The organism is Nonomuraea sp. NPDC052116 (genome assembly GCF_040680035.1).
Taxonomy (GTDB): domain Bacteria; phylum Actinomycetota; class Actinomycetes; order Streptosporangiales; family Streptosporangiaceae; genus Nonomuraea; species Nonomuraea angiospora_A.
Genome location: NZ_JBFAWA010000002.1, coordinates 95836 through 152196, shown reverse-complemented (window position 1 = coordinate 152196; position 56361 = coordinate 95836). Strand labels below are relative to the sequence as shown.

The window sequence follows — 56361 nt, the reverse complement described above, 5'->3', positions numbered from 1 at the left end:
CGCCGCCAGCCTGACTATCCGCTGGCGGCACTGCGGGAGGTGTGCATGAACGCAGTGATGCATCGCAACTACGAGACATCCAACGCCCCCATCCGCATCCTGTGGTTTTCCGGCCGACCATGCGACTCGATCGTCCCGTCAAGGCCTATCACCGATGGCTGGAGCGTATACCCAAGGTCTTCGCCGAGGCGGTGCTCGCTCATTCCTCAGCTTCAGCGGGCCGGTCTTATGAGATCGCGACCATGCGTAATTACCAGAGTCTCATGCCGCTCGCACACGACGCGCGAAAGCCGATGTTCGATTTGCGGGCAGCCGATGGCGCTCTTGGCAGCACACAAACCTATGTACATAAATGCCGCACCGAATTTCAGCAGCTCGCTGAGAGCGTCCTCGATCGGCTCGACGAAGTGCGAGCTGCCCAGCATAGCGGTTGAGTTCCGTGACGGAGCCGCGGTGCGTCCTGGCCGGGGCAACTATTTCCTGTCGGGAAAGGGCCGCTGAGCCGGAACGCGCCCGGGCGAATGCGTCCGACGACGCCGACCAGGCCATCGCTTCCCTCCAAGCAGACACGGTGGCACCGCTCGGCCGGCGGATCGCCCCGCTTGAACAGCCGCGACAAGAACGCCATCCGCGTCTCCAGGCTCCGGCCGGATCCGTGTCCTGCCCCCAGACTGAACGGCCACTTTCCGGAATGGTGTCCTGTAGTGCGCGACGGCATCACCGCACGCTGCCGGTGGCGAGCTTTTACCCCCGCCCCCGGCCTCGCCTATTTCGCGACGCTCAACCGCAACTGGCCGTCGCTTGCGGTCCGAACTGTTGCCTTTCCCCGGGCGGGGTCGCCTTCAGCTTGGCGGCGAGCGCGTCCGCGTTGTTGCCCACCATTTCCTCCTCCAGTCCGATGTTCGGATCGGCCTCGGCCGCGGCCGTGCGTGCCTCGGCGACGCTCTGCGTACGGCCCTCCATCTCGCCCTGGCCGATGACGTCGCCGTCGAAGGGCAGCTCCGAGCCTTCGCCGAGTCCCATCCACCGCCCCGGCTCCGGAGCGTCGCCCTCGGCACAGCGCGGGCCTTCCCAGGCGATGGCGAGAATGTATTGGTGGCCAGGCTCGATACGCGGCCGCCCCTCCCCGGCCAGCACGGTCGGATTGTTCACGTCACGGTTGGTGAAGGTCCACCCGGTCGCGTAGTACTCCCACTCCTTCGGAGCAGGCTGGGCCGCGCCTTCCCGCGACCACAACACGTTCTTGACCTCCAGGCTCACCTTCCGTCCTATCAACCCTTCCCCTCGCTCGACATCGGTCTGGTTCGGCGGGATCGTCTGTTCAGAGGCGGCGTTGACGACGACCACGTGGTCGGCGTACGTCACCCAGTCCGTGGCCGTGGTGCTGGGCAGGCGGTCATCCGCCTCGGTCAACTCCACCGGCCGCCGCTGCGCGGACGCGCGGTCAGTGAAATCAGCGACGGTGAACCCGGCGACCGCGAGGGCCGCGGCGATCCCGATTCCTGCGGCGATATGCGTACGACGCCTCACAACGGCCCTCCTAATAATTGTCATTGATGTTCTCCCGGTTATTGCTGCCAAGGTCGGGATGGCCGTAGGAAGGGGTCCTCATGCAGCCGAGCCGGGAATCCAGATTGTCGAGCGTGGGGTAGGAATTGTCGCCGTGCTGCAGGCCGACGGCGTGCCCGGTCTCATGGCACACTCTCTCGTAGATGTACGCTCCGGCGCCCCGGATGCGGATGTACTGCTGGTCGCACTCGGAGGGGCCGCTGCCGAGCGCGTTGCACCACGTCATGCCGGCCGCGCTGTCCGGCAGGCCGGTCGAGCCCTCCTGATAGATGATGTCGGTCTCGGCGCTTCCCTCGAACACCGGCGACGAGTCGTAGTGGAAGGCGAGATCCGTGGGACGGAGTTCCCCGTCGATGGCGGCGTTGACCGTCGCCCGGTCTTCCGATTCCAGTTCGTATTCGCCGTTGCTGTCCATGTAGAAGTAGACCTCGCGGTTGTCGGTCAGACATGGAGGGCCGCCGCCGAGCTGGCAGAAAGCGCCGGTCCATCGGGTCGGGAAAATGTTGTCGGTGGCGGCGGCCCAGGCCACGCCGACCGCGATCATCAATGGCACGAGAGCCATCGCGATCACGCCGGTAATCCGCCGTCGAACGTGCCTGCGACTGAATAACAACATTCTTCTCCTCTGCCTTCGTGCGGGCGCAGGTGTGTACCATGTGGTACATGTACCGCATGGTACGCGTGCGACGCAGTCAAGGCCAGAGTCAAGAAGCGGCGGTATCAGGAGCAGCCGGAACGGCGCCCGGCCCTGGGGGAGTCACGCCTCCGGTCGGATGTCCCGCATGACGAGGTCGAGGAAGTGCTCCACGGCGGCTTCCACCGCTCGCCTGTCACCGGTGTGCAGCAGATCGAGCACCAGCCCCCGGGCCACCGCCAGGCCGAGCCGGGCGTTCGCCTGCGCTTTCTCCGGAGGCAGTCCGGCGCGCCGGCTCCACTCCGCCAACGGCTCCAGCCAGGCCTCGATGGCTCCGTCCAGCAGATGCGTGGTGCCGGGCCGCCCCTGCAGCGCCTGCCCGTACATTTCGAAGTACAGCCGCTTCTGCGGCAACCGCGCGGGGTCGGTCAGTTGCCGCCAGAAAAGGCGGATCGCCTCCTCTGGCGCCTTGTCGTCGAGTTCGCGCACCAGATCGGCGAGGGCCCTCCGCTCCCGGGCTTCGACAGTCTGGATCACTTCGGTCAACAGGCCTTCGCGCGAACCGAAGTGGTAGATCAGCATGCGGTGGCTCGTGCCGATCGCGGACGCCAGGCCGCGCAGCGTGAGATCCGAGGTCCCGTGGCGCGCGACGTAATCGATCACAGTGTCGAGCAGCCTGCGCTTCGGATCCTTCTCCACCGTGCCCTCCATGTGTACCGGATAGTACAGGAGGGAAAAGGAAAAGCCCCGAGCGTGAAGCGCCCGGGGCGTGGGGCCGGCAGGTCGGCCCGCCTGCGGCTCAGCCCTTGTCGGCCTCGCCGGTGGCCTGTTCGAGCTGATCCTCGGGGGAGGCCTCGAGGTCCTGCTCGGCGTCGGCGCCCGCCTGGGCGGAGGCCTTGTCGAGGCGGACCCAGCTCGTCACGCTCTCCACCGCGAACAGCACGAAGAGGTACGCCGTCAGCACCGCCAGCACCGGCGTCAGGATGCCGAGCGCGGCGCCCAGGCCGATGACCAGCAGGCGCAGCTCCCAGCCCAGCCCAGCGTGGAACACCCAGGCGGGCGGCCAGATGCTCTGCCGGGTCCGGTAGACGGTGTCGTACGTGTGGTAACCCACGACGTAGACGAGCACGAACAGCAGCCACTTGGGCGCTTCGGCGGCCAGGCCGATCGAGATCACGGCGAGGAACTCGGCGCCGCGCAGCAGCGGCGGGGTGAGCCAGTCGAAGCGGCCCAGGTGGTCGCGCGGCGTGGTCGGCAGCACGAGCAGCAGCGTCGTCGCGACGGGCAGCAGCAGGATCGGGCCGCCCTGGTCGAGCAGGCCGGTGACCAGGAAGGCCAGCACGGCCAGGAGGGCCACGAGCGTGGCGGGCACGGGCGGCAGGCCCTTGCCGAGCTTGCCGGCGAGGGCGTTGGCGAGCGGGCCGTCGTCACGGTAGGCGAGCAGGCGGGCGGTCTGGATGCGACGGCGTTCCTCGTCGGGGTCCGGCGTGGGGGTGGCCATGGCCTGCGGTTGGGTGATCATACGAGCGACCTCATGAGGCGTCCGGTGAGCGTGTAGGCGGCGGCGACGGAGCCCCAGATCACCAGGGTGATGAAAGTGATCCGGGCGTCGAAGAGGGCGGCGGTGATCGCGATGGCCGCGAACCGCTCGCCGATGGGGAAGACGATCATCTTGCGGGCCCAGTGGACGGCGCGGAACTTGCCGGCCTTGGTCCACATCTTGAGCACGCCTCGCAGACCCTGGCTGCGCTCGACCTTGCGGCGCGTGAGGGCCTGACGCAGGTCGCGGTCGTCGGGCGCGTCCAGTGCCAGCGTGGGCAGCGGGGACGGGGCTTTGCGGCGGTTGGAGACGCCGAAGGAGAAGTCGAGCAGGTGGCGTACGGACTGCAGGCCGATCGCGGCCAGCGCCAGGATCCAGATGTCGTCACTGTTGCCCGAGACGACCCAGCCGACGGCGAGCCCGGCGAAGACCACGTACTCCTTGAACCGGTCGAACGTGGCGTCCAGCCAGGCCCCCAGCACGCCGAACTTACGCGCGTAGCGGGCGACCTGCCCGTCCACGCAGTCGAACACGAACGCGAAGTAGATCAGCACACCGCCCAGCACCATCCACGGCCGGTCGCCGGTGGCGAAGCAGGCTGCGGCGGCCACGCCGAGCGTGATCGAGATCAGCGTCACCTGGTTGGGCGTCAGCCCGCGCCGGGCCGCCCAGCGGGCGATGAAGCGGGAGTAGGTGGAGACGAAGTACGTGGTGAAGAAGCCGTCGGCGCCCTTGACCGCGTTGTTGAGCCTGGCCCGGTCCTCGTTCATGCCGGCCATCTCGGTGCCGGCCTCGTTGACCTCTTCCTGGGTCGTGACCCGGCGGTAGAACAGGTCGCGCCGGCCCCTGATGCCGACCGACACGCCGTTGCGCACCAGGCCGAACACGATCAGCTGCAGCAGGTCGTCGTCCTCGCCGAACGTGTCGGCCATCTCGGCCAGCTCGCGGCAGGTCTGCGCCAGCATCGGCGCGTTGCGCGCGCTCAGGTGCAGCGGGCCGAGCAGGATGGCGTTGGGCCTGGTCACGGCGTGGCGCGCGGTGCCCACCGAGACCACGCGCGACTTGCCGACGCGCGAGCGGATGGGCAGCCCTTCGAGGCGGCCGAGGCCGATCTCGGGCTCTGCCTCGTCGATCGGGACGATGTCCTCCTGCGGCTCCTCCTCAGTCACCTCCGGCCGGGGCTCTTTGGCGACGAGCGCCAGCGCGCCGCGCTTGGCCTTGGTGATCTGGTAGATCAGCTCGTCGTGGATGACAGAGTTTTCCGGGATGATGAAGAGGTTCTCCGTCGCGGTCTCCGCGACGTCGGCCAGCGCGCGCAGGGCGGCGGCCACGTCGCCTGACTCGATCGTGGCGAGCCGCGGATCCAGGGAAGTGAGCTGGCTGCGCAGGCGCTCGGCCACGGTGGGCGTGCCGGGCAGCGCGGCCAGCCTCAGGCCGGTCGGAGAGGTGTCGGGGCCGGGCGAGGCGCCCAGCAGGACCACGCGGGTCATGACTCCCTTTCGAGGCGGTAGCGGGGGGTTGAACAACGGGTAATCCGGGGACAGACGTCAAAGTCTAGTGAGGGTGACGTAAAGTCGCGTCACCAGAGCATGCCCGTAACGTCGCTTCGGTGCGGCCGTAAGATGTCCGAGTGAGTCTCTACCGTGACGAAGGCGTAGTTCTACGCACACAGAAGCTCGGTGAGGCCGACCGCATCGTCACCATCCTGGCGAAGCGCACCGGCAAGATCAGGGCCGTGGCGAGGGGCGTGCGCCGCACGAAGTCCCGCTTCGGCGCCAGGCTGGAGCCGTTCACGCATGTCGACCTGCAGCTCCACGTCGGCCGTACGCTCGACGTCGTCACGCAGGCGGAGACGATCAGACCCTACGGCGAGGCGCTGGCGGCCGACTACCCCCGCTACACCGCGGGCAGCGCGATGCTGGAGACCGCCGACCGGCTGACGCACGGGGAGAAGGAGCCGGCGCTGCGGCAGTTCCTGCTGCTGGTGGGCGGGCTGCGCACGCTGGCCGAACGCGCCCACGAGGCCCGGCTGGTCCTGGACGCGTACTTCCTGCGCTCGCTGGCGGTGGCCGGCTACGCTCCCGCGCTCGACGCGTGCGCCAAGTGCCAGGCACCGGCGATCAGGGCGTTCGCCATCGTCGCAGGGGGTGTGGTGTGCGGGGCGTGCCGGCCGGCCGGCTCGGCCGTGCCCGCCGGGGAGACGATCGGGCTCATGACGGCGCTGCTGCGTGGCGACTGGGCCACCGCCGACGCCTCGGAGTCGCGCCACCGGAGTGAGTGCAGCGGGCTCGTTGCCGCATATCTGCAATGGCACCTCGAACACGGAATACGCTCTCTCCGACACGTCGAAAGGGAGCCTGTGTGAACGTACGACCTCCGACCCCGCATCCGTCGGGCGCGACGCCCCCGCCGATCCCGCGCGACCTGGTGCCCAAGCACGTCGCGATCATCATGGACGGCAACGGCCGCTGGGCCAAGTCCCGTGGCCTGCCCCGCATCGAGGGGCACAAAGCGGGGGAGTCCTCGCTGTTCGACGTCATCGAGGGGGCGCTCGAGCTGGGCATCCCCTATCTGAGCGCGTTCGCGTTCTCCACGGAGAACTGGCGGCGCTCGCCCGACGAGGTCCGCTTCCTCATGGGGTTCAACCGCGACGTGATCCGGCGGCGGCGCGACGAGCTCAACGCCATGGGCGTGCGCGTCCGGTGGGCGGGCAAGCCGGGGCGGCTGTGGAAGAGCGTCATCTCGGAGCTGCAGGCGGCCGAGGAGATGACGGTCGGCAACAGCAAGCTGACGTTGCAGTTCTGCGTCAACTACGGCGGGCAGGCCGAGATCGTCGAGGCGGCGGTCAGGCTGGCCGAGGACATCGCGGCCGGGCGGGTCAAGCCGTCCAAGGTCAACGAGAAGGTGTTCGCGCGTTACCTGGACGAGCCGGAGATCCCCGCGGTGGATCTGTTCGTGCGGTCGTCGGGGGAGCAGCGCTTCTCGAACTTCCTGCTGTGGCAGTCGGCCTACGCCGAGATGGTCTTCCTCGACCGGCTGTGGCCCGACTTCGACCGCAGGGATCTGTGGGAGGCCTGCGAGGTCTTCGCCAAGCGCGACAGGCGCTACGGCGGGGCGCTCCCCAACCCGGTCTGACCGGCCCCAACCTCTGGATCGGGGCCCAGGGCTGGCTGTCGCCTATACGCGGGTATAGCCTGCTGTTCATCGGAACAGTTGGCTGTACTCGTGAGTAGGAGCTGATGCCGAATGGCTGACGCACGACAAGGCCGGGCCGGCGCCCTGGCAGGCACCGGCCACCTCGTCCGCCTGGCGCTGCGCCGCGAGCGGGGCATCGCGCCCTGGTGGATCCTCCTGATCGTGGCCCTGGCCCTGGCGCTGGTGTCCTACGTCAACCGGGCCATGGGCACGTACGAGCTGAAGCTCACCTACGTCGAACTCGCTGCCAGGAACGTCTTCCTGCGGGCACTCGGCGGCGGCCTCATCGAGCCGCGGCTGGAGGTGATCGCGACGTGGCGCAGCGGCGGGTTCCTCTACGTGGCGAGCGCGCTCGCGGCCCTCATGTCGGTCGTCCGCCACACGCGCAGGGAGGAGGACGAGGGGAGGGCCGAGCTGGTCCGCTCCGGCATGGTGAGCCGCCACGCGCCGCTGACCGCCGCCCTGCTGGTCGCCGGCGGGATCAGCCTGGCCGGCGGGGTGCTGACCGGGGCCGTGCTCGTCGGGCTCGGGTTCGAGCCCGTCGGGACCGTCGCCTACGGGGCCGCGATCACGGTCGCGGGCTGGGTGTTCGGCGCCGTCGCGGCGGTGGCCGCGCAGCTCGCGCGCAGCGCCCGCACGGCCACCGCGATCAGCCTGGCCGCACTCGGCGCCGCCTACGTGATGCGTTACGCCGGTGACGCGACCGGACAGTACTGGCTGAAGGCGCTGTCGCCGATCGGCTGGAGCCATCTGGTGCGGGCGTACCAGGACGAGCGGTGGTGGCTGCTCGGCGTGTCGGTGCTGGTCAGCGCGGTCCTGTACGCGGTCGCGTACCGGCTGATCGGCCGCCGCGACCTCGGCGAGGGCCTGCTGCCCGAGCGCCTGGGCCGGGAGTCGGCGCCGGAGCTGCGCGGCCCGATCAGCCTGGCCTGGCGGCTGCACCGCGCGCTGCTGGCCAAGTGGGCGGCCGGGGTCGCGTGCTTCGCCATGGCCGGAGCCGGGCTCAGCCCGCTCGCCCAGGACCTGCTCTCGCGGCCGAGCCTCGTGGTGCGGAGCATCACGAGCCTCCTCGGCGTGTCCGACACGGGCACCGCGCTGGGCGCGTACTCGTGGTACCTGATCCTCATCATCGCGTACGCCGTCGCGCTCTACCCGGTGCTCATGACGTTGCGGCTGCGTTCGGAGGAGACCTCGGGCCGCGCGGAGACCGTACAGTCCACCCCGATGACCCGCCTGCGCTGGGCGGCCGGCCACCTGGTCGTGACCGGGCTCGGCACGGCGGCGCTGATGGCCGTCGCCGGGCTCGTGTTCGGCACGCTGTACTCGCTGCTCGTCGGCGATCTCGCCCGCGACCTGCCCCGCTTCCTGGCGGGGGCGCTGAGCGCCGTGCCGGCGGCCTGGTGCGTGGGGGCGGTCTGCGTGCTCGCGTACGGGCTGGTGCCGAGGGCGAGCGTGGCGATCTCCTGGATCGTCTGGCTCCTGACCGCCGGGCTCGGCAAGATCATCAGCCCCCTGTACGGGTTGTGGCAGGGGACGCCGCTGGAGCCGTTCCACTACATCCCCAACCCGATGGTCGGAACTTCCCTCGACGTCCGCCCCGCCCTCGCGCTGACGGCCCTCACGGCGATGCTCGTCGGCGGCGCCCTCGTGGCTCTGCGCCGCCGCGACTTCGGGTGACTGGTCTAGCATGTCGTCCCATTCGACAAGATCGGAGGGCGGATGGGCGGCCATTCCATCGAGGTGCGGTCCGACGTGGTGATCAAGCGATACCGGTCGTCGGACTACAGTGAGCCCGAACGCGAATGGCGTGCCCTGGAGCTGCTGGGCGAACACGATCCCGGCCTGGCCCCGGCGCCGGTGACCGCCGAGCTGGAGGCCGACCCGCCGACCGTGGTGATGTCCCGCCTGGACGGCACGACGGTGAGCGGGGAGATCGCGGGGAAACTCGTCGATGCCCTGGCCGAGGCCATCACCGGCGTCCAGCGCTCGATCCCGTCCCGGGTGCTCGACCGGGTGCCGGCGCGCGCCGGGCACCCGGTCTACCTCCTGCGGAAGGTACGCGACTGGGCGGCGGCGGCCACGCCCGAACCCGCGACCGCCGAAGCCCTCCGCGCGGCCACGGACTGGGTGTCCGGGCCGGGCCTGGAGGCGATGTTCGCGCAGCCGGGCACCCCGGTGTTCGGCACCGGCGACGGGAACCTGGCCAACTACCTGTGGGACGGCACCAGGGTCCGGGTCATCGACTTCGAGTACTCCGGGCTCAGCGACCGCGCGTTCGAGCTGGCCGAGGTCACCGAGCACATCTCGGTCTGGGAGAACGATCCGGCCGGGTTGACCGCCGTGCTCGACCGGTTCGAGCTGACCGCCGAGGAGGCGGCCAGGCTCACGGAGTGCCGGCGGCTGCTCGCGCTGTTCTGGCTGCTGCGCTGCCGCCGGGAGATCCGGCCCGCGCAGGCGGACCGGATGCTGGCCCTGCTGTAGGACCTCTCTTGGTCAAAGGGTGCTGACCGCGTCCGCCAGCCGGTCCACCTGGCCCGGATCGTCGCCGTAGCAGTAGAGCATGACCTCCTCCACACCGAGGTCCGCATACTGCGCGACGCATTCGCGGATCTGCCCGGGCGTGGTGAGCATCCCGGCGACCATCCGGTCCGCCATGCCGGTGAACTCGTAGTAGGCGCCCATCGCCGTACGGGCCTCGGTGACGACGTCCTCGGAGCCGAGCGCCACGTTCACCTGGGCGACGATGCGGGGCTCGCCGGACCGCCCGGCTTCCCGCCAGAACCGCCGGACCGTGTCGATGAGCCCGCCGGCCCACGACGGCGCGGCGGCGGCGAGGAACCCGTCGCCCCAGCGCGCGACCCGCGCCAGCGCGGCCGGCTGGAAGCCGCCGAACAGCACCTCGGGCCCGCCCGGCCGGGCGGGGAGCGGCCCGATCATGCCGGCGCCGTCACTGTACGGCTCGCCGGACCACAGCCGCCGCATGACGGCCATCTGCTCGTCGAGCCGCCGTCCCCGGGTACGGAGGTCGGTGCCCGCGACCAGGTGATCGTCCTCGCGACCGCCCACGCCGAGCCCCAGCACCAGCCGCCCGCCGGACATCCGATCCAGGGTCGCGGCCTGCTTGGCCAGCAGGGCGGGCTCGCGCAGGGGCGCGAGCAGCACTTCGGTCTGCACGCGTACGCGGGTGGTGGCCCCGGCGAGGAGGGCGAGGGCGATCAGCGGTTCGGGGTTGTCGTAGACGAGCCGGTCGAGGAGACCGAGGGTGGTGAAGGGGCCGGCATCAGCGCGCCGGGCCCAGTCGAGCAGGGCCGCGGGGTCGCTGATGGGCAGGCCAAGACCGACGTTCATGAGGTACCTCCGTGAAGGGGCATGCGGAATCGATGCCGCCCCTCCAGGACCTCCACGACGGGGGAGGCAGGGCTCCCGTTCTGCGGCGCGCTTCTGGGGAGCTCCTGATCAGAGTGATCCTCACTGTAGAGCAACCCCGCCGCCCGAACAAAGCCGCACCCACCCGCCCTCACCCGCGCTCATCCACCCGCGCTGACCCGCGCCCGTCCGCGCTCACCCGCCCTCACCCCCGCCTATCCGCGCTCACCCGTGGTCGCTCTCGGCCGTGGCGGCCAGACCCGACTGGACCCCCTGCCCATGGCGGCCTTCAACCTGGACACCCCAGTCCCAGAGCGCCTGGAGAACGGGCCCGAGGCGGCGCCCGTGCGGGGTGAGCCGATAGTGCGTACGGGGCGGCCAGCCGGACCTCCGGCGACGTTCGAGCACGTCGGCCTTGGCGAGCTGCGCCAGCCGATCGGACAGCACCTTGTCCGACAACTCGGGCAGCACCTGCCGGAGCTCCGTGAACCCGCGCTCACCCCGCAGCAACTCGCGGATCACGAGGGTCGTCCACCGCCCACGCAGCGCCGCGAGCGCGATCTCCACCGGACACGACGGATCCGGCTCGGTGACCTCGGCCCGAGGATCATCGGGCAGACCGGGGTGGCCAACCGTTTGGTGAGTCACGAGGGCGCCTCCTAGCGTTTCCGCATCCACCCGATTTCTACCTGCCGGAAGGACGTGCAACTGCGATGCGCCAACTCGCCGAACGCCCCGAGGACGTGCCTGCCGTGTTCGCCTACCGCTTCAACACCGGCGACCCGGCGGCCGTGGCCGAGGTCTACGAGAGCGGAGCGGTCTTCGTACCCGAGCCCGGCTCCCCGCTGACCGGCCCGCAGGCCCAAGCCGCCAACGCCCGCTTCCTGGCCCTGGGGCTGCCGATCACGGTCCGGCCGCGGCACGTCTACGCCGCCGGCGACATGGCCCTGCTGATCGTGGACTGGGCCATCGACGGTGTGGACCGGGACGGGCAGCAGGTCCACGTCGAGGGCACCGCCACCGACGTCGCCCACCGCGGAAGGGACGGCCGCTGGCGATACGTCATCGACAACCCATTCGGCGTGCGCATGAGCACTACAAATGAGCAGGCCGTGTAGCCAGGCGCAGATCAGTCACATCGGCGATGGCAGCTTTGCGGCGGATTCACTTCATGGCGGCTTCGGGGGCGACCGATCCATGAACTCTCCGGAGGTACTCCACGGCGTGCTCCGTGGCCGGGTCATGGTTCAGCCGGTCCCGGTAGAAGTGCAGACGGTCCTCGCAGTCATCGATGACCTCGCTCCAGGTGCGCGCCCAGATCCGAACTCCGTCCTTCCACTCCGCGATGCATCCCGGGGGCCGGTTGGGCGCGCTCGCGTCCTCTCTGACGACGTCGTCCATCTCGGTGGAGATGACCCAGAAATCCCAGGACACCCGTGCGTCGCGGAACTGTGGATCACCGACGACGGCTTTGGCGTAACTCTTGATCTGCGCGACCTCGACCTGGCCGATCTTTACCTTGGGTGCTTTGAGCTCCACCACGAGATGCTCTCTCCCCGAACTGCCTCGGTGTGCCCGCCCAAGCATGAGGTCGACTATGCCTTTCCGGCCATCTTCGCGTCGTACCGGGTTGAGCTGACCATCCTTTGGCGCACGGCCCAGTTCCAGAAGGTGACGCTTGAGCACCGCGTCCAGGCTCTGGTCACTGACCATCAACGCATAGGTGTCTCCGAAGATCCACGTTTCTCGTTCGAGGATCTTGTGGAGTTCGCTCCGTTCTTTTACCGTCTGGCTGATCTCCGGTTCGAAGACGAGCCTTTTCAGCGCCGCGAGGAAATCGAGGCGGTCGCTGACCTGGCCGGTCGCCTTGATCACCTCAGAGAGGCTGGTTCGCTGCAGGATGCGCTTGAGCTCCTCCTGCTCCGACTGAGCCAGCCGGAACAACTCGTCCAAGACTGGATAAAGCCCGCTCGGATCATGGGAGATGATTTCTCTGAGCAGGCGCAAAGTGGTCTTCTTGCTTTGCGGTGCGCCAGGTAGCCGACGTGCGATGGTTGTGGCTACCTCGTCGAACATCTGGCGTTCGACCGCGTGTGCGGGCAGGACGGGCTCGCCGCTGTAGGGATAGACCCCATCGCTTTTCCACTCTTGGAGCAGCCTGGCCCGGCGCTCCTGATCACGCCTCTTGAAGTGCCTGCGTAGTGCTTCCCGCGCCGACTCCAGAAGACCGGCGGTCTCGTCCATTTCGACCAGCGGCAGATTGCCGCGCTGCTCGACGAATCCGTCCCATAGCAGGTAAGCGGTGAAGTGATGGCCAGGCGCCTGTATGCCGGGAGAGGCGTCGTCCAGGACCACGCCGTTCGCATCGCAGAGGGCCAGCACCCGGCCGACGTTCTTGGGCCATTCGATGATCCGCAGCAGGGGCTCGGCGAGCTCCGGCGCGGCCGGCCAATGAACGGTGTATTCGGCCATGTCGGTCCACACGGTGGCCGGGTCGAGATCTGTCCCCTGAAAGGTGATCCGCACATCTGAGTTCGCGGCGAGGAACGGTGCGAATATCGAGGCGAGTTGCTGGGCGGTGTCGTCGTGAACGAGTCGGCTGACGAAATCCGCCGGCACCGATGCCTCGACCCGGGTGCCGACCGGCTCCGTTACGTACTCAGGATCGGAGATGTCGAAATCGGCAGGGCGATCGACCGCTCCACTGATGACCGTACGCTCGGACCGCCCGTCGAGCGCCTCCGCCACCGTGATCCAGCGAACCTGCTCGCCGAGCGCGAATGCGCGGAGCCTGCCTTGCCCGCTGCGACCGTGCAGCCCGCGCTTCAGATGGGGTGAGAACTTGGCGGTGGTTTTCCACGAGCCTCCCAAGCCTCCGAAGAAGCCCACGCACGAAGCATTTGGCATGCCGTGACCATCGTCGGTAATGCTGACCGCCTCGACACCGTTCAACTCGTTGAATTCGAGATCGATGCTGACATGACTCGCCTCGGCATCCAAAGCATTCCAGATCATCTCTGCGACGGCGCCCACGGGGTCTTTTTGCCGGGCAAGGCGCAGGAGATGGTCCGGTTTCGCTCCGATGTGAACGGTGCGCACGCGGCCAACTATCCCAGATGATGTGCGAGGTCGTGCGTAAGATCGCTGGACGGGGCGTTTCGTCTTCGCGTGATCGTTTTCACGTATCGATACTGGGTCCACTTGTCATGGATGCGGTAATCGGGGTCGCGTCCGAGGGATGCGGGGACCGGCAGGTCCCCGCCTGGGGTGTGGGGGCTTGCCCCACGGGGCACTGCCCGAGTGCTCCATCGCGCGTAGCGCGTCTCAGTGCGAGGACCGAGCTGTTCCCCCTGAGCGTCCCGGCTTCCCCGGGCGTCCTGGCTCTCCCCGGGGTTGCCGAGTTCCCCCCTGGAGGGCTGTCCTGGGGTTAGGCGCGGCGGCGGGCGCGGTAGGCGGCTACGTGCATGCGGTTGCCGCACGTGCGGCTGTCGCAGTACACGCGGGACCGGTTGCGGGACTCGTCGACGAAGACGCGGTCGCAGTCCGGGGCCGAGCAGGTGCGCAGGCGTTCGACCTCGCCCTCCACCAGCAGGTGGGCCAGGGCGACGCCGCAGTCGGCCGCCACGTGCTCCGCCAGGGTGGAGTCCGCGGCGAAATAGTGCATGTGCAGCGGGTGGCCGTCGTGCTCGGTCAGCCGGGGCGTGATGCGCGTCTCGGCGAGCAGGACGTTCAGGGTGCGGACCGCCGTGGGCTGGTCCGGGGAGATGAAGACGCGGTAGAACACCTCTCGTACCATCCGCACCTGGCCCAGGTCGCGGGGCGTCAGCTTGGTGACGCCGCTGATCTGGCGGGACTCCACGAACGCCTGCAATTCGGCCAGGCCCGCCAGGCCCTCGTCGCCCCCGGTGGAGGGCGAGGTGTTGACCAGCTCGACAACGGTGGCCAAAGAATGCACCATGTCATGGCCAAACGGCATGTTGACTCCTGTCCGCGCCGGGTTCTAGCGTGGTCGCACTGTATCTCCTGCATGGCCGTACGGGGGTTTCTATGAGTGCACATCGCCGTATCGTGCTGATCGCGATCGTCGGTGCACTGATCATCTCCACCTCCGCCCCCTTGGTTCGGCTCTCAGGTGTATCGCCTGCCACGTCCGCGTTGTTCCGTTGCGCGTACGCCGTGCCGCCCATGATCGTGCTGGCCTGGCTGGAGCGGCGCAGGCTGGGGCCGCTGCCGTGGAAAGGGGTGGTGCTGGCCTGGCTGGCGGGCGTGGTGTTCGCGCTCGACCTGCTGTTCTGGCATCACGCGATCGACTACGTGGGCGCGGGGCTGGCCACGGTGCTGGGGAATCTGCAGGTGTTCCTGGTGGCGTTCGCGGCCTGGGCGCTGTTCGGGGAGCGGCCGTCCTCCCGGTTGATGGTCGCGACGCCGATCGTGTTCGCGGGGGTGGTGCTCATCTCCGGGGTGTTCGACAGCGCCGCCTACGGGCGCGACCCGATCATGGGGGTGCTGGCCGGGGTCGCCACGTCCATCTCGTACGCGGCGTTCCTGCTGCTCATGAAGGCCGGACCGGCGCGGGCCGTGGGGCCGCTGGCGCACGCCACGGTGGTCGCCACCGTGGCCATCGCCCTGCTGAGCCCGCTCTTCGGGGGCGCCGACCTCATGCCGAGCTGGCCGGCGCACGGGTGGCTGCTGCTGCTCGCGCTGGGGCCGCAGGTGCTGGGGTGGTCGCTGATCACGTTCTCGCTGCCGCGCCAGCCGGCCGCGCTCACCGCGTTGCTGCTGCTCGTCCAGCCCATGACGACCGTCGCGCTGTCCTCGGTGGTGCTGGGCGAGCGGCCGTCGGCGCTGCAGCTCGCCGGGTGCGCGGTGATCGTCCTCGGAGTCCTGTACGGCTCCCGCACCCGCTCGCCGCAGCCCGGCGAGACACGCCGGAAAGAGCCGCGCGAGCAGCAGGTGCCGAAGGCCGGCTGACGCCGGTCAGCCCTTGGAGCAGGCGGCGCAGGTGCCGAAGACCTCGACCGTGTGGGTGATCTCGGTGAAGCCGTGCTCGCCGCCCACCGCCTCGGCCCACCGCTCGACCGCGGGACCGGCCACCTCCACCGTGTGGCCGCAGCGGCGGCAGACCAGGTGGTGGTGATGGACGTCGCTGGCGCACGCGCGGTAGACGGACTCGCCCTCGTCCGTACGCAGCACGTCGACCTGCCCGCCGTCGGCCAGCGCCTGCAGGGCGCGGTAGACGGTGGTCAGGCCGATCTTCGCCCCGTGCAGGCGCATCTCGGCATAGACGTCCTGCGCGCTGCGGAACCCCTCGCTCCTGCGGAGGGTGTCGTGCACGGCGTCGCGTCTCGTCGTCATGCGACCTCCTCCACGCGCATCTTCGGTCGCTCGCTCACTGTCGACTCCTGGGTACGGCCTCGGCGTACGAATTTACCGACACCGAGGGCCAGGACGAAGCCGGCGAGAGCAAGAAGCACGATCGCCGCGCCGGGAGGCACCTTGGCCGAGTAGGTGGAGGCGAGCAGGCCGCCGACCGAGGCCAGCACCCCGAACAGCATGGCCAGCCCCATCGTCGTGCGGAAACCCCGGGTGAGCTGCTGGCTGGTGGCCACCGGGATCACCATCAGCGCGCTGACCAGCAGCAGGCCCACCACGCGCATCGCGATCACGACGGTGAGCGCGGCGGTGACCGCGATGAGCAGGCTGAGGAAGCGGACCGGCAGGCCGCTCGCCCTGGCCATCTCCTCGTCCTGGCAGAGCACGAACAGCTCCCTGCCGAAGACCACGACCACGCCGATCACCGCCACGGCCAGCGCGGCGATGACCCAGATGTCCTGGACCGTGACGCTGGCGATGGCGCCGAACAGGTAGGAGTTCAGCTTGGCGTTGCTGCCGCCCGGCGCGATGCCCATGAGCATGACGCCGCCCGCGATCCCGCCGTAGAACAGCAGTGCCAGTGCCACGTCGCCGCTGGTCCGCCCGCGCGCCCTGACCAGCTCGATGGCCACCGCCCCGACGACGGAGACGATCACGGCGGTGAGCACGGGCGTGGTGCCGGTCAGGAAGCCGAGGGCGACGCCGGTCAGCGCCACGTGGCCGATGCCGTCACCCAGCAGCGCCAGCCTGCGCTGCACGATGAACGTCCCCACGGCGGGCGCGCACAGGCCCACCAGCAGCGCGGCCACCAGGGCGAGCTGGAAGAGCTGCTCCTGGAGCAGGTCCATGATCATCGTGGTTCCCTCCGTCGGCGGCCGTTCACGGCGCCTCCCCCTGCCAGCCGGTCAACGGCCCCGCGGCCGGTGTGGCCGCGTGCGGATGCTGGTGTTCGTGGCCCGGCCGGGCGCAGTCGCCCTCCGGGCGCGGCGGCCTGCCGTCGTGCGCGACGCGGCCCTCGCGGATCACCACGCCGCGCGTGATGATCGGCTCCAGCGGCCCCAGCTCGTGCGCGACCAGCACCACCGTCTTGCCGTCGCGCACCAGCCCGGCCAGCGTGTCGGCCAGCAACTGCTGCGTGTCGGCGTCCACGCCCGCCGTCGGCTCGTCCATCACGTACGTGTCCGGCTCCCCGGCCAGCGCCCGGGCGATGAGCACCCGCTGCTGCTGGCCGCCGGACAGCGACTGGACGGGGTCGTTCGCGCGGTCGGCCAGCCGGACGGCCTCCAGCGCGCCGGCCACGGCGGCCTTGTCGGCCGGGCTGGTCCTGCGCAGCCGGCTCTGCCTGGCGATCCGGCCCGAGGCCACGACCTCGCGTACGGTGGCGGGCACGCCACCCCCGACCTGGAGCCGCTGCGGCACGTAGCCGATGCGCCACCACTCGCGGAACCTGCCCGGCGGGGACCCGTACATCAGCGTTGAGCCGCCGGTGAGCGGCGTGAGGCCGAGCAGTGCGCGGACCAGCGTCGACTTGCCCGAGCCGTTGGCCCCCAGGAGGGCGACGACCTCCCCCGGGCAGACGGTCAGGTCGATCCCCCGGAGGACGGGCTTGCCGTCGAAGGAGACCCGGCCGTCGGTCATCGCGAAGGCCGTTTCGCTCATGCCGTACACCCCAGTGCTGTTTGTAGGGTTTTGAGGTTATCGCGCATGGCCGACAGGTAATCGCCGGAGGGCTGGCTCTCCAGCGGGTCGAGCACGGCGGTCTTCGCGCCCACCTCGTTCGCGAGCACCTCGGCCACCTTGGGGCTGACCAGGGACTCGGTGAAGATCGTGGTCACGCCCTCGGCCTTGGCCAGCTTGGCCACCTCGGAGATGCGCGCGGGCGACGGCTCGGTCTCGGGGTCGAGCGTGATGCCGACCTGCTTGAGTTTGTAACGGTCCGCCAGGTAGCCGAACGCCTCGTGCGCGGTGACCAGCGACTTGGTCCTGCACGTGCTCAGGCCCTTGGCGAACTCCTGGTCGAGCGTTCCAAGCGCGCCCGCCGTCTTGGCGGCGCGGTCCTTGTACGCCTGCGCGTGCGCCGGGTCGGCGGCGGCCAGGCGCTCGCCGAGCTTGGTGGCGATGGTGGCCAGGCGGGTGGGGTCCAGCCAGAGGTGCGGGTCGTACGAGACCTCGTGGCCGTGCTCCTCCTCGCCCTCCTCGTGCCCGCTCGCGGGCAGGGTCGTGACGGCCGTGGCGGCGTCGAAGCTCTTGTCGGCGTCGACCGCGTCGTCCACGGCGGGCTGCACGCCCTTGATGTAGACCGTGAGCGCCGCCTTCCGGATCTCGGTCACCTGCTGGATGCTCAGCTCGAGGTCGTGCGGCTCGACGCCGGGGGCGGTCAGGACGGTCACGTGCGCGTCGGACCCTCCCACCTGCTCGGTCAGCCATTGGAGCGGATAGAACGCGGCGACCACCTCCGGCCTGCCCCCTGCGGCGGTCTCGGCGGAGCCGGATCCGCAGGCGGCGGTGGTGAGGAGGGTGGCCCCGGCCAGCAATCCGACGGCGTACGACCGGGAAAATCCTGACATCATGTGAGTCAGTATGCGCCAAAATGAAAATGGTTGTCAAAATCCTCTGGCGAGGGAGCGCCGTTGCCTGGACTGAGGAGCGCAGGGAGCGTAGCGACCGGAGTGACGAGGGAAGGCGACGGCTCGCAGCGACCGAGCCCGCCTCCGCGAAGCGGAGGCCATAAGCGCGTGAGGGAGCGCCGTTGCCTGGACTGAGGAGCGCAGGGAGCGTAGCGACCGGAGTGACGAGGGAAGGCGACGGCTCGGAGCGACCGAGCCCGCCTCCGCGAAGCGGAGGCCATAAGCAGGGAGGGGATGCCGGACGGCGGCTGGGGGCCAGGGCGCCGTGCGGCATCCCGCCATCACCCCGGTGTGTGTGCGCCGGCCGAGCCATAGCCGGCGCTCGGGGTGATGCTCAGGCGGCGCTCGCCCGTATAGACGTTCATCGAGTCCCCGCGCAGGAACCCGATGAGCGTCAGCCCCTCCTCAGCGGCCAGTTCGACCGCGAGCGACGACGGCGCCGAGACAGCGGCGAGCACCGGGATGCCCCCCATGACCGCTTTCTGCACCAGCTCGAACGAGGCCCGGCCCGACACCATCAGGACGGTCCCGCGCAAAGGGAGCCGGTCGTTGCGCAGGGCCCAGCCGAGCAGCTTGTCCACCGCGTTGTGCCGGCCCACGTCCTCGCGCACGCACAGCGGCTCGCCGTCGGACGTGAACAGGCCGGCCGCGTGCAGGCCCCCGGTCCGGTCGAACACCCGCTGGGCCGCGCGCAGCCGGTCCGGCAGGGCGGCGACGGTCGGCTGCGCCAGCTCGACCGGGTCGTCTCCGGCGCTCCAGCGAGCCACCGTGCGTACCGCCTCCAGCGACGCCTTGCCGCAGACGCCGCAGGAGGAGGTGGTGTAGAAGTTGCGCGGCGCAGGTGCCGCCACGCCGGGCGCCAGCCGCACGTCGAGCACGTTGTACGTGTTCCCGCCGTCCACCGTCGCGCCCGCGCAGTAGCGGATCGTGGCGATGTCGTCCGCCGCGCCCACGGCCCCCTCGCTGACCAGGAACCCGGCGGCCAGGTCGAAGTCGTCGCCGGGCGTGCGCATGGTGACCGTCAGCGGCGTCCCGTCGAGGCGGATCTCCAGCGGCTCCTCGGCGGCCAGCGAGTCGATCTTGGGGATGCGGGCGGTGTCCTTGACCCGCAGGATCCGCCGTTTCACCGCGACCCTAGACACGAGCGTTCCCCTCAGTCCGGATGAGCGCCCTAGGCACGAGCGCTCCCCTCGGCCCGGATGAGCGCCCTAGACATAGCCGTACCCGAAGCGGCCCTTGACGCAGAGGTTGCCCTTGGTCACCGGGTTGTCGTGCGGCGAGCTCACCTTGACGATCTTGTTGTCCTGCACGTGCAGGGTCAGGTTGCAGCCGACCCCGCAGTAGCTGCAGACCGTCGTGGTCTCGCTCTGCCGCGACTCGTCCCAGGTGCCCTCGGCCCGCATGTCGAACTCGGTCTTGAACGACAGCGCGCCCGTCGGGCACACCTCCACGCAGTTGCCGCAGTAGACGCAGGCCGAGTCGGTGAGCGGCGCCTCGAACTCCGTGGAGATCGTCGCGTCGAACCCCCGGCCCGCGACGGCGATGGCGAAGGTGTTCTGCCACTGGTCGCCGCAGGCGTCCACGCACTTGTAGCACAGGATGCACTTGCTGTAGTCGCGCACGTAGAGGTCGTTGTCCACCTTGGCGGGCTGCTCGACCGTGGCCGCGTCGTCGCCGAACCGCGTGGGGTCGGCGCCGTACTCCTCGGCCCACTCGGCGGCGCGAGGGGTGGTCGACAGGTCCACGGAGGAGCCGAGCAGCTCCAGCACCACCTTGCGGCTCTGCCGGGCCCGTTCGGTGTCGGTGCCGACCTTCATGCCGGCCTCGGCCTTGCGGGAGCAGGCGGGCGCCAGCGTCCTGGCGCCCTCCACCTCGACGACGCAGACGCGGCAGGCGTTCTTCGGGGTCAGCGTGTCGCCGTAACAGAGGGTGGGGATGTCCTTGCCCGCCGCGTGGCAGGCGTCGAGGATCGTCGAGCCCTCCGGCACCCGTACGTCCTCGCCGTCGATCTGGACGTCGATGAGCCGCCGGGGCGGCTGGAGCGGGATCATTTGAACACTCCCAGACGGTCGATGGCCGATTCGACGGCGTTCCAGGCGGTCTGTCCGAGGCCGCAGATCGAGGCGTCCCGCATGGTCTGGCCGACCTCGCGCAGCAGCACGAGATCGGGGTCGTCGTCCCGGCGCGGGAGGCTCGGGGAGACCCGGCGTGACAGCCGGTGCAGGGCCTCCTCCTGCCGTACGGTGCCGACCCGGCAGGGCACGCACTGGCCGCAGGACTCGTCGCGGAAGAACTCCGCGATGCGCAGCAGCAGCCGTTTCATGTCCACGGTGTCGTCGATGACGAGCACCACGCCGGAGCCGAGCGTCGCCCCCGCGTTCCTGGTGCCCTCGAAGGTGAGCGGGATGTCCAGGTCGGTGACGAACGCGCCGGCCGCGCCGCCGAGCAGCACCGCCTTCGTCGTGCCGGTGGTGCCGGTCATGTCCAGGAGCTCGCGCAACGTCGTCCCGAACGTGAGCTCGTACACGCCGGGCCGCTCGACCGCGCCCGAGACGCAGAACAGCTTGGGCTCGGCCGCCGTGTACGCCCGGGCTCCGCGCTCCAGGATCGGCAGCACGTTGACCAGCGTCTCGACGTTGTTGACCACGGTCGGCTTGCCGAACAGCCCCTTCTCCACGGGGAACGGCGGCTTGCTGCGCGGCTCGCCCCGCTGCCCCTCGATGGAGTTGAAGATCGCGGTCTCCTCGCCGCAGATGTACGCGCCCGCGCCCCTGCGCAGCTCGATGTCGAACGACAGTCCCTTGCCGAGGATGTCGTCGCCGAGCAGGCCCCGCGCGCGGGCGGTCGCGATGGCGTGCTGGAGCCGCGCGGTCGCCCTGGGGTATTCGCCCCTGATGTAGAGGTATCCCTTGGCGCAGCCGGTGGCGTAGGCGGCGATCGTCATCGCCTCCACCAGCGCGTACGGGTCGCCCTCCATGATCACGCGGTCCTTGAACGTGCCCGGCTCGCTCTCGTCGGCGTTGCAGACCAGGTAGTGCGGGTGGTCGGGCTGGCGCGCGGTGGCGTCCCACTTGCGGCCGGTCGGGAAAGCGGCGCCGCCCCTGCCGACCAGCCCCGACTCCAGGACCTCCCGGATGACCCCGGCGGGCCCCAGCTCGAACGCCCTCCTGAGCGCGCTGTAGCCGCCGGCCGCCCGGTAGTCGTCCAGGCTCGCCGGATCGGTCGTGCCGACCCTCCTGAGCAGGGTCAGCCCGTCCTGCCCGGCCTGCGGCACGGCCGCCGCCACCGGGGCGTCACCGGCGACGTCGAGGCTGGGGGTGGTGCCGTTGGGGGTGGGGGAGTCCAGGGTCAGGGAGGCGTTCGCGGGCGCGTACACCTGGGCCTTGGGAGGCGTGCCCGCCTCCAGGGCGAGCGCGGCGGGGGCCCGCTCGCACAGGCCCAGGCAGGGGCTCTCGTGCCACGACGTGCCGGGCGGGCCGAGCCGCTCCTCCACCCGCCTGCGTACGTCCTCGCCGCCCTTGGCCTGGCAGGCCAGGTCGGTGCAGACGTGCAGCACCCGCTTCGGCCGCGGCTCCATGGAGAACAGCGAGTAGAACGTCGCCACCCCGTACGCCTCGGCGGGCGGCACGGTCAGGCGGCGGCAGATGTAGTCGAGCGCGCCCTCGCTGATCCACCCGACCCGGTCGTTGACCGCGTGCAGCGCGGGCAGCAGCATGTCGCGCTGCGACTCGGCGCGGGCGGCCACCCGCAGGTCGGCCTCGGTCCTCCCGCCGCCGTCCCACGCCGACGCGGGCGGCCCGAGCAGGGCGTCGACCGCCGCGCGCTCCTCGTCGGACGGCTCTGCGTCTCGGAACCTCAGATCCATCTGATCACCCGGCCTTCACGAGCTTCTCGACGCGTACGGCCGCCGCCTTGAACTCGGCGGTGCCCGCGATCGGGCAGGTGGCCTCGATGGTGAGGGAGTTGGTGTCCACCTCGTCCGGGAAGTGCATGGTCATGAACACCAGCCCCGGCCGCAGGGCGGGGTCGATGAACACCGGTGCGACCACCGACCCGCGCCGCGAGGTGATCCGCACCTCCTCGCCCGCGACGACGCCGAGCCGGTCGGCGTCCTCGGGGCAGAGCTCCACCGTCTCGCCCCGGCGCAGGGGAGAGGCGAACCCGGAGGACTGCACGCCCGTGTTGTACGAGTCGAGCCGCCGCCCGGTCGTCAGCCGCAGCGGATACTCCTCGTCCAGCAGGTCCACCGGCGGCGAGTGGCGCAGCACCGCGAACGGCGCCGGCACGCCCCGCCTGACCGGGTCGCTCTCCCACAGCCTGCCGTGCAGGTAGGGCGGCTCCAGCGAGTCCTCCGACGGGCAGGGCCACTGGATGCCCTGCAGGTCGGCCAGCCGCTCGTAAGTCATGCCGTGGTGCTGGGGCGACATGGCGCGCAGCTCGTTCCAGACCTCCTCGGCGCCGTCGTAGTGCCAGTCGTGGCCCAGCCTGCGGGCCAGCTCGCACATGATCCAGATGTCGTCGCGCGCCTCGCCCGGCGGATCCAGGGCCTTGCGGACCCGCTGGACCCGGCGCTCGCTGTTGGTGAACGTGCCGTCCGCCTCGCACCAGGCGGCGCTGGCAGGCAGCACGACGTCGGCCATCTGGGCGGTCTTGGTGAGGAAGATGTCCTGCACGACCAGGTGGTCGAGCATGGACAGGCGTTTGATGCAGGCCAGCGAGTCGGCCTCGGACTGCACGGGGTTCTCACCGATGAGATAGCAGGTGGTCACCTCGCCGTCGGCCATGGCCTCCAGCATCTGGGTGAGGTTGAGGCCGTAGCGGGGCTGGATCTCCCTGCCCCACGCGCTCTCGAAACGCGCCCGGATGCCGGGGTCGAGGATGTCCTGGAAGCCGGGCAGCCGGTTGGGGATGGCGCCCATGTCGCCGCCGCCCTGCACGTTGTTCTGGCCGCGCAGCGGCGACAGGCCGGAGCCGTAGCGGCCGACGTGGCCGGTGAGCAGGGACAGGTTGATCAGGGCCCGTACGTTGTCCGTCGCGTTGTGGTGCTCGGTGATGCCGAGCGTCCAGCACAGCTGGGCGCGGTCGGCGCGCGCGTAGGCGTGGGCCAGCTCGCGGATGGCGTGCGCGGGCACGCCGGTGACCTGCTCGGCGACGGTCAGCGTCCAGGGCTCGACCGACTCCTTGAACTCCTCGAACCCGATCGTGGCCCGCTCGATGAACGCCTCGTTGTGCAGCCCGGCGTGGATGATCTCCCTGGCCACCGCGTGGGCGAGGGGGATGTCCGTGCCCACGTTCAGCCCCAGCCACAGGTCGGCCCACTGGGCGGTGCCGGTGCGGCGCGGGTCCACCGCGAACATCCGCGCGCCGTTGTGGATGCCCTTCAGCACGTGCTGGAAGAAGATGGGGTGGGCGTTACGCGCCGCCGAACCCCACATCACGATCACATCGGTGTCCTCCACCTCCTGGTAGGAGGACGTGCCGCCACCACTGCCGAACACCGCCGACAGCCCCGCCACGCTCGGCGCGTGGCAGGTGCGGTTGCAGGAGTCCACGTTGTTGGTGCCGATCACCACGCGGGTGAACTTCTGCCCGACGTAGTTCATCTCGTTGGTGGAACGGGCGCACGACAACATGGCGAAGCAGTCGGGCCCATGCGCGGCGAGGTTGCGGCGGAAGCCCTCCGCCGCCCGCTCCAGGGCCTCCTCCCAGGTCGCCCTGCGCAGCACGCCGTTCTCACGCACCAGTGGATGGGTCAGGCGGTCATAGCTCATGATCCCTCCATTCTGTATACAGGCTACGGTATTCCTCGCTAGACCGCGCGGACAAGGTTGGCGTTGAGGAGGTCGCTCACCGCGTGGATGGCACGCAGCGTCGGCACCTCGGCGCCGGTGAGGTCGGCCAGCTCGACCACCGCCGCGAGCAGCACGTCCAGCTCCAGCGGCTTGCCCTTCTCCAGGTCCTGCAGCGTGGAGGTCTTGTGCTCGCCCGCCTTCTCCGCCCCCTTCAGGCGGCGCTCGATGGAGATCCCCGGATCGCAGCCGACCCGCCCGGCCACCTCGACGGTCTCCCGCATCATGGCCACGACCAGCTCCCTGGCGCCGTCGTGGCGGCAGATCCCGGCCATCGTCGCCCTGGCCAGCGCGCTGATCGGGTTGAAGGCGATGTTGCCCATGAGCTTGACCCACACGTCTTTGCGCAGGTCGCGCTCCACCGGGCACTTGAGCCCGCCGGCTATCGCGGCCTGGCTGAAGGCGTTGCACCGCTCGGTCAGCTCGCCGTCCGGCTCGCCGATGGAGAAGCGGGTGCCCTCAAGGTGGCGGATCACGCCGGGCCGCTCGATCTCGGTTGCGGCGTACACGACGCAGCCGACGGCACGGTGCAGGGGCAGCGCGGTCGTGACCGCGCCGCCCGGGTCGACGCTCTCGATGCGGTAGCCCTCGTAGGGGCCCTTGAGCCCGTGGAAGTACCACCACGGGATGCCGTTCTGCGCGGCGATGATGCTCGTGGCCTCGTGCAGGAGCGGCCTGATCATGGGGCCCGCGGAGGCGTAGCTGTTCGCCTTGAGGCCCAGGAAGACGTGGTCCACCGGGCCGACCTGGGTGGTGTCGTCGGTGGCATGGGGGTGGGCGGTGAAGTCGCCTCTGGGGGTGAGCACCCGCACACCGGCGCGCCGGATCGCCTGCAAGTGCTCGCCTCTCGCGATGAGGTGCACCTCGACTCCCGCCCGGTGGAGGGCGGCCCCCACGTATGCGCCGATGGCGCCGGCGCCAAGAACAGCGACCTTCATGCTGCGCTCCGTTCTCGCGTCGGATTTGCATTCGGTATACAGTATGGAAAAACGTGGGTCAAGGAGCATGCCTGTGACCGTTCTTCGGCATGATCTAGTGGTGGAATCGACGACCTGGGTGACCGCGCGGGCCCTCGCGAAGGGGTCCGCGACGCCCCTCGAGCCCGCGTCCGTGCTGCTCGCCGACGCTCTCGGCGGCCACCTCACCGCACCGTTGACGGCGCTGGTGGCGGTGCCCGGGGTGGACGTTTCGGCGATGGACGGCTACGCGGTGGCCGGTGCCGGCCCGTGGCGGGTGGTCGGCCGGGTTCTGGCCGGCGGCGCCTGCTACGGGGAGGAGTTGCGGCCGGGGGAGGCGGTCGAGATCGCCACCGGCGCTCCGACGCCCGCGGGGGCGTCGGCGGTGCTGCCGTACGAGCAGGCCGCGGTGGACGGGGCGCGGGTGAACGGCGCCGCCGAGATCGGGCGGCACATCCGGCGGCGGGGCGAGGACATCGCCGAGGGCGCGGTCGTGCTGGGCGCGGGCGCGGTGGTGACCCCGGTGGCGCTCGGGCTGGCCGCCGCGCTGGGCCACGACGAGCTGCCCGTACGGCCCCGCCCGCGGGTCGCGGTGCTGATCACCGGGGACGAGGTCGTGCACGAGGGCCTGCCCGCGCCGGGCCGGGTGCGCGACGCCATCGGCCCGTTCCTGCCGGGGCTGGTGGCGTGGGCCGGCGGCCGGGTGGCGAGCACCGACGTGCTGCCCGACGGCCGGGAAGCGCTCCGCGCCGCACTCGAGACCGGGGCGGCGGACGTGGTCGCCGTGTGCGGCGCGTCGTCCAAAGGGCCCGCCGACCACCTCAGGGCCGTGCTCGGCGACCTCGGCGCCGACGTGATCGTCGACGGCGTCGCCGTGCGGCCCGGGCACCCGCAGCTCCTGGCCCGGCTGCCGGGAGGGGCGCTGGTCGTCGGCCTGCCGGGAAACCCGTTCGCGGCCCTCGGCGCGGCCCTCACGCTGCTCGCGCCCATCCTGCGCGAGCTGGCCGGGATCCCCGTCCGCACGGAGACGTCGGCGCTGGCCGGAGCGGTGCGGGCGCATCCGCGCGACACGCGGCTCGTGCCGGTCCGGAGGTCGGGCCGGGGCGCGGTGCCGGTGGGGCACGACCGGCCGGGTTCGCTGTGGGGGGCGGCGCTGGCCGACGCGCTGGCTGTCGTCCCTCCGGGGTGGGCCGGTGAGCAGGTCGAGCTGATCGAGTTGCCCCCTGGGGGCTAGACAGGCCGAACGAGAGGGAGTAACCATTGCGGTCATACGGTATGCAGTATGCGGAAGACAGCCGACGCCGGAAAGGGTGGCATGATGTCGGAAACGATCTCTGGTGGTCATCTCGTAGCCAAGGCACTCAAGGCCGAGGGTGTGGACGTGATCTACACGCTCTGCGGCGGCCACATCATCGATATCTATGACGGCTGCGTCGATGAGGGCATCGAGGTCATCGACGTACGCCACGAGCAGGTGGCGGCACACGCGGCCGACGGGTACGCGCGCATCACCGGCAAGCCCGGCTGCGCCGTGGTCACCGCCGGGCCGGGCACGACCGACGCGGTCACCGGCGTTGCCAACGCCTTCCGCGCGGAGAGCCCCATGTTGCTCATCGGCGGCCAGGGAGCGCTGAGCCAGCACAAGATGGGCTCGCTGCAGGACCTGCCGCACGTGGACATGATGAGCCCGATCACGAAGTTCGCGGCCACGGTGCCGAGCACGGAGCGGGTGGCGGACATCGTGTCGATGGCCTTCCGCGAGTGCTACCACGGCGCTCCGGGCCCGTCGTTCCTGGAGATCCCGCGCGACGTGCTCGACGCGAAGGTCCCCTTGGAGAAGGCGCGCCTCCCCAAGGCCGGGCACTACCGGGCCTCGACCCGCCAGCAGGGCGACCCCGAGGCGATCGAGCGGCTGGCCGACATGCTGGCGCACGCGGAGAAGCCGTGCATCCTGCTCGGGAGCCAGGTGTGGACGTGCCGGGCCACGGACGCCGCGATCGACTTCGTCCGGGCCCTGAACGTGCCCGCGTACATGAACGGTTCGGGCCGCGGCACGCTCCCGCCCGGCGACCCGCACCACTTCCAGCTCAGCCGCAGGTACGCCTTCACCAACGCCGACCTGATCATCATCGTCGGCACCCCGTTCGACTTCCGGATGGGCTACGGCAAGCGCCTGTCGCCGACCGCCGCCGTGGTCCAGATCGACCTCGACTACCGCACGGTCGGCAAGAACCGCGACATCGACCTGGGGATTGTCGGCGACGCCGGCCTCGTCCTCGCGGCGGCGGCCCAGGCCGCCAGCGGCCGCATCGAGAACGCGGTCACCAAGCGCAAGGAGTGGATGGACGAGCTGCGCGCGGTCGAGACCCAGGCGTACGAGAAGCGCCTGCCCCGCCAGCTCTCCGGCGCCCAGCCCATCGACCCCTACCGCCTGGTCCACGAGATCAACGAGTTCCTCACCGAGGACACGATCTACATCGGCGACGGCGGCGACATCGTCACCTTCTCCGGCCAGGTCGTGCAGCCCAAGTCGCCCGGCCACTGGATGGACCCGGGACCGCTCGGCACGCTCGGCGTCGGCATGGCGTTCGCGATGGCGGCCAAGCAGGCGCGGCGCGACAAGGAGGTGCTCTGCCTCTTCGGCGACGGCGCCTTCAGCCTGACCGGCTGGGACTTCGAGACCATGGTCCGCTTCGACCTGCCGTTCATCGGGGTCATCGGCAACAACTCGTCCATGAACCAGATCAGGTACGGCCAGGCAGCCAAGTACGGCGAGGACCGCGCCCGCGTCGGCAACACCCTCGGCGACATCCGCTACGGCGACTTCGCCAAGCTGCTCGGCGGCCACGGCGAGGAGGTGCGCGACCCGGCCGAGATCCGCCCCGCGCTGGAGCGGGCCAGGGAGTCGGGCAAGCCCTCGCTGATCAACGTGTGGGTCGATCCAGAGGTCTACGCCCCCGGAACCATGAACCAGACGATGTACAAGTAGGGGAGCTCCACCATGAAGGCTCTCGAAGGTGTCCGCGTCCTCGACATGACCCACGTCCAGTCGGGCCCGTCCTGCACCCAGCTGCTCGCCTGGCTGGGCGCGGACGTCGTCAAGCTGGAGGCCCCGACCGGCGACATCACCCGGCAGCAGCTCCGCGATCTCCCGGACGTCGACAGCCTCTATTTCACGATGCTCAACTGCAACAAGCGCAGCATCACCCTCAACATGAAGAGCGAGCGCGGCAAGGAGATCTTCACCGACCTGGTGAGGAGCGCCGACATCCTGGTCGAGAACTTCGGTCCGGGCGCGGTCGACCGCATGGGCTTCACCTGGGACCGCCTCCAGGAGCTCAACCCGCGCCTGATCTACGCCTCGATCAAGGGCTTCGGCACCGGCAGGTACGCCAAGTTCAAGGCCTACGAGGTGATCGCCCAGGCCATGGGCGGCTCGATGACCTCCACCGGCTTCGAGGAGGGCCCGCCGCTGGCCACCGGGGCGCAGATCGGCGACTCGGGCACCGGCATCCACGCGGTCGCCGGCATCCTGGCCGCCCTCTACCAGCGCCAGCAGACCGGCCGCGGGCAGCGCGTACAGGTGGCCATGCAGCACGCCGTGCTGAACCTGTGCCGCGTCAAGCTCCGCGACCAGCAGCGCCTGGCGCACGGCCCGTTGCGCGAGTACCCGAACAAGACGTTCGGCGACGAGGTGCCCCGCTCGGGCAACGCCAGCGGCGGCGGCCAGCCCGGCTGGGCGGTGCGCTGCGCGCCCGGCGGACCCAACGACTACATCTACGTGATCGTGCAGCCGATCGGCTGGAAGCCCATCTCGACCATCATCGGCCGCCCCGAGCTGGCCGAGGACCCCGAGTGGGCGACGCCCGAGGCGCGGCTGCCGAAGCTGGACAAGATGTTCCAGCTCATCGAGGAGTGGACGATCCGCCACGACAAGTGGACGGTCCTCGACCGGCTCAACGCCGAGAACATCCCGTGCGGGCCGATCCTGTCCACCAAGGAGCTGGTCCAGGACGAGAGCCTGCGCGAGGAGGGCATCGTCGTCACGGTCGACCACCCGGAGCGCGGCGAGTTCGTGACCGTCGGCAGCCCGCTGCAGCTGTCGGACTCCCCGGTCGACGTCCGCACCCCGCCCCTGCTCGGCGAGCACAACCAGGAGATCTACGGCGAGCTCGGCGTCAGCGCGGACGAGCTGGCCGAGCTGAAGACGAACGGAGTCATCTAGTGGAGCGGCGAGTAGGGTCCGACAGCGGCAGCTTGCGTAACCAGGGAGGACCCGTAGGGAGCGCGACCATGGGCACAGTCCGCGAAGTCATCGAGAAGGCGCTCGCCGAGGGCCGCACGGCCCTGACCGCCCCCGAGGGGCGCAAGATCTGCGAGGAGTACGGCATCGCCACCCCGGGCGAGGGCCTGGCCACCTCCGCCGACGAGGCGGTCTCCATCGCCGAGCGCATCGGCCTCCCGGTCGTCCTGAAGATCGTCTCCCCGGACATCCTGCACAAGACGGACGCGGGCGGCGTGCTGGTCGGCCTGAAGAGCGCGGAGGAGGTCCGCGCGGGCCACGACACGATCCTCGCCAACGCCCGCGCGTACAACGCCGACGCCGCCATCGACGGCGTCCAGGTGCAGCAGCTCGTCGGCGGCGGCCACGAGGTCATCGTCGGCGCCGTCACCGATCCCACGTTCGGCAAGGTCATCGCGTTCGGGCTGGGCGGCGTCCTGGTCGAGGTACTCAAGGACGTGACCTTCCGGCTTGCCCCGGTTTCGGGTGAAGATGCCCTTGGGATGCTGGATGACATCAGGGCGGCGGAAGTGCTCCGTGGTGCCCGTGGCGCGGAGCCCGCGAACCGGGAGGCACTCGCGGAGCTGATCGAGCGCGTCGGCCGGCTGGTCTCCGACTTCCCCGAGATCGTCGAGGTGGACCTCAACCCCGTCTTCGCCGACGCCAACGGCGCGGTCGCCGCCGACGTGCGCATCCTCATCGGCGACAAGCCCGCCGAGGTCGCCCGCCTGTCGCGGGAGGAGATCCTCCGGCAGATGACGCGGATCTTCAAGCCGCGCTCGGTGGCCGTGATCGGCGCCTCCGCCGAGACCGGCAAGATCGGCAACTCGGTCATGCGCAACCTCATCAACGGCGGCTACCAGGGGCAGATCTTCCCGATCAACCCCAAGGCCGACGAGATCATGGGGCTGACCGCGTACAAGAGCATCTCGGACGTGCCCGGCGACGTTGACGTGGCCGTGTTCGCGATCCCCGCCAAGTTCGTGGCGCCGGCGCTGGAGGAGACCGGGCGCAAGGGCGTGGCGGGCGCGATCATGATCCCGTCGGGGTTCGCCGAGACGGGGAACGTCGAGGGCCAGAAGGAGATCGTCGAGATCGCGCGCAGGCACGGCGTGCGCATGCTCGGGCCCAACATCTACGGCTACTACTACACGCCGGAGAACCTCTGCGCGACGTTCTGCACCCCGTACGACGTCAAGGGCAGCGTGGCGCTGACCTCGCAGAGCGGCGGCATCGGCATGGCCATCCTGGGCTTCAGCCGCACCACCAAGATGGGCGTCTCGGCCATCGTCGGCGTCGGCAACAAGGCCGACGTGGACGAGGACGACCTGCTGACCTTCTTCGAGCAGGACGACAACACCAAGGCCGTCGCCATGCACCTGGAGGACCTCAAGGACGGCCGCGGCTTCGTCGAGGCCGCGCGCCGGGTCGTCAGGCAGAAGCCGGTCATCGTGCTCAAGGCCGGCCGTACCGCGATGGGCGCGCGGGCGGCGGGCTCGCACACGGGCGCGCTGGCGGGCGACGACAAGGTCTACGACGACATCCTGCGGCAGGCCGGGGTCGTGCGCGCGCCGGGGCTCAACGACATGCTCGAATACGCCCGCGCGCTGCCGATCCTGCCCGCGCCCAAGGGTGAGAACGTCGTCATCATCACCGGGGCGGGCGGCTCGGGCGTGCTGCTGTCGGACGCCATCGTGGACGCCGGGCTGACGCTCATGGACATCCCGCCCGACCTGGACGCGGCCTTCCGCGCCTACATCCCGCCGTTCGGCGCGGCGGGCAACCCCATCGACATCACCGGCGGCGAACCCCCCTCGACCTACGAGAACACGGTCCGCCTCGGCCTGGCCGACGAGCGCATCCACGCGCTCGTCCTGGGCTACTGGCACACGATCGTGACGCCGCCGATGGTCTTCGCCGAGCTCATCGCCCGCGTCGTGGCGGAGGAGCGGGCGAAGGGCAACGTCAAGCCGGTCGTCGCGTCGCTCGCCGGCGACACCGAAGTAGAGGAGGCCAGCGAGTACCTGTTCGAGCACGGCGTGGTCGCGTACCCGTACACGACGGAGAAGCCCGTGGCGGTCCTCGGCGCGAAATACCGCTGGGCCAGGGCTGCCGGCTTGTTGCGCTAAGAGCCGAGCGCAACAAGCCGGGTGAGGGGGCTAATCGGGGCGCACGAGGAAGCAACAACCCCCCAGGAGGTCCGTAGGTGGACACATCGAAAACACCACCGGCGACGGCCACGCCGCCGGTCGAGGACGAACGAGTATGGAAAGCGGGCCGGCTCGCGCCGATGCCCATCAGGAAGCTGCCCGACGCGCCTCCGTCGGTGCACATTCTCGGGCCGACGGTGTTCCTCGTCGCGCTGGGCGTGGGCATGGGCGAGTCGTACATGTGGCCCAGGCTGGTGCTGCTGTTCGGGCCCGAGATCAGGTGGCTGTTCCTGATCGGCGTCACGCTGCAGGCCTTCGTGATGCTGGAGATGGCGCGCTACGCCATGGCGACGGGGGAGAGCATCTTCTCCGGCGCGGCCCGGGTGTTCAAGCCGCTGATGTGGTTCTTCTTCATCGTGGCCATCGCCGTCTACATCTGGCCGGGACACCTGTCGGCCGGAGCGGCGGCGTTCGAGGAGATCACCGGCATCCCGTGGATGGTGACCGCCATCGTCGGACTTGTCCTGGTCGGCGTGGTGTTCAGCCTGGCCAAGGTGATCTACAACGTGCTGGAGAACGTGTTGTCGCTGCTCATCGGCACACTCGTGATCGGCACGGCGGTGGTCGCGGCCATGGTCGGCTCCTGGGGCGACGTGGCCTCCACGCTCTCGGGCATGTTCTCCTTCGGCTATTTCCCGTCGGAGGCCATGTCGGCGGCCTGGTTCCCCGTCATCGTGGGGGCGTGCGCCTTCGCCGGACCCTCCGGCATGCAGCAGATGTGGTACACGCTGCACCTGCGTGACTCCGGGGCCGGCATGGGCGCGCACATCCCGCAGATCCGCGGGCTGCGGCACGCGGGGCAGCAAGAGGAGATGCCCGCGCGCGGGTTCATGTTCGACACCGAGGACCCGGCCGAGATGGCCAAGTGGAAGGGGTGGCGGCGCTGGGTCACGTTCGACGCGCTGCTGCTGTTCTGGGGCGTCACCATGCTGGTGACGATCTCGTTCACGGTGATCGCGCAGTCCGCCGTGCGGCTCAACCCGGGCGTGCGGGCCGTCATCCAGGGCGACGACCGCGAGGTGGCGCTCACCGCGATGGCCAACGCCGTCTCCCACGCGGGCAGCTCGGTGCTCGGGGCGGTGTTCCTCGGGTTCATCGCGCTGATCGGCCTGAACGCCACCCTGGGGCTGTTCGACTCCTTCTCCCGGGGCCAGGCTGACATGACGTACCACTTCGTGCCCGGGGCGAAGAAGCTGGGCATGTCGCGCCTGTACGGGGTCTTTCTCTGGGGCGTGATCATTTTCGGCATCCTGATCCTGCTGTTCGGACCGGCCGACGGGCCGAGCGGGATCCTGGACACGCTGGCGTTCCTGTCGACGTTCGCGATGGGGGCGTACTGCGTGACCCTGCTCCTGGTGAACAACCGCATGCTGCCCAAACCGATCCGGCCCAAGTGGTGGACGAACGTCATCATCGGCTTCGGTGCGGTGTTCTACCTGGGGATGCTGTTCTACAGTCTGTTCGCCTTCGGCGTGGTCGTGGGCTGATGGACGGACGGCACAGCCTCGAACTCGCCCTGCCAGGGGCGTCGATCGGAGCCGTCGCCGGAGCCATGGCCGGTGGGCTGACCCTGTTCGCGGGGCAGCCCACCGGGATGGCCGCGCTGTCGGCCCTGTCGCTCGCCGTGCCGCTCGCCCTCTTCGGCGGCCTGTACGGCGTGCTGCTCGGCCACGGCGTGTTCCGTCCGGGGACCTTCGGGCCGGTCGGCCTGTACTGGGTGGCGGCCTTCCCCGTGTCCCGGCTCGCGCAGGAGAGCCTGGTCGGGATCGGCCTGGCCGACGGAGTGCTGCCGTTCCTGGCGTACCAGGCGATGGTGAGCCTCGGCTTCGCGATCGGCTTCGTCTGGCTGCACGAGCGGATCATGCCGTACTGGCTGATCCGCCGCGCCCCCGCCAACCCGCTGGCCAAGGACCTGCTCGGCCTCTACGTCCGGCACGCCGGGATGCTGCGCGCACGGAAGGGGGCCCGCCGGTGAACCTGCCGCCCTGGATCTGGCTGGTCACGATCGCCGGCTTCGCGGTCGTGCTCGCGGTGGACTTCTGGCTCGTCGCCAGGAGGCCGCACGAGCCGTCCATGAAGGAGTGCGTGGCCTGGGTCTCGTTCTACGTCGCCCTGGCCGTGGCCTTCGGCGCGGGACTGCTGATGCTGTCGGGCCCCGCGCACGGCGGGGAGTTCTTCGCCGGCTGGATCACCGAGTACTCGCTCAGCGTGGACAACCTCTTCGTCTTCCTACTGATCATGAGCCGTTTCCAGGTGCCGCGCGAGTACCGCCAGAAGGTGCTGCTCATCGGCATCATCCTGGCGCTGGGGATGCGCGGCGCGTTCATCGCGGCCGGCGCGGGCGCGGTGGCCAGGTTCGACTGGCTCTTCTACGTCTTCGGCGCCTTCCTCGTCTACACGGCGTGGAAGCTCATGGGCGGCGAGGACGACGAGGCGGAGTTCTCCGAGAACGTCGCCCTGCGCGCGGTGCGCCGGGTGCTCCCGACCACGGACACCTATCACGGCGCCCGGCTCACCGTGCACCTCGGCCGCAGGATGGTCACCCCGATGCTGATCGTCATGGTCGCCATCGGGACCACCGACCTGCTGTTCGCGCTCGACTCCATCCCGGCCATCTTCGGCCTCACCAAGGAGCCGTACCTGGTCTTCACCGCCAACGCCTTCGCCCTCATGGGGCTGCGCCAGCTCTTCTTCCTCATCGGCGGGCTGCTCGACCGGCTCGTCTACCTGAGCAGGGGGCTGTCGGTGGTGCTGGCCTTCATCGGCGTGAAGCTGATCCTCGAGGCCCTGCACCACGACGGCGTGTCCTGGGCGCCGGAGATCCCGATCCTGGCCTCCCTCGGCGTCATCGTCGGCACTCTCGCCGTCACCACGGTGCTGAGCCTCATCAAGTCGGCCCGCGACGCGAGGGCGTCCGCCGCGGCCTCGGAGGGGGTGGAGCCCGAGCCCGTGGAACGCTGACCACGCCGCGGCATCGGGGCGATCGTCCCTGCCGCGGCTCCTCAGTGACGCGGACAGTTGGGTACGTCGTGCTCCGCGGCCACCCACTCGCGCAGGTAGCGGTCCGCTTCGTCGGCGGAGTAGTGCTTCTTGAGAGCTGTGCTCAGACCCAGGCCGATCACCCGGCCGTCCGCTGTCTGGCCCGCGGGATCACCGAGGAGAAAGCGGATGAACGCCTTCATGGTCACGCACCTCCATTCGTCCGGCTCCATCCTCTACCCGAGGTGTTTCGGAGCATGCGGTCTCTTGTGAACGGCAGATCAACCCGGCTGCCGCGTCCGGCGCCGCCGCACCGGCTTGGGCGCCGGCTGGACGGGCTCCTGCTCGCGCTGAGCCATGTACGAGGCGCGGGTGTGCTCGGTGTGCTCGCGCATGATCTTGGCCGCGCGCCGCTCGTCGCCCGCCTCGATGGCGTCGATCAGCGAGGTGTGCTCCTCCCACGAGGCCATGCCGCGCTGGCGGGCCACCGGCGTGTGGTACCACCGCACCCGCCTGGCCACCTGGCTGGCCAGCTCAGAGAGGACCTTGTTGCCCGACAGGGCGGTCACCAGGGCGTGCAGCTCGGAGTTGGTCGCCACGGCGGAGTCGACGTCGTCGGCCTCCACCGCCGCGATGCCCCGCGCGCACAGGGCGCGCAGCCGCTTGACGCCGTCCTCGCCCGCCTGCTTGGCGGCGAGTCGGGCGGACTCGGTCTCCAGCAGCGTGCGCACGGCCAGCAGCTGGTCGGCCTCCTCCACGGTCGGGACGTGCACGAACGCGCCCTGGCCGGGGAACAGGTCGACCCAGCCCTCGCCGCTGAGCTGCTGCAGCGCCTCGCGGACCGGCTGCCTGGACACGCCGAGCAGCTCGGCCAGCTCGCTCTCCACGAGGTGCTGGCCCGGCTTGAGCTGCCCGGAGACGATGAGCTCCTGGATAGCCTCGATAACGCTCTCGCGGAGCGTGGCTGGGCGGGGAATCTTGGTGGCCGCCGCCTGACCGGCCTGATCCGACAGCAACATGGTCACGTCTCCAGGGCTGCGCTACGGTTTTTCGTCGACTGCCTACAGCATACCGTCCAGGGGTCTCTCCTGGCCGTGAGCCTCATCACAGGCGCCCCGGTGCTGGACGGCGGCGCCCGTGACCGGCGGGGCGGGTGGGTGTCACAAGGGGATGGTGGCAGGGAGTCCGGGGATGCGGAGGCGGGGGATGGCCAGGGCCGGAAGGGCGGCGAGAGCGGCGGCGACGGCGAGCGCGGTCACAGGGGTGCTCAGGGCGAGCAGGGCCAGGGCGGCGGCTCCCGCTCCGGCCAGGGCCTTGGCGCTGTAGACGACGGCGTGGATCTCGCCCGCCCGCTCGACCCCGAAGAACTCCCGCACCAGGCTGGCGAGCAGCGGGTAGAACGCCCCGCCCCCGAGTCCGGCCGCCACGGCCCCGAGCCACAACAGCGGCCCCCCGGCCGGCACGGGCCCGGCGCCGGGTGGCGTGGTGGCGAGGGCGGTGGCGAGGAGCATCTGGCCGGCGGCGAGTGCGGTCAGGACGGCGGCGAGCACGCGGCGCCGCCCGTACAGCTCCGAGCAGCGCATCGCCACCGACCGGCTGGCCCCGTTCAGCGCCACCAGGACGGCCAGCGCGCCCCACGACCCGGTCCCCGCGATCACGATCACGTCGAAGACCGACACCGCGCCCGCGCACGTCAGGATCAGGGCCAGCGCCGGCAGCGTACGCGTGCGCAGCGCCTGCGCCGGCCCGAACTGCCGGGCCGCCTCCGGCGTCGTGCGCAGCCGCGCCGCGTCGAGCGCGTGCGAGCGCGGGTCCACGTCCGCGGGCCACCACAGCGCGGGAGGCAGCCGCAGGTGCCGGGCCGCGGTCCCGATGACCGCCAGCGCGACGACCGCCGCGACCAGGAACGCGGTGGACGTGGCGGCCGGCGCGATCCCGGCCCAGACGAGCAGGGGCACCGCGCCGTACCCGAAGGCGCCGGTGATCAGCCCGACCCGGGCGGCGGGCCGTTCCGGGTACCAGGAGGAGACGACCTCGCCGCAGACCCCGTAGACCAGGCCCGCGCCCAGCCCGCCGAGGAGCGCGTACCCCACGAAGGCGCCCGGGGCGCTCAGCGGGAGCGCCGCCGCGGCGAGGCCGGCGAAGCTCAGGGCGGCTCCCGCGGCCAGGCTGGTACGGACGCCGAGGCGGCCACGCCGTACCAGGTGGAGCGCGGGCAGGGCGCCCGCGGCCTGGCAGGCGATCCAGACGGCCAGGAGGGTGAGCCCGGTGGCCTCCTTGGCGAGGAGGGCGGCGTAGCCGTACTGGAGCGGGCTGATCGCCGCCATGGCCCCCCAGGCCAGCCAGAACATGCGCGTGCGGTCGGCGGGGACGGGTCCGGGGAGGTACGAACGCCCGCGCCAGTCTCTAACTGCATTCTCCATACTGTATGGAATATCCAGTAGACGAGAGACTGTCGAGACCCTAGACGAGGGTTTTTCCATACGGTATACCGTCTACAAAGGAGGCTCGAATGGACCTGTACGAGTATCAGGCGAAGGAGCTCTTCGGGCGTCACGGGATCCCGGTCCCGGCCGGCAGTATCGCGGCCACCCCGGCGGAGGCCCGCGCGATAGCGGCCGAGCTGAACGCGCCCGTCGTCATCAAGGCCCAGGTGAAGACCGGCGGACGCGGCAAGGCGGGCGGGATCAGGACCGCGGCCGGGCCGGTCACCGCCGAGGCGGAGGCCGAGCACGTGATCGGGATGGACATCAAGGGGCACGTCGCGCGCAGCGTGCTGGTCGAGACGGCGACCGTGCCGTTCGAGGAGTACTACGCGGCTTTCCTTGTCGACCGGGCTGAGGGCGGTTTCCTGGCGATGGTGTCCGGCCGGGGAGGCATGGAGATCGAGGAGTTGGCCGCCACCGACCCCGACGCCCTGGTGCGGCTGCCGGTCGACCCGGTGACCGGCGTGGACGCGGACGCCGCGCGCCTGCTGGCGGCCAAGGCGGGGCTGCCCGAGCAGGCGGCCGAGGTGCTGGAGAAGTTGTGGCGGGTCCTGATCGCGGAGGACGCCCTGCTGGTCGAGGTGAACCCGCTGATCTGCACCACCGACCAGCGCATCGTGGCCCTCGACGGCAAGGTCACCCTGGACGACAACTCCGCGTTCCGGCACGCCTGGGAGTACGGGGAGGCCACCGGCAGCCTGGAGGACCGCGCCCGGGCCAAGGGCCTGAACTACGTCAAGCTCGACGGCCGGGTGGGCGTGATCGGCAACGGCGCCGGGCTGGTCATGAGCACGCTCGACGTGGTCGCCGGGGCCGGGGCCGCCCCCGCGAACTTCCTGGACATCGGCGGAGGCGCGTCCGCCAAGATCATGGCCGACGGGCTGGAGATCATCCTGGCCGACCCCGACGTGCGCTCGGTGCTGGTCAACGTCTTCGGCGGCATCACCGCCTGCGACGCGGTGGCCAGCGGCATCGTCACCGCGCTCGAGCTCCTCGGCGAGCGCGGCCTGGCCAGGCCCATCGTCGTACGCCTGGACGGCAACAACGCCGAGGTGGGCCGGCGCATCCTGAGCGACGCCCGGCACCCGGCGGTCCGGCAGGTCTCCACCATGGACGGCGCCGCCGAGATGGCGGCCAGACTCGCGGCAGGTGCGTGATGGCGATCTTTCTGACCAAGGACAGCCGGGTGCTCGTGCAGGGCATGACCGGCGCGGAGGGCACCAGGCACACGGCCCGCATGCTGGCCGCGGGCACCGACGTCGTGGCCGGGGTGACGCCCGGCAAGGGCGGCCGGTCCGTGGACTTCGGCGAGCGCTCGGTGCCCGTGTTCGGGTCCGTGGCCGAGGCGATGGGGGAGACCGGGGCCGACGTCTCCGTGGTGTTCGTGCCGCCGCGCTTCACCGGCCCGGCCGTGGAGGAGGCGGTCGAGGCCGGGATGCCCCTGTGCGTGGTGATCACCGAGGGCGTCCCCGTGCACGACGCGGTGCGCTTCCGCGCACTCGCGCACGGCCGCACCAGGATCATCGGCCCCAACTGCCCGGGGCTCATCAGCCCGGGGCAGTCCTCGGCCGGGATCATCCCCGCCGACATCACCTCCGCCGGGCGCATCGGGCTGGTGTCGAAGTCGGGCACGCTGACGTACCAGCTCATGTACGAGCTGCGCGACCTCGGCTTCTCCACCGCCGTCGGCATCGGCGGCGACCCGGTCGTCGGGACCACCCACATCGACTGCCTCCAGGCGTTCCAGGACGACCCCGGCACGGACGCCATCGTCATGATCGGCGAGATCGGCGGCGACGCCGAGGAGCGGGCCGCCGCCTACATCGCCGCGAACGTCGGCAAGCCCGTGGTCGCCTACGTGGCCGGGTTCACCGCGCCGGAGGGCAAGACGATGGGGCACGCGGGCGCGATCGTGTCCGGTTCGTCCGGCACCGCCCAGGCCAAGAAGGAGGCGCTGGAGGCGGCCGGAGTCCGCGTCGGCCGCACCCCGTCGGAGACCGCCCGCCTCATGCGCTCTGCCCTGAGCCGGCGGGGTGCGGCGTGAGATTCGCCGTCAACTTGTCGATTCTCTTCACGGAGCTGCCGCTGCTGGAGCGGCCTGCGGCGGCGGCCAAGGCCGGGTTCGACGCGGTCGAGCTGTGGTGGCCGTTCGGCGTCCCCGACCCCGCGGGCGTCGAGGTGGCGGCGCTGCGGCAGGCGATCGAGGACGCCGGGGTGCGCCTGACCGGCCTCAACTTCGACGCGGGCGACATGGCCGCCGGCGAGCGCGGCCTGCTGGCCAGGCCGGACGGCTCCGCCCGGTTCCAGGCCAACATCGACGTGGCGGTCCGGCTGGCGGGCGAGCTCGGCTGCGGCGTGCTCAACGCCCTGTACGGCAACGATCCCGGCACCGACCGGGCCCTGGCCGTGGCGAACCTGCGCGGGGCGGCCGACGCGGCGGCCGCGATCGGCGCGACCGTGGTGGTCGAAGCCCTCAACTCCCACGAGAACCCGAAATATCCGATCACGTCGTCGCAGGCGGCGTTCGAGCTGATCGATGAGGTGGACCGGGAGAACGTGGCCTTCCTGGCCGACCTCTACCACCTGCACCGGATGGGCGAGGACGTGCTGGAGCTCATCGACCGGCACAGCGCCAGGTTCGGCCACGTGCAGATCGCCGACGACCCCGGCAGGGGACACCCCGGCAGCGGCCGCATGCCGTACGACGAGATCTTCGCCCGGCTGGCGGCGGCGGGCTACCGGGGCCACGTCGGCCTGGAGTACCGGCACCAGGGGCCGGGCGCGTTCGACTGGAGGCAGGCGTGAACATCGGGTTCGTCGGTTTGGGGATCATGGGCAGCCCGATGGCGGCCAACCTCCTCAAAGCCGGACATGTCGTGACCGGTTATGACGTGAGCGCCGAGCGGGTCGAAGAGCTCGTCGGCCTCGGCGGCAAGGGCGCCTCCGGCGTGGTCGACGCGGTCGGCGGCGCCGAGGTGGTGATCACGATGCTGCCCGACTCGCCGCAGGTGGAGGAGGTCGCGCCGCTGATCGTCGAGTACGGCCGCCCGAACCTGCTCTACATCGACATGAGCACCATCAAGCCCGAGACCTCCCGCTGGGTCGCCGGGCAGGCGGCGGCCGCCGGCGTACGGGCGGTGGACGCCCCCGTCAGCGGCGGCGAGCGCGGCGCGATCGACGGCACCCTGTCGATCATGGTGGGCGGGGCGGCCGAGGACGTCGAGGCGGCCCGGTCCGTCCTGGGCACCCTGGGCACGACCGTCGTGCACGTCGGCCCGGCCGGCGCGGGACAGACCGTCAAGGCGGCCAACCAACTCGTCGTCGGCGGCATCTACGGGCTAGTGGCGGAGGCGATCGTGCTGCTCGAAGCCTCCGGCGTGGACCCCCTGGCGGGGCTGGACGTGCTCGCGGGCGGCCTGGCGGGCTCCAGGATCCTGGAGCTCAAGCGGCACACCATGGTCCGGCGGGAGTTCAACCCCGGCTTCCGGATCGACCTGCACCACAAGGACATGGGCATCGCCGTCGCCGCCGCCCGCGAGGCCGGGGTCAGCCTGCCGCTGACCGGGCAGGTCGCCCAGCTCGTGGCCGCGGCCCGGGCGCAGGGCCACGGCTCGCTCGACCACTCCGCCCTCCTGAAGGTCGTGGAAAGGCTGAACGCGTGAGCGAGCGAAGCGAGAGAACCAGAAGCACGGCCAAGGGTTTTTCCGCGGGCGACGAAGGAGCCCGCGGAAAAAGGATTCCGTGCATGGAGGCCGTGGTGGCGGTGCTGGAGTCGGAGGGGGTGGACACCGTCTTCGGCATCCCGGGCGCGGCCATCCTGCCGCTCTACGCCGCGCTCCAGCACAGCTCGATCAGGCACGTCACCGTACGCCACGAGGAGGGCGGCACCCACGCGGCCGACGGCTGGTCCAGGGTGACCGGGAACGTCGGCGTCTGCATCGGCACCTCCGGCCCCGCCGGCACGAACATGATCACCGGCCTCTACACCGCCCTGGCCGACTCGATCCCCATGATCTGCGTCACCGGCCAGGCGGTCTCCTCCAAGCTGCACCAGGAGGCGTTCCAGGCGGTGGACATCGTGGAGATCGCCCGGCCGGTGACCAAGTGGGCGGTGCAGCTCAAGGAGCCGGCGCAGGCGCCGTGGGTGTTCAGGGAGGCGTTCAGGATCGCGCGGTCGGGGCGGCCCGGCCCCGTGCTCATCGACCTGCCGGTGGACGTGCAGCGCGGGACCTGCCTGTACGACCGGGAGCTGGACGCGCCGCTGCCCGTCGAGGAGCACGCGCCGCTGCCCAGAGCCGTGCGCAAGGCCGTGGACCTGCTGGCCGAGGCCAGGCGGCCGATCATCCTGGCCGGCGGCGGCGTGATCATCGCGGACGCGTCCGACCAGTTGCGCGCGCTGGCCGAGCACCTCCAGGTGCCCGTGCAGGTGACGCTCATGGGCAAGGGCGCCTTCCCCGAGGACCACCCGCTGTTCGCGGGCATGGCTGGCATCCAGACCCAGACGCGGTGGGGCAACGCCGCCTTCCTGGAGAGCGACCTGGTGCTGGCCATCGGGGCCCGCTTCGGCGACCGGCACACCGGCGATCTCGACGTCTATCGCCGGGGCCGCACGTTCGTGCACGTGGACATCGAGCCCACGCAGATCGGCCGGGTCTTCGAGCCCGACCTCGGGATCGTCGGGCACGCCCGGCCGGTGCTCGGGGAGCTGCTGCACGAGGCGCGCCGGCGCGGCGGGCCGCGGCAGCCGGGCAAGTGGGTGCGGAAGGTCGCCGACCTGCGCAGGACGATGGCCCGCCGCGACGACTTCGACGACGTGCCGATCAAGCCGCCCCGGGTGTTCAGGGAGATCAACGAGTATTTCGGCAGGGACACCACGTTCGTCACCGCCATCGGGCTCTACCAGATCTGGTCGGGCCAGTTCCAGACGACCTACCTGCCGCGCCGCTACCTGGTGTGCGGGCAGGCCGGGCCGCTGGGCTGGGAGGTGCCCGCGGCGATGGGCGTCAAGTGCGCGCATCCGGAGCGGCAGGTCGTGGCGGTGGTGGGCGACTACTCCTTCCAGTTCCTCATGGAGGAGGTGGCGGTGGCCGCCCAGTACCGGATCCCGTTCGTCATCGTCATGATCAACAACGAGTACCTGGGCCTCATCCGGCAGGCCGAGATCCCGTACGACATGAACTACGCCGTGGACCTGCACTACGGAGAAGGCGGCATCGACCATGTCAAGGCCATGGAGGCGTTCGGCTGCCCGGCGCGCCGGGTGGAGCTGCCGGGCGACATCCGGGACGCGCTGGCCTGGGCGACGGCGGAGTCGGCGCGGGAGCGGCTGCCGGTGCTGGTGGAGGTGATGGTGGAACGCGAGGCCAACGCCGCCATGGGTCCGTCGCTGGAGGCGATCAAGGAGTTCGAGCCGCTGCCCGAGCTCATCACCGCCGACTGGTCCGACTGAGGAGGAGCGCATGCGGATCAAGCCGGGTACGGCCTGGCGGGACGCCTACGAACGGTGCTGTTCGGCGGCCCCCGAGGCATTCCACGACGACCGGGTGCTCAACCACTGGGGCGGCATCTGGCACCGCGACGGGCGCCCCGTGCCCGGCTTCTCGCCGCTGGACGGCACCGCCATCGCGGGCCTGCCCCGGATCGACCGGGCGGGCGCGGGACGGGCGGTGGCGGGCGCGGTGGAGGAGCACCGGCGCTGGCGGCACCTGCCGCTCGCCGAGCGCAAGGCGATGGTGTCGGCCGCCGTCGAGTCGATGGCCGCCCACCGCGACCTGCTGGCCCTGCTGCTGGTCTGGGAGATCGGCAAGCCGTGGAAGACGGCCTGCGCGGACGTGGACCGCTGCCTGGACGGCGTGCGCTGGTACGTGGCCGAGATCGACCGCATGGTCGCCGGCCGGATGCCGCTGCCCGGGCCCGTCAGCAACATCGCGAGCTGGAACTACCCGATGAGCGTGCTCATGCACGCCATGCTCGTGCAGGCGCTGGCCGGCAACGCGGTGATCGCCAAGACCCCCACGGACGGCGGCCTGTGCTGCCTGACGCTCGCCTGCGCGCTGGCGGTGCGGGAGGGGCTGCCGTTCACGCTGGTGAGCGGGGGAGGGGCGGAGCTGTCGCCGGTGCTGGCCGGGGGGCGGGCGCTGGGCAGCGTGTCGTTCGTGGGCGGCCGGGACGCGGGGGCCAAGGTGGCGACCTCGCTGGCCGACCTCGGGCGCAGGCACGTGCTGGAGCAGGAGGGGCTGAACTGCTGGGGCGTGTGGGAGTACGGCGACTGGGAGCTGCTCACGAGGCAGATCCGGGCGTCGTTCGACTACGGCAAGCAGCGGTGCACGGCCTATCCGCGGTTCGTGGTGCGGCGGTCGCTGTTCCACGAGTTCTTGGGGGCGTACCTGGCGGCGGTGGGGTCCCTGCGGTTCGGCCATCCGCTCGCGGTGGCCGATCCCGGCGATCCGCTGCCGGAGCTGGACTTCGGGCCGCTGATCAACGCCTCCAAGGCCAAGGAACTGGCCGATCAGGTGGACGAGGCGGTGGCCAGGGGAGGGGTGCCGGTGCACCGGGCGTCGCTCGACGCCGGACATTTCCTGCCGGGGCAGGATATTTCGGCGTATTTGGCGCCGACGGCGCTCCTCAACCCGCCCCGCTCCTCACCCCTCTTCCACGCCGAGCCGTTCGGGCCCGTGGACACCATCGTGCTGGTGGACACGGAGGCCGAGCTGCTGGCCGCCATGAACGCCAGCAACGGCGCCCTGGTGGCCACGCTGTCGTGCGACGAGGAGGAGACATTCCACCGGCTGGCGCCGGAGGTGCGGGCGTTCAAGGTGGGGCACAACCGGCCACGCTCGCGCGGCGACCGCGAGGAGCTGTTCGGCGGGCTCGGGGCATCCTGGCGCGGCGCGTTCGTCGGCGGCGAGCTGCTGGTGCGGGCCTCCACCACGTCCTCCACTGCGTCCTCCACCGGGGGCCCGGACGGCGAGCGCCTGCCGGGCAACTTCCCGCACTACACCCTGTTGCCCTAGGGGGCGATGAGGCCGAAGCGGGTCGCCGCCAGGAGCACGAGGAAGGTCAGCATGGCGACCCGCATCACCTTTCCGCCGATCCCCAGCGACGGCCACGACAGGTACGCCAGCCAGCCGATGAAGGCGATCGCCGGCAGCACGGCCACGCCGCCCAGCGGGTTGGCCACGGCGAACCCGGCCAGCAGCAGGACCACCAGCACCGTCGGCGCCGTCCATCGGGGCACCTGCGTGAACAGGTAGGTCATCGGCACGGCGCTGCGCCGCTCGACGGCCTTGCGCAGGCCGGTCGCGCCCGGCGTGAAGAACTGCTCGCCCTTGGGAAGCGGGCGCTTGCTGTCTGGGGCCACACCCAGAGCCTACGGGACACGGGGCCGCCGAGCGGGCGGGCCGCCTGACCGGGTCGGCGCATCAGACGGGCGTACCGCGTTTAATCTGGTCGGGTGCTCGCCGTGATCCGATACACCGTTCCAGAGTCCCAGTCCCAAGATTTCGTCAAGCAGGGCCACACCATCCTTGACACGTTCGCCGCCCAGCCGGGCTACCAGCGTGGCAGGCTGGCCCGTTCGGTCGATGAGCCCAACCTGTGGGCCCTGGTCACGGAGTGGGAGGGTGCCGGTTTCTACCGCAGAGCGCTCTCCGCCGCCCGGATGGTGATGTATCCACTGATGATTCTCATGGTCAACGAACCCAGTGCGTTCGAGGACGTTTACACGCAGGAAGGCGCTTAACGATTACTGGCGCGCGAGAGGGTCCGTGCGTCCCCTAAGCTGGGATCTCACCAATTTCACTCGCCGACCTCCAGCCGGAAAGAGAATCAACCAAAATGGCACGACGCACCGACGTCATGGACACCATCGTCAGCCTCGCCAAACGCCGCGGGCTCGTCTACCCGTCGAGCGAGATCTACGGCGGACTGCGCGCGTCGTGGGACTACGGTCCACTGGGTGTCGAGCTCAAGAACAACGTCAAGCGGCAGTGGTGGCTGTCGATGGTCCAGTCGCGCGACGACGTGGTGGGCCTCGACTCCAGCGTGGTGCTGGCCCCCGAGGTGTGGCGGGCCAGCGGTCACGTCGAGACCTTCACCGACCCGCTGACCGAGTGCCTCTCCTGCCACAAGCGCTTCCGCGCCGATCACCTGATCGAGGCGTACGAGGAGAAGAACGGCAAGGAGCCCGAGGGCGGCCTGGCCGACATCACCTGCCCCAACTGCGGCAACAAGGGCACCTTCACCGAGCCCAGGCAGTTCAGCGGCCTGCTCAAGACCTACCTCGGCCCGGTCGAGGACGAGTCGGGCCTGGCCTACCTGCGCCCCGAGACCGCGCAGGGCATCTTCATCAACTACCTCAACGTGCAGCAGTCGGCGCGCAAGAAGATCCCGTTCGGCATCGGCCAGATCGGCAAGTCGTTCCGCAACGAGATCACGCCGGGCAACTTCATCTTCCGCACCCGCGAGTTCGAGCAGATGGAGATGGAGTTCTTCGTCAAGCCGGGCACGGACGAGGAGTGGCACCAGTTCTGGATCGACGAGCGCTACCGCTGGTACTCCGACCTGGGCATCAACAAGGACAACCTGCGCCTTTACGAGCACCCGAAGGAGAAGCTGTCCCACTACTCCAAGCGCACCGTCGACATCGAGTACCGCTTCAACTTCACCGGCTCCGAGTGGGGTGAGCTCGAAGGCGTCGCCAACCGCACCGACTTCGACCTGACCGCCCACTCCAAGGCGTCGGGCACCGACCTGAGCTTCTTCGAGCAGGACACGGGGGAGCGCTACGTCCCCTACGTCATCGAGCCCGCGGCCGGTGTCGACCGCGCCACGCTGACGTTCCTGCTCGACGCCTACAGCGAGGACGAGGCCCCCAACGCCAAGGGCGTCATGGAGAAGCGCACGGTCATGCGGCTCGACCACCGGCTCGCGCCGGTCAAGGCCGCGGTGCTGCCGCTCTCGCGCAACGCCGACCTGTCGCCGAAGGCCCGTGACCTGGCCGCGCAGCTGCGCCGCCGGTGGAACGTCGAGTTCGACGACGCGGGCGCCATCGGCCGCCGCTACCGGCGCCAGGACGAGATCGGCACGCCGTTCTGCATCACGGTCGACTTCGACACGCTCGAGGACCACGCGGTGACCATCCGCGAGCGCGACTCGATGGCCCAGGAGCGCATCTCCATCGACGGCGTCGAGTCCTACCTGCGCCAGCACCTGAACGATTAATTTCGTCCAGCGCTCGTCTCACGGGCCGCCCGCCGTTCTTACGGCGGGCGGCCCGTTGCGCGTTCACCACCACGATCTTTTACGGCTGCGCACGGTGGGCCCCACCCGCCGCACCGGGCCGAGGGCCCTCCAGGGTGACGCTTCTCCGCCTCACCGCCGCGCCACCGTGACGCGCGCAAGCTTGACCGGCGGATGGGCCTCCCTACGAATCCGGACGTGCCCTGGATTACATAGTTCGAAATTTGACCACATGTGGCCGTCTTGATTGACAAGCCCCCTGGCAGACACGGACATTGCGGGCATCCCTAGCAGCCATTCGGGGGCTGATTTCTCGGAGGCGCGATGAAGCGCGCATTAATCATGTTCGCCGGCACCCTCCTGTTACTCGGTTCGTTCACCATCCCGCCCGCGTCGGCGGTGCCCAAGCCCGCTCCGGGCCCCGACGGCGTGTTCGTCTACACCGGCGAGCTCACCGCGGACCAGGTGGCCAAGCTCGTCGCGGCCGGCGTGGACCGCGAGGAGATGCGGATCGTCAAGCGGGCGAACGGCAAGGTCACCATCGAGGTGGTCCTCGCCGCCGCGCTGGCCGGCACGCTCGCCAAGCAGGGCGTCACCCTGAAGGCCCAGACCGCCGACAAGGCGCGGCTGGCACAGAAGGGCGACGGGGTGTTCAAGAAATACGCGGGCGCCGGCGGCATCCGCGAGGAGATCATCGCCGCGGCCGACGCCAAGCCCGGCATCGCCAAGGTCGTCAACCTCGGCAACAGCCTCAACGGCACGCCGATCACCGCGATCAAGGTGACCAAGGACGCCCGCAAGCTCGCCGACGGCAAGCGCCCGGCCATGCTGTACATGGCCGCCCAGCACGCCCGCGAGTGGATCACACCCGAGATGGTGCGGCGGCTGCTGCACCACTTCCTCGACGGCTACGGCGGCAACGCCGAGCTCACCAAGCTCGTGAACACCACCGAGCTGTGGTTCATGCCGGTGGCCAACCCCGACGGCTACGACTACACCTTCACCCCCGACAACCGGCTGTGGCGCAAGAACCTGCGGGACAACGACGGCGACGGCCGGCTCACCAGCGCCGACGGCGTCGACCCCAACCGCAACTTCGCCTACAAGTGGGGCTACGACAACGAGGGCTCGTCCAACGTCTTCTCCAGCCAGACCTACCGCGGCAAGTCGCCGCAGTCGGAGCCGGAGACCGTGGCGCTGGACAACCTGACCAAGCGGGTGCACTTCACGTACCTGCTGAACTACCACTCCGCGGCCATGCTGCTGCTGTACGGAATCGGCTGGCAGCAGGCCACGCCGTCGCCCGACGACCTGATCTTCGAGGCCATGCTCGGCGACGACGCCCACCCGGCCGTGCCCGGCTACGACCCCGACATCGGCGCCGAGCTCTACACCACCAACGGCGAGACCGACGGGCACATGACCAACCTGCGGAAGGTCATGTCGATCACGCCGGAGATGTCCACCTGCGAGGACGCGGTCGAGCGGAACCCGAACGACGAGTGGACGCTCGACGACTGCGCCGGCGGGCTGGGCTTCACCTTCCCCGACAGCGAGGCGCTGATCCAGGACGAGTTCCTCAAGAACGTCCCGCTGGCGCTGGCCGCGGCCAAGACCGTGCACACGCCGGACACCCCGGTCTCCGTGGTCGGGCGCACGGTGCCCGACTTCGCGCCGGACTCCTTCAGCGTCTCGTACGGCGACCCGCAGCCGGTGGCGGTCACCGCCCGCAGGTCGCTGCTGGGCAAGGTGCTGCGCTTCCGCGTCAACGGCGGCCCGGCGCAGACCAGGCCGCTGTCGGAATGGCAGGGCGGCAAGCGGTACGGCGACGAGAACGACCTGTTCTTCGCCGAGTACCGCGGCACCGTGAGCGGCGCGAAACCGGGGGACAAGGTCGAGGTCTGGTTCCAGGGCTTCAAGCAGGGCACCGGGCTCGTCTCCAGCTCGCACTTCACCTACACCCTGGCCAAGGACTCCGCGGCCAAGGTCCTGATCGTCGCCAACGAGGACTACACCGGCTTCAACCCGGACTACCCGCCCTCGGTGACGGCGCCCAAGCACACCACGACGTACAAGAAGGCCCTCCAGGCCGCCGGGTACGCCTCCGAGACCTGGGACGTGGACGCGCAGGGCGTGCCGGACCACCTGGGCGTGCTGTCGCACTTCAAGGGCGTCGTGTGGGAGCTGGGCGACAACCGGCTGTCGATGGACCAGCAGGACCTGGTCACCGTGACCCCGCTCGGTAACCTGCCCGACGCGGACGTCAAGCGGTCGCAGCAGGACCTGACCGTCTCCATCCGCGACTACCTCAACGAAGGGGGCAAGCTCCTCTACACCGGCGAGACGGCCGCGTACTACGGCATTCTCGACACGATCGTCGGAGGCATCTACTACGGCATCGACGGCGACCCGGACGGCGACTGCGTGGTCACCACGATCCAGGGCCTGTTCGACGAGTGCCTGCTGCTGGCCGACGACTTCACCCAGTACTACATGGGCGTCGGCGGGCGCATTGCGCGCAACTCCCCGACCGGCTTCGCCGGCAAGGGCCCGCTGGCCGGGACGGGCGGCACGTTCGGCGGTCCTGCCACGGTGGACAACCCGCTGGACGAGGCGGGGGTGCTGCAGCCCATGGGCACGGACCTGCCCAGGTTCACGGGCACTCCGGCGGCCGGCTACACGCTCGGCGCGGGCGGTCCGTTCGACCCGATCGAGGGCCAGTGGTACGTCAGGGGGCCGCACGCGGACGACTCGTACATGCGGCTGACCAGGACGGTCAACCTGGGAACCGTGACGGCGGCGCAGCAGCCGAGGCTGGGCTTCCAGCTGTCCTTCGACACCGAGCCCGGCTATGACAACGTCATCGTCGAGGCCCACACGATCGGCCAGGACAACTGGACCACGCTGCCCGACCTCAACGGCGGCACCGACAGCACCGTGCCGTCGGAGTGCGAGGCCGGCTTCTACCTGGGCGAGCACCCGTGGCTGGGGCACTACCTGACCGGTGGCAACCCCTGCACGGCCAGCGGCACCAGCGGCTCCTGGAACCGGTTCACCGGTGACTCCGGCGGCTGGAAGCAGGTCGCCTTCGACCTGTCCGCCTACGCGGGCCAGCAGGTCGAGGTGTCGATCAGCTACGTGACCGACCCGAGCACGGGCGGCGTGGGGGTGTTCGTGGACGACACGCGGGTCACCACCACCGGCGGCACCCTCGACTCCGAGGGCTTCGAGACCGGTCTCGGCCCCTGGGCCGTCCCCGGGCCGCCGGCGGGCAGCCCCACCGGCGGCGGCGACTTCGCCCGCGCGCAGGCGGACACCACGGCCGCCGTCTCCACCAAGGACACGGTGCTGCTGGGGTTCGGGCTGGAGCAGCTCGCCAACGACAACGAGCGGAACGCGACGATCAAGAAGGTGATGAAGTACCTGATCGGCTGATCCCCGCCTGACGGACGGCCACCCGGTTGCGGGTGGCCGTCCCTTTTCGCGGTAAGGACCGAAAGATCATGTAAAGACGAGGGTTACGCGGGTTTTCGCGGTCGCTTGATGACATGCGTCCTATGCGTACATCACGTTTCGCTCTTGTGCTGCTGGCAGCGGGCGCCGTGCTCATGACGGGAAGCGCCGCGTTCGCCGATCCCGATCCGTCCGCGCTGGAGCTGCGGGTGGTCGTGGACGACTGCTATCACTCGGTGGTTCAGCCATGACCGACCCCGCGCTGCTCGAACGGGCGTTGTTCGAGGTGAAGCGGGTGATCGTGGGTCAGGACCGCATGGTCGAGCGGCTGCTCGTGGCGGTGCTCGCCAAAGGCCACTGCCTGCTGGAAGGCGTGCCCGGCATCGCCAAGACGCTGGCCGCCGAGACCATGGCCACCGTGGTCGGCGGCACGTTCGCCCGCATCCAGTTCACACCCGACCTGGTGCCCGCCGACATCGTCGGCACCAGGATCTACCGGCCGTCGACCGAGACCTTCGACATCGAGCTCGGCCCGGTCATGGTCAACCTGCTGCTCGCCGACGAGATCAACCGGGCGCCCGCAAAGGTGCAGTCGGCGCTGCTGGAGATCATGGCCGAGCGGCAGGTCAGCATCGGCGGGGTCTCGCACGACGTGCCGAGGCCGTTCCTGGTGCTGGCCACCCAGAACCCGATCGAGTCCGAGGGCGTCTACCACCTGCCCGAGGCGCAGCGGGACCGCTTCCTCATGAAGATCGACGTGGACTATCCCAGCGAGTCGGAGGAGCTGGCGATCGTCTACCGCATGAGCGTGGACCCGCCCGTCCCGCACCCCGTGCTGGACCCCGCTCAGGTCGTCGCGCTCCAGCGGCGGGCCGAGGAGGTCTTCGTGCACCACGCCGTGGCCGAGTACGCCGTCCGCCTCGTCTACGCCACCCGCGATCCCGACCGGTTCGGGGTGGAGGACGTGCGCCGGCTGCTGGCGTTCGGGGCGAGCCCCAGGGCCACGCTCGGCCTGCTGGCGGCCGGGCGGGCGCTGGCCCTGATGCGGGGGCGCGACTACGTGCTGCCGGAGGAAGTGCGCGACCTGGCGCACGACGTCATGGCGCACCGGCTCGTGCTCTCCTTCGACGCGCTGGCCGACGGGGTGGCGCCCAGGCAGATCGTGGACCGGGTGCTGGCGGCCGTCCCGCTGCCCGTCATCGCCCCCCAGCAGCAGTCACAGCTGAACGAAGCCGTGGCATGAGGCCGTACCTGATGGCCGAGCCCGCGCTGCGCCGGCTCGAGCTGACGATCACCAGGAGACTGGATGGACTGCTGCAGGGGGAGCATCTGGGACTGGTCCCGGGGCCGGGGAGCGAGCCGGCGGAGACCCGGCCGTACCAGGCGGGCGACGACGTGCGGCGGATGGACTGGAACGTCACCGCCCGCACCAACGAGCCCCATGTCCGGGACCTGGTCGCCGATCGCGAGCTGGAGATCTGGGCGCTGCTCGACGCCACCGCCAGCATGGACTTCGGCACCGCGGCCATGGAGAAGCGGGAGCTGGCCGTGTCGGCGCTGGCGGCGGTCGGCTTCCTCACCCAGCGGACCGGCAACCGGATCGGCACCCACCTGCTGCACGGCGGCGGCGTCAGGACGCTGCCCGCCAGGACGGGCCGGCCGCATCTGATGGCGCTGCTGCAGGCGGCCTTCGCGCTGCCCCGCACCCCGCCCGGGGTGGCCGAGCCGCTGCTGGGCGTGGCCGCCGACCAGCTCGGCCGGGTGGTACGGCGCCGCGGCCTGGTCGTGGTCGTGTCGGACTTCCTCGACGCGCCCGAGACCTGGGAGCTGCCGCTGCGCAAGCTCACCGCCAGGCACCAGGTGCTGGCCGTGGAGGTGCTCGACCCGCGCGAGCTGACGCTGCCCGACATCGGGATCCTGACGCTGGTCGACCCGGAGACGGGGCGGCGGCGCGAGGTCGCGACGGGGAGCGCGCGGCTGCGCCGCAGGTACGCGGAGGCGGCGGCGGAGCAGCGGGACGCCGTCGCGCAGGCGCTGCGCCGGGCCGGGGCGACCCATCTGCGGCTGCGCACGGACCGGGACTGGGTGCGCGACCTGGTCCGGCACGTCATGCGCCAGCGCCGCCTGGCCGTCCTGGCGCGCCCCGCCGGGGGCGGAGGTGATGCGGCGTGACGCTGATCGCGCCCCTGTGGTTGCTGCTGCTCGTCCCCGTGGCCGCGCTGGCCCTGGCGTACGTGGTCATGGCCTTGCGGAGCAGGACCGCGTACGCCGTCAGGTTCACCAACCTCGACCTGCTCGACAAGGTCGCCCCGAGGCGGCCGGGCTGGCGCAGGCACGTTCCGGCGGCGGCGCTGCTGCTGATGTTCGCGCTGCTCGTGATCGGGTTCGCCCGGCCGACGGCCGAGGTGCGGGTGCCGAGGGAGCGGGCGACGATCATGGTGGCGTTCGACGTGTCGGCTTCCATGAGCGCCACCGACGTGCGGCCCAACCGGTTCGAGGCGGCCAAGCAGGCGGCCAGGCAGTTCGTGGCGGGCCTGCCCGAGCGGTTCAACCTGGGCCTGGTGTCGTTCTCCTCGTCGGCGTCCGTCGCCGTGCCGCCGACCACGGACCGGCAGGCGGTGCTGAGCGCGCTCGACCGGCTCAGCACCGCCTCCGGCACCGCCATCGGCGAGGCGGTCTACTCCTCCCTGGACGCCATCGCCGCGCTCGACTCGCAGGAGGAGAGGCCGCCCGCGCACATCGTGCTGCTGTCCGACGGCTCCAACACCACGGGCCGCACGGTCGGCGACGCGGCCGCGGCGGCCTCCGGGAGGGGCGTGCCGGTCACGACCATCGCGTACGGCACGGCGGACGGCACGATCGACATCTCGGGACGCGAGATCCCGGTGCCGGTGGACGCGCCGGCGCTGCGCGGGCTGGCCGAGGCGGCCGGCGGCGGCTTCTACGAGGCGGCCAGCGGCGACGAGCTGCAGGCGGTCTACGAGGACATCGGCACGTCGGTCGGCTACCGGACCGAGCGGCAGGAGGTATGGATGTGGTTCGTGGCGGCGGGGATGGCCTTCGCGCTGATCGCGGCGGTGACGTCGATGTTGTGGTTCTCGAGGCTGCCATGAGGGGTCTGGGCAGCCCGCGCGGGCCGGAGTTCGTCACCCCGCCCGTCGTGGCGATCATGGCGCAGGATCCACCGCAGAAGGGGGCGCCGCCCAAGGGACGTCTGCTGGTGGCCGCCGCGCTCGTCGCGGCGCTCACCGGGGCGGCGGCGGGCATCGCTGGGGGTGCGGCGGGGGCGCGGCTCTCCGAAGCGGCCCCCGCCGCGGCCCTCCCCAGGGTGGCGCCCGCGCCGTCGGCCGGCCTCAGCGGGCTGAGCGCGACGGCGGCCCGGGTGCTGCCCAGCGTGGTCTCGGTGGAGACGGGCGGCGGGGGCGGCTCGGGGTTCGTGGTGGACGGCCGCGGCCACATCCTCACCAACGCGCACGTGATCAGGGGCAGCGACCGGGCGACCGTCGTGCTGAACGACGGCCGCCGGATCAGCGCCCGCGTGATCGGCGAGGACGACGACGAGGACCTGGCCGTGCTGGAGGTGGACTATCCGCGGGAGCTCACGCCCGCCACCCTCGGCAGGTCCGGCGACCTGGCCGTCGGCGACCAGGTGCTCGCGATCGGCTCCCCGCTGGGCCTGTCGGGCACGGTCACCGCCGGCATCGTGAGCGCTCTGGACCGGGAGGTACGGTTGGGCACGGCACGCCGAACGGCCGTGCAGACGGACGCGTCCATCAACCCCGGCAACTCGGGCGGCCCGCTGGTCAACGCCCGGGGCGAGGTCGTCGGGGTGAACACGGCGATCGCGTCCGGGCGGGGCGGCGGCAACATCGGCATCGGGTTCGCCATCCCCATCGACCGGGCGGCGCCGATCGCGGAACGAATCATCCGAAACTAGGGTGCGGGGCATGCGACTGCTTGTGGTGGAAGACGAGGAGGACCTGGTCGACGCGTTGCGCGTCGGCCTCGTCCGTGCGGGATACGCGGTGGACGTCGCCTACGACGCGCCTTCCGCGCATGAGAAGTTGCAGGTGAACTCGTACGATCTGGTCCTGCTCGACCTCAACCTGCCCGGCGGGGACGGCTTCCAGCTGTGCCGCAGCGTGCGCGCGGCCGGGCAGGGCGCGCGGATCATCATGGTGACCGCCCGCGACCGGCTGGACGACCGGGTGCGCGGGCTCGACGAGGGGGCCGACGACTACCTGGTCAAGCCGTTCGCGTTCCCCGAGCTGCTGGCGCGGGTGCGGGCCCTGCTGCGCAGGGACTCCGGCGCCGGCACATCGGTGCTGGAGGTGGGCGGGCTGCGGATCGACACCGCCAGGCTGGAAGTGTCGCTGCACGGAAGGTCGCTGGCGCTCACCCCCAAGGAGTACGGGGTGCTGCACTACCTCATGCGCCGCCCCGGATACGTGGTCTCCTCCGAGGAACTGCTGGAACACGTCTGGGACGAGCACGCCGACCCGTTCACCAGCACCGTGCGCGTCACGGTCGGCAACCTGCGCCGCAAGCTGCAGGAGGAGGGCCTGATCGAGACCGTGATCAGCCGGGGCTACCGGCTCAGGGAACCGGCGTGATCCACACCATCCGCTTCCGGCTCACGGTCCTCTACTCGGGACTGCTGTTCGTGCTGGCCGCGCTCGTGCTCGGCGGCACCTACTTCGCGGTCTCCAAGACCACCGACCAGCGCCCGATCACGACGGAGTTCGCCAAGACCTACAGCGGCACCACCTTCCTCGGCAAGCGCGAGGTGGTCTTCGTCGAGGAGGTCGAGAACGCGGTCAACGTCCGGACGATGGCCACGCTGCGCGACTATTCGCTGATCACCCTGGCCGGCCTCTACGTCGCCAGCCTGGGCATCGGCTGGGTGCTGGCGGGCCGCGTGCTGCGGCCGGTCAGGTCGATCACGCGTACGACGGAGGAGATCCAGGCCACCGACCTCAAGCGGCGCATCAAGCTGAACGGGCCGCGCGACGAGCTCAAGGATCTGGCCGACACGATCGACACCATGCTGGACCGGCTGGAGGAGGCGTTCAGGGCGCAGCGCCAGCTCATCGACGACGCCTCCCACGAGCTGCGCAGCCCGCTGACGATCATCCGGGCGAACGTGGACGCCGTTCTCGCCGCCCCCGAGGCCAGCGACGAGGAGCGGGCCAGGGCCGTGGCCATCGTGGACCGCGCCACCACCCGCATGACCAGGCTCGTCGAGGACCTGCTGGCCAGCGCCAGGCGGCAGGGCGGCGCGTTCGCCGACGCCGACCTCGACCTGGCCAGGATGGTGGGCGAGGCGTGCGAGGAGTACGCGGCCCCGGCCGCCGCCCGCGACCTGACGCTCACCCGGGAGCTGGGATCGGGCTTGGAGGCGACCGGCGACGCCGACGCGCTGCGCCGCGCCGTGGCGAACCTGCTCTCCAACGCCGTGCGCCTCTCACCGCCCGGCGGGGCGATCCGGGTCGCGGCGGGCAGGTCCGAGGGCTGGCTGTGGGTGGCGGTCCGCGACGAGGGCCCCGGGATCGAGGCGGCCGACCAGGCGCGGGTGTTCGACCGGTTCTGGCGCGGCGAGTCCAGCCGCCGCGACCGCCACACGGGCCTCGGCCTGGCCATCGTCCGCCAGATCGTGGAGTCGCACGGAGGGCGGGTGGCGGTGTTCTCGCGGCTGGGGGAGGGGGCCACGTTCGTGCTCTGGCTGCCGCCGCGGGACGGCGTCCCCGGCGCGCCGCCCGATCACAACCCTCTCTAGCCGACGCGCCTGCGGCAGACCGCCCGGGCGATCAGGAACGCCGGCACCGGCACCACGAACACGGCTGCCCGCAGCCCGATCACGATCATCGCGTAGGTGTCGTGCGGCACCGTGAGCAGCGCGTGCGGAGCCGGGGGCGGCTCGGGGAACCCTGGCGCGGAGTGCATCGGCGGCGCCGCCTCCGAGAACCACGTTCCCGCCCACAACACGGTGAAGAACGCGATGACCGCGATGCCCAGCGCCGTGCGCACCGGGGCCTGCGCGGGCCGGTCGAGCAGGTGGTGGTGGTCGCCGTCGCCGGTGAAGCGCCGTTCGAGGAACGGATAGAGCAGCAGGATCCCGAAGAAGACCGTCAGGATCAGCGGCGGGATCCAGAGCCCGGGCTGCAGGACGTACCCGCCGACCGTGATCTCCCACGGCGGGACGAGCCGCTGCGCGCCGTCCAGCACCCCGAAATACCAGAACGGCTGCGCCGACGGGACGTAACCGCCCGAGCTGTACGCGCCGTGCTCCCACACCGGGTTGACCCGGACGAACGTGGCCAGCGCCGCGATGGCCCCCATCGTGAACAGCGCGGTCGCGCCGTTCTTGACCGCGAAGTAGGGAAAGAACGGGCCGCCGCTGACCCGGCCTTCAGCGTCCGCCGTGGCCCTTCGCACGTGTTCATGGTCGCGACCGCTTCGCTCCTCGTTGGCTCGTCCCTCGCTCTCTCGTCGCGAGCTCCTTCGCTCGTGTTCATGGTCGCGACCGCTTCGCTCCTCGTTGGCTCGTCCCTCGCTCTCTCGTCGCGAGCTCCTTCGCTCGTGTTCATGGTCGCGACCGCTTC

General features: G+C 70.6%; 53 protein-coding genes (1 of these 53 only partly in view). 30 read left to right on the top strand and 23 right to left on the bottom strand.

Annotation, left to right across the window (positions count from 1 at the left end; genetic code table 11):
- Positions 1-501: the final stretch of a hypothetical protein gene (locus AB0L65_RS03555; protein WP_364239928.1), read on the top strand. The gene continues 522 nt to the left of window position 1, outside the view; the window shows 501 of its 1023 coding nt (coding positions 523-1023); the start codon falls outside the window, past its left edge; it ends in the stop codon at positions 499-501.
- A gap of 279 nt (positions 502-780) precedes the next feature.
- On the opposite strand, the gene AB0L65_RS03550 is transcribed toward AB0L65_RS03555, so the two are convergent.
- From AB0L65_RS03550 to AB0L65_RS03530, 5 genes are all read right to left on the bottom strand, one after another.
- Entirely contained in the window at positions 781-1530 is a 750-nt protein-coding gene (locus AB0L65_RS03550; protein ID WP_364239927.1) for a hypothetical protein, read from the bottom strand.
- A 10-nt stretch (positions 1531-1540) separates the two neighbouring features.
- Positions 1541-2140, bottom strand: coding sequence for a hypothetical protein (locus tag AB0L65_RS03545; protein ID WP_364239925.1), 600 nt, complete (start codon positions 2138-2140; stop codon positions 1541-1543).
- A 186-nt stretch (positions 2141-2326) separates the two neighbouring features.
- On the bottom strand, positions 2327-2914 hold the full coding sequence (locus tag AB0L65_RS03540) for a TetR family transcriptional regulator (protein WP_364239923.1): 588 nt from the start codon (positions 2912-2914) through the stop codon (positions 2327-2329).
- 88 nt (positions 2915-3002) lie between these two features.
- Complete coding sequence (locus AB0L65_RS03535; protein WP_364239921.1) at positions 3003-3725, bottom strand: DUF5941 domain-containing protein; 723 nt, start codon at positions 3723-3725, stop codon at positions 3003-3005.
- Complete coding sequence (locus AB0L65_RS03530; RefSeq protein WP_364239919.1) at positions 3722-5233, bottom strand: CDP-alcohol phosphatidyltransferase family protein; 1512 nt, start codon at positions 5231-5233, stop codon at positions 3722-3724. Before AB0L65_RS03530 ends, AB0L65_RS03535 begins: the two co-directional genes overlap by 4 nt.
- 140 nt (positions 5234-5373) lie before the next feature.
- Between AB0L65_RS03530 and recO the strand changes: the two genes are divergently transcribed.
- The 4 genes from recO (at position 5374) to AB0L65_RS03510 (ending at position 9419) form a co-directional block, all read left to right on the top strand.
- Positions 5374-6108, top strand: coding sequence for a DNA repair protein RecO (recO, locus tag AB0L65_RS03525; RefSeq protein ID WP_364239917.1), 735 nt, complete (start codon positions 5374-5376; stop codon positions 6106-6108).
- Positions 6105-6878 (top strand): isoprenyl transferase, encoded by a 774-nt coding sequence (locus AB0L65_RS03520; protein WP_350725046.1) that lies wholly within the window; start codon positions 6105-6107, stop codon positions 6876-6878. The genes recO and AB0L65_RS03520 overlap by 4 nt, the downstream gene beginning before the upstream one ends.
- Positions 6879-6989: 111 nt before the next feature.
- Entirely contained in the window at positions 6990-8615 is a 1626-nt protein-coding gene (locus AB0L65_RS03515; RefSeq protein WP_364239915.1) for a polyketide antibiotic transporter, read from the top strand.
- 42 nt (positions 8616-8657) lie between these two features.
- Positions 8658-9419 (top strand): aminoglycoside phosphotransferase family protein, encoded by a 762-nt coding sequence (locus AB0L65_RS03510; RefSeq protein WP_364239914.1) that lies wholly within the window; start codon positions 8658-8660, stop codon positions 9417-9419.
- Positions 9420-9431: 12 nt separating this feature from the next.
- Here AB0L65_RS03510 and AB0L65_RS03505 read toward each other — a convergent pair whose 3' ends face one another.
- Positions 9432-10286 carry an LLM class flavin-dependent oxidoreductase gene (locus AB0L65_RS03505; protein WP_364239912.1) on the bottom strand — a complete coding sequence of 285 codons (855 nt, stop codon included), beginning with the start codon at positions 10284-10286 and terminating at the stop codon, positions 9432-9434.
- A 243-nt stretch (positions 10287-10529) separates the two neighbouring features.
- Positions 10530-10952, bottom strand: coding sequence for a helix-turn-helix domain-containing protein (locus AB0L65_RS03500; RefSeq protein WP_364239911.1), 423 nt, complete (start codon positions 10950-10952; stop codon positions 10530-10532).
- Positions 10953-11017: 65 nt separating this feature from the next.
- Between AB0L65_RS03500 and AB0L65_RS03495 the strand changes: the two genes are divergently transcribed.
- A complete protein-coding gene (locus AB0L65_RS03495) occupies positions 11018-11422 on the top strand; it encodes a DUF4440 domain-containing protein (RefSeq protein WP_364239909.1) in 405 nt (134 codons plus the stop codon).
- A 46-nt stretch (positions 11423-11468) separates the two neighbouring features.
- Here the strand turns inward: AB0L65_RS03495 and AB0L65_RS03490 are convergent, their stop codons facing one another.
- Positions 11469-13403: an ATP-binding protein gene (locus AB0L65_RS03490; RefSeq protein ID WP_364239907.1), complete on the bottom strand. Its 1935-nt coding sequence runs from the start codon at positions 13401-13403 to the stop codon at positions 11469-11471.
- A 328-nt stretch (positions 13404-13731) separates the two neighbouring features.
- Positions 13732-14259, bottom strand: coding sequence for a CGNR zinc finger domain-containing protein (locus tag AB0L65_RS03485; protein ID WP_364240559.1), 528 nt, complete (start codon positions 14257-14259; stop codon positions 13732-13734).
- A gap of 92 nt (positions 14260-14351) precedes the next feature.
- On the opposite strand from AB0L65_RS03485, the gene AB0L65_RS03480 reads away from it, so the two are divergent.
- Positions 14352-15275, top strand: coding sequence for a DMT family transporter (locus AB0L65_RS03480; protein WP_364239905.1), 924 nt, complete (start codon positions 14352-14354; stop codon positions 15273-15275).
- Between the two features lie 6 nt (positions 15276-15281).
- Here AB0L65_RS03480 and AB0L65_RS03475 read toward each other — a convergent pair whose 3' ends face one another.
- The 9 genes from AB0L65_RS03475 to AB0L65_RS03435 form a co-directional block, all read right to left on the bottom strand.
- Positions 15282-15659, bottom strand: a complete 378-nt coding sequence (locus tag AB0L65_RS03475; protein ID WP_350725059.1) for a transcriptional repressor — start codon at positions 15657-15659, stop codon at positions 15282-15284.
- Positions 15656-16528, bottom strand: coding sequence for a metal ABC transporter permease (locus AB0L65_RS03470; RefSeq protein ID WP_350725343.1), 873 nt, complete (start codon positions 16526-16528; stop codon positions 15656-15658). The genes AB0L65_RS03475 and AB0L65_RS03470 overlap by 4 nt, the downstream gene beginning before the upstream one ends.
- Before the next feature lie 28 nt (positions 16529-16556).
- Complete coding sequence (locus AB0L65_RS03465; protein ID WP_364239903.1) at positions 16557-17336, bottom strand: metal ABC transporter ATP-binding protein; 780 nt, start codon at positions 17334-17336, stop codon at positions 16557-16559.
- Positions 17333-18247, bottom strand: coding sequence for a metal ABC transporter substrate-binding protein (locus tag AB0L65_RS03460; protein ID WP_364239902.1), 915 nt, complete (start codon positions 18245-18247; stop codon positions 17333-17335). The genes AB0L65_RS03465 and AB0L65_RS03460 overlap by 4 nt, the downstream gene beginning before the upstream one ends.
- 338 nt (positions 18248-18585) lie before the next feature.
- The gene (gene fdhD / locus AB0L65_RS03455) at positions 18586-19446 is read right to left on the bottom strand and encodes a formate dehydrogenase accessory sulfurtransferase FdhD (protein ID WP_364239900.1); all 861 of its coding nucleotides are present in this window, start codon (positions 19444-19446) and stop codon (positions 18586-18588) included.
- A gap of 66 nt (positions 19447-19512) precedes the next feature.
- Complete coding sequence (locus AB0L65_RS03450) at positions 19513-20355, bottom strand: 2Fe-2S iron-sulfur cluster-binding protein (protein ID WP_364239898.1); 843 nt, start codon at positions 20353-20355, stop codon at positions 19513-19515.
- Positions 20352-22169 carry an NAD(P)H-dependent oxidoreductase subunit E gene (locus AB0L65_RS03445; protein WP_364239896.1) on the bottom strand — a complete coding sequence of 606 codons (1818 nt, stop codon included), beginning with the start codon at positions 22167-22169 and terminating at the stop codon, positions 20352-20354. Before AB0L65_RS03445 ends, AB0L65_RS03450 begins: the two co-directional genes overlap by 4 nt.
- 4 nt (positions 22170-22173) lie before the next feature.
- Positions 22174-24075 carry a molybdopterin-dependent oxidoreductase gene (locus tag AB0L65_RS03440; RefSeq protein ID WP_364239894.1) on the bottom strand — a complete coding sequence of 634 codons (1902 nt, stop codon included), beginning with the start codon at positions 24073-24075 and terminating at the stop codon, positions 22174-22176.
- Between the two features lie 38 nt (positions 24076-24113).
- Entirely contained in the window at positions 24114-25091 is a 978-nt protein-coding gene (locus tag AB0L65_RS03435; RefSeq protein WP_364239892.1) for a 2-dehydropantoate 2-reductase, read from the bottom strand.
- A gap of 97 nt (positions 25092-25188) precedes the next feature.
- Here AB0L65_RS03435 and AB0L65_RS03430 point away from each other — a divergent pair, with 97 nt between their 5' ends.
- The 7 genes from AB0L65_RS03430 (at position 25189) to AB0L65_RS03400 (ending at position 34562) form a co-directional block, all read left to right on the top strand.
- Positions 25189-26343, top strand: a complete 1155-nt coding sequence (locus AB0L65_RS03430) for a molybdopterin molybdotransferase MoeA (RefSeq protein ID WP_364240557.1) — start codon at positions 25189-25191, stop codon at positions 26341-26343.
- 48 nt (positions 26344-26391) lie between these two features.
- The gene (locus AB0L65_RS03425; RefSeq protein WP_364239890.1) at positions 26392-28098 is read left to right on the top strand and encodes a thiamine pyrophosphate-binding protein; all 1707 of its coding nucleotides are present in this window, start codon (positions 26392-26394) and stop codon (positions 28096-28098) included.
- A 12-nt stretch (positions 28099-28110) separates the two neighbouring features.
- Positions 28111-29334, top strand: a complete 1224-nt coding sequence (frc, locus tag AB0L65_RS03420; RefSeq protein WP_364239888.1) for a formyl-CoA transferase — start codon at positions 28111-28113, stop codon at positions 29332-29334.
- Positions 29335-29402: 68 nt separating this feature from the next.
- On the top strand, positions 29403-31520 hold the full coding sequence (locus tag AB0L65_RS03415) for an acetate--CoA ligase family protein (protein ID WP_364239886.1): 2118 nt from the start codon (positions 29403-29405) through the stop codon (positions 31518-31520).
- Positions 31521-31597: 77 nt separating this feature from the next.
- Positions 31598-33088 (top strand): Nramp family divalent metal transporter, encoded by a 1491-nt coding sequence (locus tag AB0L65_RS03410; protein ID WP_350725077.1) that lies wholly within the window; start codon positions 31598-31600, stop codon positions 33086-33088.
- Positions 33088-33576, top strand: coding sequence for a hypothetical protein (locus tag AB0L65_RS03405; RefSeq protein WP_364239884.1), 489 nt, complete (start codon positions 33088-33090; stop codon positions 33574-33576). Before AB0L65_RS03410 ends, AB0L65_RS03405 begins: the two co-directional genes overlap by 1 nt.
- Positions 33573-34562 carry a TerC family protein gene (locus AB0L65_RS03400; protein WP_364239882.1) on the top strand — a complete coding sequence of 330 codons (990 nt, stop codon included), beginning with the start codon at positions 33573-33575 and terminating at the stop codon, positions 34560-34562. The genes AB0L65_RS03405 and AB0L65_RS03400 overlap by 4 nt, the downstream gene beginning before the upstream one ends.
- A gap of 41 nt (positions 34563-34603) precedes the next feature.
- On the opposite strand, the gene AB0L65_RS03395 is transcribed toward AB0L65_RS03400, so the two are convergent.
- The 3 genes from AB0L65_RS03395 to AB0L65_RS03385 form a co-directional block, all read right to left on the bottom strand.
- Complete coding sequence (locus AB0L65_RS03395; protein WP_364239880.1) at positions 34604-34783, bottom strand: hypothetical protein; 180 nt, start codon at positions 34781-34783, stop codon at positions 34604-34606.
- Between the two features lie 78 nt (positions 34784-34861).
- The gene (locus tag AB0L65_RS03390; RefSeq protein ID WP_350725084.1) at positions 34862-35599 is read right to left on the bottom strand and encodes a GntR family transcriptional regulator; all 738 of its coding nucleotides are present in this window, start codon (positions 35597-35599) and stop codon (positions 34862-34864) included.
- Between the two features lie 141 nt (positions 35600-35740).
- Positions 35741-37003, bottom strand: coding sequence for an MFS transporter (locus AB0L65_RS03385; RefSeq protein ID WP_364239878.1), 1263 nt, complete (start codon positions 37001-37003; stop codon positions 35741-35743).
- Between the two features lie 89 nt (positions 37004-37092).
- Here AB0L65_RS03385 and sucC point away from each other — a divergent pair, with 89 nt between their 5' ends.
- The 6 genes from sucC (at position 37093) to AB0L65_RS03355 (ending at position 44079) form a co-directional block, all read left to right on the top strand.
- A complete protein-coding gene (gene sucC / locus AB0L65_RS03380; RefSeq protein ID WP_364239876.1) occupies positions 37093-38223 on the top strand; it encodes an ADP-forming succinate--CoA ligase subunit beta in 1131 nt (376 codons plus the stop codon).
- Positions 38223-39110 (top strand): succinate--CoA ligase subunit alpha, encoded by an 888-nt coding sequence (gene sucD / locus AB0L65_RS03375; protein ID WP_364239874.1) that lies wholly within the window; start codon positions 38223-38225, stop codon positions 39108-39110. Before sucC ends, sucD begins: the two co-directional genes overlap by 1 nt.
- The gene (locus AB0L65_RS03370) at positions 39107-39871 is read left to right on the top strand and encodes a TIM barrel protein (RefSeq protein WP_364239873.1); all 765 of its coding nucleotides are present in this window, start codon (positions 39107-39109) and stop codon (positions 39869-39871) included. Before sucD ends, AB0L65_RS03370 begins: the two co-directional genes overlap by 4 nt.
- Positions 39868-40728 carry an NAD(P)-binding domain-containing protein gene (locus tag AB0L65_RS03365; protein WP_364239872.1) on the top strand — a complete coding sequence of 287 codons (861 nt, stop codon included), beginning with the start codon at positions 39868-39870 and terminating at the stop codon, positions 40726-40728. The genes AB0L65_RS03370 and AB0L65_RS03365 overlap by 4 nt, the downstream gene beginning before the upstream one ends.
- 83 nt (positions 40729-40811) lie before the next feature.
- Positions 40812-42515, top strand: coding sequence for a glyoxylate carboligase (gene gcl, locus AB0L65_RS03360; RefSeq protein ID WP_364239870.1), 1704 nt, complete (start codon positions 40812-40814; stop codon positions 42513-42515).
- Positions 42516-42525: 10 nt separating this feature from the next.
- Positions 42526-44079: an aldehyde dehydrogenase family protein gene (locus AB0L65_RS03355; protein ID WP_364239868.1), complete on the top strand. Its 1554-nt coding sequence runs from the start codon at positions 42526-42528 to the stop codon at positions 44077-44079.
- On the opposite strand, the gene AB0L65_RS03350 is transcribed toward AB0L65_RS03355, so the two are convergent.
- Positions 44076-44426 carry a DUF6703 family protein gene (locus AB0L65_RS03350; RefSeq protein ID WP_355208086.1) on the bottom strand — a complete coding sequence of 117 codons (351 nt, stop codon included), beginning with the start codon at positions 44424-44426 and terminating at the stop codon, positions 44076-44078. The two genes, AB0L65_RS03355 and AB0L65_RS03350, sit on opposite strands and share 4 nt — an antisense overlap.
- Before the next feature lie 93 nt (positions 44427-44519).
- On the opposite strand from AB0L65_RS03350, the gene AB0L65_RS03345 reads away from it, so the two are divergent.
- From AB0L65_RS03345 to AB0L65_RS03300, 10 genes are all read left to right on the top strand, one after another.
- On the top strand, positions 44520-44807 hold the full coding sequence (locus AB0L65_RS03345; protein ID WP_192791193.1) for an antibiotic biosynthesis monooxygenase: 288 nt from the start codon (positions 44520-44522) through the stop codon (positions 44805-44807).
- A gap of 95 nt (positions 44808-44902) precedes the next feature.
- The gene (locus AB0L65_RS03340; RefSeq protein ID WP_350725101.1) at positions 44903-46288 is read left to right on the top strand and encodes a glycine--tRNA ligase; all 1386 of its coding nucleotides are present in this window, start codon (positions 44903-44905) and stop codon (positions 46286-46288) included.
- 342 nt (positions 46289-46630) lie between these two features.
- A complete protein-coding gene (locus tag AB0L65_RS03335; RefSeq protein WP_364239866.1) occupies positions 46631-49741 on the top strand; it encodes a M14 family zinc carboxypeptidase in 3111 nt (1036 codons plus the stop codon).
- A 122-nt stretch (positions 49742-49863) separates the two neighbouring features.
- Positions 49864-50010: a hypothetical protein gene (locus AB0L65_RS03330; protein WP_350725105.1), complete on the top strand. Its 147-nt coding sequence runs from the start codon at positions 49864-49866 to the stop codon at positions 50008-50010.
- Positions 50007-51002: a MoxR family ATPase gene (locus AB0L65_RS03325; RefSeq protein WP_364239864.1), complete on the top strand. Its 996-nt coding sequence runs from the start codon at positions 50007-50009 to the stop codon at positions 51000-51002. The genes AB0L65_RS03330 and AB0L65_RS03325 overlap by 4 nt, the downstream gene beginning before the upstream one ends.
- On the top strand, positions 50999-51931 hold the full coding sequence (locus tag AB0L65_RS03320; protein ID WP_364239862.1) for a DUF58 domain-containing protein: 933 nt from the start codon (positions 50999-51001) through the stop codon (positions 51929-51931). The genes AB0L65_RS03325 and AB0L65_RS03320 overlap by 4 nt, the downstream gene beginning before the upstream one ends.
- Positions 51928-52872, top strand: coding sequence for a VWA domain-containing protein (locus AB0L65_RS03315; RefSeq protein ID WP_364239860.1), 945 nt, complete (start codon positions 51928-51930; stop codon positions 52870-52872). The genes AB0L65_RS03320 and AB0L65_RS03315 overlap by 4 nt, the downstream gene beginning before the upstream one ends.
- A complete protein-coding gene (locus AB0L65_RS03310; protein ID WP_364239859.1) occupies positions 52869-53696 on the top strand; it encodes a trypsin-like peptidase domain-containing protein in 828 nt (275 codons plus the stop codon). Before AB0L65_RS03315 ends, AB0L65_RS03310 begins: the two co-directional genes overlap by 4 nt.
- A 10-nt stretch (positions 53697-53706) precedes the next feature.
- Positions 53707-54372, top strand: coding sequence for a response regulator transcription factor (locus tag AB0L65_RS03305; RefSeq protein WP_363967309.1), 666 nt, complete (start codon positions 53707-53709; stop codon positions 54370-54372).
- Positions 54369-55535, top strand: a complete 1167-nt coding sequence (locus tag AB0L65_RS03300; RefSeq protein ID WP_364239857.1) for a HAMP domain-containing sensor histidine kinase — start codon at positions 54369-54371, stop codon at positions 55533-55535. The genes AB0L65_RS03305 and AB0L65_RS03300 overlap by 4 nt, the downstream gene beginning before the upstream one ends.
- Here the strand turns inward: AB0L65_RS03300 and AB0L65_RS03295 are convergent.
- Positions 55532-56194 (bottom strand): hypothetical protein, encoded by a 663-nt coding sequence (locus AB0L65_RS03295; protein WP_364239855.1) that lies wholly within the window; start codon positions 56192-56194, stop codon positions 55532-55534. The genes AB0L65_RS03300 and AB0L65_RS03295 overlap by 4 nt on opposite strands.
- Between the last annotated feature and the right edge of the window lie 167 nt (positions 56195-56361).

Excerpts from the sequence above, each read along its gene's own strand:
- AB0L65_RS03540 (WP_364239923.1), bottom strand. The coding sequence starts at position 2,914 with ATGGAGGGCACGGTGGAGAAGGATCCGAAGCGCAGGCTGCTCGACACT.
- AB0L65_RS03535 (WP_364239921.1), bottom strand. The coding sequence starts at position 3,725 with ATGATCACCCAACCGCAGGCCATGGCCACCCCCACGCCGGACCCCGAC.
- AB0L65_RS03530 (WP_364239919.1), bottom strand. The coding sequence starts at position 5,233 with ATGACCCGCGTGGTCCTGCTGGGCGCCTCGCCCGGCCCCGACACCTCT.
- AB0L65_RS03515 (WP_364239915.1), top strand. The coding sequence starts at position 6,990 with ATGGCTGACGCACGACAAGGCCGGGCCGGCGCCCTGGCAGGCACCGGC.
- AB0L65_RS03510 (WP_364239914.1), top strand. The coding sequence starts at position 8,658 with ATGGGCGGCCATTCCATCGAGGTGCGGTCCGACGTGGTGATCAAGCGA.
- AB0L65_RS03505 (WP_364239912.1), bottom strand. The coding sequence starts at position 10,286 with ATGAACGTCGGTCTTGGCCTGCCCATCAGCGACCCCGCGGCCCTGCTC.
- AB0L65_RS03495 (WP_364239909.1), top strand. The coding sequence starts at position 11,018 with ATGCGCCAACTCGCCGAACGCCCCGAGGACGTGCCTGCCGTGTTCGCC.
- AB0L65_RS03480 (WP_364239905.1), top strand. The coding sequence starts at position 14,352 with ATGAGTGCACATCGCCGTATCGTGCTGATCGCGATCGTCGGTGCACTG.
- AB0L65_RS03475 (WP_350725059.1), bottom strand. The coding sequence starts at position 15,659 with ATGACGACGAGACGCGACGCCGTGCACGACACCCTCCGCAGGAGCGAG.
- AB0L65_RS03465 (WP_364239903.1), bottom strand. The coding sequence starts at position 17,336 with ATGAGCGAAACGGCCTTCGCGATGACCGACGGCCGGGTCTCCTTCGAC.
- AB0L65_RS03460 (WP_364239902.1), bottom strand. The coding sequence starts at position 18,247 with ATGATGTCAGGATTTTCCCGGTCGTACGCCGTCGGATTGCTGGCCGGG.
- AB0L65_RS03450 (WP_364239898.1), bottom strand. The coding sequence starts at position 20,355 with ATGATCCCGCTCCAGCCGCCCCGGCGGCTCATCGACGTCCAGATCGAC.
- AB0L65_RS03445 (WP_364239896.1), bottom strand. The coding sequence starts at position 22,169 with ATGGATCTGAGGTTCCGAGACGCAGAGCCGTCCGACGAGGAGCGCGCG.
- AB0L65_RS03440 (WP_364239894.1), bottom strand. The coding sequence starts at position 24,075 with ATGAGCTATGACCGCCTGACCCATCCACTGGTGCGTGAGAACGGCGTG.
- AB0L65_RS03435 (WP_364239892.1), bottom strand. The coding sequence starts at position 25,091 with ATGAAGGTCGCTGTTCTTGGCGCCGGCGCCATCGGCGCATACGTGGGG.
- AB0L65_RS03425 (WP_364239890.1), top strand. The coding sequence starts at position 26,392 with ATGCGGAAGACAGCCGACGCCGGAAAGGGTGGCATGATGTCGGAAACG.
- frc (WP_364239888.1), top strand. The coding sequence starts at position 28,111 with ATGAAGGCTCTCGAAGGTGTCCGCGTCCTCGACATGACCCACGTCCAG.
- AB0L65_RS03415 (WP_364239886.1), top strand. The coding sequence starts at position 29,403 with ATGGGCACAGTCCGCGAAGTCATCGAGAAGGCGCTCGCCGAGGGCCGC.
- AB0L65_RS03405 (WP_364239884.1), top strand. The coding sequence starts at position 33,088 with ATGGACGGACGGCACAGCCTCGAACTCGCCCTGCCAGGGGCGTCGATC.
- AB0L65_RS03395 (WP_364239880.1), bottom strand. The coding sequence starts at position 34,783 with ATGAAGGCGTTCATCCGCTTTCTCCTCGGTGATCCCGCGGGCCAGACA.
- AB0L65_RS03390 (WP_350725084.1), bottom strand. The coding sequence starts at position 35,599 with ATGTTGCTGTCGGATCAGGCCGGTCAGGCGGCGGCCACCAAGATTCCC.
- AB0L65_RS03385 (WP_364239878.1), bottom strand. The coding sequence starts at position 37,003 with ATGGAGAATGCAGTTAGAGACTGGCGCGGGCGTTCGTACCTCCCCGGA.
- sucC (WP_364239876.1), top strand. The coding sequence starts at position 37,093 with ATGGACCTGTACGAGTATCAGGCGAAGGAGCTCTTCGGGCGTCACGGG.
- sucD (WP_364239874.1), top strand. The coding sequence starts at position 38,223 with ATGGCGATCTTTCTGACCAAGGACAGCCGGGTGCTCGTGCAGGGCATG.
- gcl (WP_364239870.1), top strand. The coding sequence starts at position 40,812 with ATGGAGGCCGTGGTGGCGGTGCTGGAGTCGGAGGGGGTGGACACCGTC.
- AB0L65_RS03355 (WP_364239868.1), top strand. The coding sequence starts at position 42,526 with ATGCGGATCAAGCCGGGTACGGCCTGGCGGGACGCCTACGAACGGTGC.
- AB0L65_RS03340 (WP_350725101.1), top strand. The coding sequence starts at position 44,903 with ATGGCACGACGCACCGACGTCATGGACACCATCGTCAGCCTCGCCAAA.
- AB0L65_RS03335 (WP_364239866.1), top strand. The coding sequence starts at position 46,631 with ATGAAGCGCGCATTAATCATGTTCGCCGGCACCCTCCTGTTACTCGGT.
- AB0L65_RS03330 (WP_350725105.1), top strand. The coding sequence starts at position 49,864 with ATGCGTACATCACGTTTCGCTCTTGTGCTGCTGGCAGCGGGCGCCGTG.
- AB0L65_RS03325 (WP_364239864.1), top strand. The coding sequence starts at position 50,007 with ATGACCGACCCCGCGCTGCTCGAACGGGCGTTGTTCGAGGTGAAGCGG.
- AB0L65_RS03320 (WP_364239862.1), top strand. The coding sequence starts at position 50,999 with ATGAGGCCGTACCTGATGGCCGAGCCCGCGCTGCGCCGGCTCGAGCTG.
- AB0L65_RS03310 (WP_364239859.1), top strand. The coding sequence starts at position 52,869 with ATGAGGGGTCTGGGCAGCCCGCGCGGGCCGGAGTTCGTCACCCCGCCC.
- AB0L65_RS03305 (WP_363967309.1), top strand. The coding sequence starts at position 53,707 with ATGCGACTGCTTGTGGTGGAAGACGAGGAGGACCTGGTCGACGCGTTG.